Source organism: Nocardia macrotermitis, assembly GCF_009604405.1.
Taxonomy (GTDB): Bacteria; Actinomycetota; Actinomycetes; order Mycobacteriales; family Mycobacteriaceae; genus Nocardia; species Nocardia macrotermitis.
Genome location: NZ_WEGK01000002.1, coordinates 1 through 57,216, shown reverse-complemented (window position 1 = coordinate 57,216; position 57,216 = coordinate 1). Strand labels below are relative to the sequence as shown.

General features: G+C 66.5%; 54 protein-coding genes, 1 tRNA gene, 1 other RNA gene and 2 pseudogenes (1 of these 58 only partly in view). 29 read left to right on the top strand and 29 right to left on the bottom strand.

Annotation, left to right across the window (positions count from 1 at the left end):
* On the bottom strand, window positions 1-582 hold the 5' portion of the coding sequence (locus NRB20_RS04205; RefSeq protein ID WP_153407919.1) for a resistance to Congo red protein. Its footprint begins 420 nt before the window's first position; only the first 582 of its 1,002 coding nucleotides appear in the window; it begins with the start codon at window positions 580-582; the stop codon falls past the left edge of the window.
* 138 nt (window positions 583-720) lie between these two features.
* Between NRB20_RS04205 and ffs the strand changes: the two genes are divergently transcribed.
* Together ffs and NRB20_RS04195 are read left to right on the top strand one after the other, a co-directional pair.
* Window positions 721-815: signal recognition particle sRNA small type (gene ffs, locus NRB20_RS04200), an RNA gene on the top strand.
* A gap of 176 nt (window positions 816-991) precedes the next feature.
* A complete protein-coding gene (locus NRB20_RS04195; RefSeq protein ID WP_153407918.1) occupies window positions 992-2,278 on the top strand; it encodes an aminotransferase class I/II-fold pyridoxal phosphate-dependent enzyme in 1,287 nt (428 codons plus the stop codon).
* Window positions 2,279-2,362: 84 nt separating this feature from the next.
* On the opposite strand, the gene NRB20_RS04190 is transcribed toward NRB20_RS04195, so the two are convergent.
* A complete protein-coding gene (locus NRB20_RS04190) occupies window positions 2,363-3,187 on the bottom strand; it encodes a methyltransferase domain-containing protein (protein WP_153407917.1) in 825 nt (274 codons plus the stop codon).
* A gap of 187 nt (window positions 3,188-3,374) precedes the next feature.
* Here NRB20_RS04190 and NRB20_RS04185 point away from each other — a divergent pair, with 187 nt between their 5' ends.
* A complete protein-coding gene (locus tag NRB20_RS04185; protein ID WP_153408584.1) occupies window positions 3,375-3,956 on the top strand; it encodes an HhH-GPD-type base excision DNA repair protein in 582 nt (193 codons plus the stop codon).
* 193 nt (window positions 3,957-4,149) lie between these two features.
* Here the strand turns inward: NRB20_RS04185 and NRB20_RS04180 are convergent, their stop codons facing one another.
* The 4 genes from NRB20_RS04180 to NRB20_RS04165 form a co-directional block, all read right to left on the bottom strand.
* Window positions 4,150-4,470: a type II toxin-antitoxin system PemK/MazF family toxin gene (locus NRB20_RS04180; protein WP_319944457.1), complete on the bottom strand. Its 321-nt coding sequence runs from the start codon at window positions 4,468-4,470 to the stop codon at window positions 4,150-4,152.
* Window positions 4,467-4,718, bottom strand: a complete 252-nt coding sequence (locus NRB20_RS04175) for an antitoxin (RefSeq protein WP_194289724.1) — start codon at window positions 4,716-4,718, stop codon at window positions 4,467-4,469. The genes NRB20_RS04180 and NRB20_RS04175 overlap by 4 nt, the downstream gene beginning before the upstream one ends.
* 167 nt (window positions 4,719-4,885) lie before the next feature.
* On the bottom strand, window positions 4,886-5,233 hold the full coding sequence (locus NRB20_RS04170) for a hypothetical protein (RefSeq protein WP_153407916.1): 348 nt from the start codon (window positions 5,231-5,233) through the stop codon (window positions 4,886-4,888).
* On the bottom strand, window positions 5,233-6,258 hold the full coding sequence (locus NRB20_RS04165) for a WS/DGAT/MGAT family O-acyltransferase (protein WP_153407915.1): 1,026 nt from the start codon (window positions 6,256-6,258) through the stop codon (window positions 5,233-5,235). The genes NRB20_RS04170 and NRB20_RS04165 overlap by 1 nt, the downstream gene beginning before the upstream one ends.
* Window positions 6,259-6,376: 118 nt before the next feature.
* Here NRB20_RS04165 and qcrB point away from each other — a divergent pair, with 118 nt between their 5' ends.
* Window positions 6,377-8,008 carry a cytochrome bc1 complex cytochrome b subunit gene (gene qcrB / locus NRB20_RS04160; protein WP_153407914.1) on the top strand — a complete coding sequence of 544 codons (1,632 nt, stop codon included), beginning with the start codon at window positions 6,377-6,379 and terminating at the stop codon, window positions 8,006-8,008.
* Between the two features lie 65 nt (window positions 8,009-8,073).
* Here qcrB and NRB20_RS04155 read toward each other — a convergent pair whose 3' ends face one another.
* Window positions 8,074-8,283: a DUF397 domain-containing protein gene (locus tag NRB20_RS04155; RefSeq protein WP_319944456.1), complete on the bottom strand. Its 210-nt coding sequence runs from the start codon at window positions 8,281-8,283 to the stop codon at window positions 8,074-8,076.
* Window positions 8,284-8,680: 397 nt separating this feature from the next.
* Between NRB20_RS04155 and NRB20_RS04150 the strand changes: the two genes are divergently transcribed.
* The 3 genes from NRB20_RS04150 to NRB20_RS39495 are packed head-to-tail and all read left to right on the top strand — an operon-like array spanning window position 8,681 to window position 10,901.
* Window positions 8,681-9,151: a DUF309 domain-containing protein gene (locus NRB20_RS04150; protein WP_319944455.1), complete on the top strand. Its 471-nt coding sequence runs from the start codon at window positions 8,681-8,683 to the stop codon at window positions 9,149-9,151.
* Between the two features lie 2 nt (window positions 9,152-9,153).
* Window positions 9,154-10,074 carry a tRNA glutamyl-Q(34) synthetase GluQRS gene (gene gluQRS / locus NRB20_RS04145; RefSeq protein WP_153407913.1) on the top strand — a complete coding sequence of 307 codons (921 nt, stop codon included), beginning with the start codon at window positions 9,154-9,156 and terminating at the stop codon, window positions 10,072-10,074.
* Window positions 10,075-10,124: 50 nt separating this feature from the next.
* Entirely contained in the window at window positions 10,125-10,901 is a 777-nt protein-coding gene (locus NRB20_RS39495) for an RDD family protein (protein WP_153407912.1), read from the top strand.
* Window positions 10,902-10,969: 68 nt separating this feature from the next.
* Here the strand turns inward: NRB20_RS39495 and NRB20_RS04135 are convergent, their stop codons facing one another.
* Window positions 10,970-11,461 carry a DUF4190 domain-containing protein gene (locus NRB20_RS04135; RefSeq protein WP_153407911.1) on the bottom strand — a complete coding sequence of 164 codons (492 nt, stop codon included), beginning with the start codon at window positions 11,459-11,461 and terminating at the stop codon, window positions 10,970-10,972.
* Between the two features lie 49 nt (window positions 11,462-11,510).
* Here NRB20_RS04135 and NRB20_RS04130 point away from each other — a divergent pair, with 49 nt between their 5' ends.
* The 5 genes from NRB20_RS04130 (at window position 11,511) to NRB20_RS04110 (ending at window position 16,640) form a co-directional block, all read left to right on the top strand.
* A complete protein-coding gene (locus tag NRB20_RS04130) occupies window positions 11,511-12,284 on the top strand; it encodes a queuosine precursor transporter (RefSeq protein WP_319944453.1) in 774 nt (257 codons plus the stop codon).
* Window positions 12,285-12,486: 202 nt separating this feature from the next.
* Complete coding sequence (locus NRB20_RS04125) at window positions 12,487-13,587, top strand: type I restriction endonuclease (protein ID WP_153407910.1); 1,101 nt, start codon at window positions 12,487-12,489, stop codon at window positions 13,585-13,587.
* A 387-nt stretch (window positions 13,588-13,974) separates the two neighbouring features.
* Window positions 13,975-15,156 (top strand): Fic family protein, encoded by a 1,182-nt coding sequence (locus NRB20_RS04120; RefSeq protein ID WP_319944452.1) that lies wholly within the window; start codon window positions 13,975-13,977, stop codon window positions 15,154-15,156.
* 56 nt (window positions 15,157-15,212) lie between these two features.
* The gene (locus NRB20_RS04115; RefSeq protein ID WP_153407908.1) at window positions 15,213-15,608 is read left to right on the top strand and encodes a MerR family transcriptional regulator; all 396 of its coding nucleotides are present in this window, start codon (window positions 15,213-15,215) and stop codon (window positions 15,606-15,608) included.
* Window positions 15,609-15,716: 108 nt separating this feature from the next.
* A complete protein-coding gene (locus NRB20_RS04110; RefSeq protein WP_153407907.1) occupies window positions 15,717-16,640 on the top strand; it encodes an NADP-dependent oxidoreductase in 924 nt (307 codons plus the stop codon).
* A 35-nt stretch (window positions 16,641-16,675) separates the two neighbouring features.
* Here NRB20_RS04110 and tgt read toward each other — a convergent pair whose 3' ends face one another.
* From tgt to NRB20_RS04085, 5 genes are all read right to left on the bottom strand, one after another.
* Window positions 16,676-17,920: a tRNA guanosine(34) transglycosylase Tgt gene (tgt, locus tag NRB20_RS04105; RefSeq protein ID WP_319944450.1), complete on the bottom strand. Its 1,245-nt coding sequence runs from the start codon at window positions 17,918-17,920 to the stop codon at window positions 16,676-16,678.
* 36 nt (window positions 17,921-17,956) lie between these two features.
* Window positions 17,957-19,897, bottom strand: a complete 1,941-nt coding sequence (locus tag NRB20_RS04100) for an ABC transporter ATP-binding protein (RefSeq protein WP_153407906.1) — start codon at window positions 19,895-19,897, stop codon at window positions 17,957-17,959.
* Window positions 19,894-21,630, bottom strand: coding sequence for an ABC transporter ATP-binding protein (locus NRB20_RS04095; RefSeq protein WP_153407905.1), 1,737 nt, complete (start codon window positions 21,628-21,630; stop codon window positions 19,894-19,896). Before NRB20_RS04095 ends, NRB20_RS04100 begins: the two co-directional genes overlap by 4 nt.
* A gap of 212 nt (window positions 21,631-21,842) precedes the next feature.
* Complete coding sequence (locus tag NRB20_RS04090) at window positions 21,843-22,346, bottom strand: RrF2 family transcriptional regulator (RefSeq protein ID WP_319944449.1); 504 nt, start codon at window positions 22,344-22,346, stop codon at window positions 21,843-21,845.
* 3 nt (window positions 22,347-22,349) lie between these two features.
* A complete protein-coding gene (locus NRB20_RS04085) occupies window positions 22,350-22,934 on the bottom strand; it encodes a TetR/AcrR family transcriptional regulator (protein WP_153407904.1) in 585 nt (194 codons plus the stop codon).
* Between the two features lie 201 nt (window positions 22,935-23,135).
* On the opposite strand from NRB20_RS04085, the gene NRB20_RS04080 reads away from it, so the two are divergent.
* A complete protein-coding gene (locus NRB20_RS04080; RefSeq protein WP_319944448.1) occupies window positions 23,136-25,523 on the top strand; it encodes an MMPL family transporter in 2,388 nt (795 codons plus the stop codon).
* Window positions 25,524-25,676: 153 nt separating this feature from the next.
* On the opposite strand, the gene NRB20_RS04075 is transcribed toward NRB20_RS04080, so the two are convergent.
* A complete protein-coding gene (locus tag NRB20_RS04075) occupies window positions 25,677-26,612 on the bottom strand; it encodes an LLM class F420-dependent oxidoreductase (RefSeq protein WP_319944447.1) in 936 nt (311 codons plus the stop codon).
* Window positions 26,613-26,765: 153 nt separating this feature from the next.
* On the opposite strand from NRB20_RS04075, the gene NRB20_RS04070 reads away from it, so the two are divergent.
* Together NRB20_RS04070 and rox are read left to right on the top strand one after the other, a co-directional pair.
* Entirely contained in the window at window positions 26,766-27,167 is a 402-nt protein-coding gene (locus tag NRB20_RS04070; protein ID WP_319944446.1) for a VOC family protein, read from the top strand.
* Window positions 27,168-27,340: 173 nt separating this feature from the next.
* On the top strand, window positions 27,341-28,765 hold the full coding sequence (gene rox, locus NRB20_RS04065; protein WP_153407902.1) for a rifampin monooxygenase: 1,425 nt from the start codon (window positions 27,341-27,343) through the stop codon (window positions 28,763-28,765).
* Window positions 28,766-29,288: 523 nt separating this feature from the next.
* Here the strand turns inward: rox and NRB20_RS04060 are convergent.
* Window positions 29,289-29,879 carry a TetR family transcriptional regulator gene (locus tag NRB20_RS04060; protein WP_153407901.1) on the bottom strand — a complete coding sequence of 197 codons (591 nt, stop codon included), beginning with the start codon at window positions 29,877-29,879 and terminating at the stop codon, window positions 29,289-29,291.
* Window positions 29,880-30,008: 129 nt separating this feature from the next.
* On the opposite strand from NRB20_RS04060, the pseudogene NRB20_RS04055 reads away from it, so the two are divergent.
* Window positions 30,009-30,902, top strand: a pseudogene (locus NRB20_RS04055) (SDR family oxidoreductase); the annotation flags it as partial.
* Between the two features lie 712 nt (window positions 30,903-31,614).
* Here NRB20_RS04055 and NRB20_RS04050 read toward each other — a convergent pair.
* Window positions 31,615-32,220, bottom strand: coding sequence for a TetR/AcrR family transcriptional regulator (locus NRB20_RS04050; protein ID WP_319944445.1), 606 nt, complete (start codon window positions 32,218-32,220; stop codon window positions 31,615-31,617).
* A gap of 121 nt (window positions 32,221-32,341) precedes the next feature.
* Between NRB20_RS04050 and NRB20_RS04045 the strand changes: the two genes are divergently transcribed.
* From NRB20_RS04045 to NRB20_RS04020, 6 genes are all read left to right on the top strand, one after another.
* Window positions 32,342-33,223 carry an alpha/beta fold hydrolase gene (locus tag NRB20_RS04045; RefSeq protein ID WP_153407898.1) on the top strand — a complete coding sequence of 294 codons (882 nt, stop codon included), beginning with the start codon at window positions 32,342-32,344 and terminating at the stop codon, window positions 33,221-33,223.
* 49 nt (window positions 33,224-33,272) lie between these two features.
* The gene (locus NRB20_RS04040) at window positions 33,273-33,908 is read left to right on the top strand and encodes a LysE family translocator (RefSeq protein ID WP_153407897.1); all 636 of its coding nucleotides are present in this window, start codon (window positions 33,273-33,275) and stop codon (window positions 33,906-33,908) included.
* Window positions 33,909-34,037: 129 nt separating this feature from the next.
* Entirely contained in the window at window positions 34,038-34,454 is a 417-nt protein-coding gene (locus tag NRB20_RS04035) for a hypothetical protein (RefSeq protein ID WP_153407896.1), read from the top strand.
* 215 nt (window positions 34,455-34,669) lie between these two features.
* On the top strand, window positions 34,670-35,821 hold the full coding sequence (locus NRB20_RS04030) for a serine hydrolase domain-containing protein (RefSeq protein WP_153407895.1): 1,152 nt from the start codon (window positions 34,670-34,672) through the stop codon (window positions 35,819-35,821).
* 59 nt (window positions 35,822-35,880) lie between these two features.
* Window positions 35,881-36,237, top strand: coding sequence for a hypothetical protein (locus NRB20_RS04025; RefSeq protein WP_227833212.1), 357 nt, complete (start codon window positions 35,881-35,883; stop codon window positions 36,235-36,237).
* 26 nt (window positions 36,238-36,263) lie between these two features.
* Window positions 36,264-36,461 carry a DUF6374 family protein gene (locus NRB20_RS04020; protein WP_153407894.1) on the top strand — a complete coding sequence of 66 codons (198 nt, stop codon included), beginning with the start codon at window positions 36,264-36,266 and terminating at the stop codon, window positions 36,459-36,461.
* Between the two features lie 150 nt (window positions 36,462-36,611).
* On the opposite strand, the gene NRB20_RS04015 is transcribed toward NRB20_RS04020, so the two are convergent.
* Window positions 36,612-36,884, bottom strand: a complete 273-nt coding sequence (locus NRB20_RS04015; RefSeq protein WP_153407893.1) for a helix-turn-helix domain-containing protein — start codon at window positions 36,882-36,884, stop codon at window positions 36,612-36,614.
* Window positions 36,885-36,902: 18 nt separating this feature from the next.
* Window positions 36,903-37,658, bottom strand: coding sequence for a helix-turn-helix domain-containing protein (locus NRB20_RS04010; protein ID WP_153407892.1), 756 nt, complete (start codon window positions 37,656-37,658; stop codon window positions 36,903-36,905).
* 129 nt (window positions 37,659-37,787) lie between these two features.
* Between NRB20_RS04010 and NRB20_RS04005 the strand changes: the two genes are divergently transcribed.
* Together NRB20_RS04005 and NRB20_RS04000 are read left to right on the top strand one after the other, a co-directional pair.
* Complete coding sequence (locus tag NRB20_RS04005; RefSeq protein WP_153407891.1) at window positions 37,788-37,979, top strand: type II toxin-antitoxin system HicA family toxin; 192 nt, start codon at window positions 37,788-37,790, stop codon at window positions 37,977-37,979.
* The gene (locus NRB20_RS04000; RefSeq protein WP_153407890.1) at window positions 37,976-38,362 is read left to right on the top strand and encodes a type II toxin-antitoxin system HicB family antitoxin; all 387 of its coding nucleotides are present in this window, start codon (window positions 37,976-37,978) and stop codon (window positions 38,360-38,362) included. Before NRB20_RS04005 ends, NRB20_RS04000 begins: the two co-directional genes overlap by 4 nt.
* Before the next feature lie 101 nt (window positions 38,363-38,463).
* On the opposite strand, the gene NRB20_RS03995 is transcribed toward NRB20_RS04000, so the two are convergent.
* The 3 genes from NRB20_RS03995 to NRB20_RS03985 form a co-directional block, all read right to left on the bottom strand.
* Window positions 38,464-38,551 (bottom strand) — tRNA-Ser (locus NRB20_RS03995).
* A 66-nt stretch (window positions 38,552-38,617) separates the two neighbouring features.
* Window positions 38,618-39,070 (bottom strand): nucleoside deaminase, encoded by a 453-nt coding sequence (locus NRB20_RS03990; protein WP_319944578.1) that lies wholly within the window; start codon window positions 39,068-39,070, stop codon window positions 38,618-38,620.
* Between the two features lie 17 nt (window positions 39,071-39,087).
* Window positions 39,088-39,627, bottom strand: a complete 540-nt coding sequence (locus NRB20_RS03985; RefSeq protein ID WP_153407888.1) for a tRNA adenosine deaminase-associated protein — start codon at window positions 39,625-39,627, stop codon at window positions 39,088-39,090.
* Window positions 39,628-39,685: 58 nt separating this feature from the next.
* Here NRB20_RS03985 and NRB20_RS03980 point away from each other — a divergent pair, with 58 nt between their 5' ends.
* On the top strand, window positions 39,686-40,636 hold the full coding sequence (locus tag NRB20_RS03980; protein ID WP_319944444.1) for a prephenate dehydrogenase: 951 nt from the start codon (window positions 39,686-39,688) through the stop codon (window positions 40,634-40,636).
* 292 nt (window positions 40,637-40,928) lie between these two features.
* On the opposite strand, the gene NRB20_RS03975 is transcribed toward NRB20_RS03980, so the two are convergent.
* From NRB20_RS03975 to NRB20_RS03950, 6 genes are all read right to left on the bottom strand, one after another.
* Complete coding sequence (locus tag NRB20_RS03975) at window positions 40,929-41,504, bottom strand: putative glycolipid-binding domain-containing protein (RefSeq protein ID WP_153408568.1); 576 nt, start codon at window positions 41,502-41,504, stop codon at window positions 40,929-40,931.
* Between the two features lie 349 nt (window positions 41,505-41,853).
* Window positions 41,854-43,770 carry an ABC transporter ATP-binding protein gene (locus NRB20_RS03970; protein ID WP_153408566.1) on the bottom strand — a complete coding sequence of 639 codons (1,917 nt, stop codon included), beginning with the start codon at window positions 43,768-43,770 and terminating at the stop codon, window positions 41,854-41,856.
* Window positions 43,771-44,197: 427 nt separating this feature from the next.
* Window positions 44,198-46,030 (bottom strand): ABC transporter ATP-binding protein, encoded by a 1,833-nt coding sequence (locus NRB20_RS03965; RefSeq protein ID WP_227833210.1) that lies wholly within the window; start codon window positions 46,028-46,030, stop codon window positions 44,198-44,200.
* Window positions 46,031-46,322: 292 nt separating this feature from the next.
* Window positions 46,323-47,018, bottom strand: a complete 696-nt coding sequence (locus NRB20_RS03960; RefSeq protein WP_227833209.1) for a DUF998 domain-containing protein — start codon at window positions 47,016-47,018, stop codon at window positions 46,323-46,325.
* A 608-nt stretch (window positions 47,019-47,626) separates the two neighbouring features.
* The gene (locus NRB20_RS03955) at window positions 47,627-48,040 is read right to left on the bottom strand and encodes a very short patch repair endonuclease (RefSeq protein WP_153407885.1); all 414 of its coding nucleotides are present in this window, start codon (window positions 48,038-48,040) and stop codon (window positions 47,627-47,629) included.
* A gap of 2 nt (window positions 48,041-48,042) precedes the next feature.
* Window positions 48,043-49,188 carry a DNA cytosine methyltransferase gene (locus tag NRB20_RS03950; protein WP_153408563.1) on the bottom strand — a complete coding sequence of 382 codons (1,146 nt, stop codon included), beginning with the start codon at window positions 49,186-49,188 and terminating at the stop codon, window positions 48,043-48,045.
* Between the two features lie 1,210 nt (window positions 49,189-50,398).
* Here NRB20_RS03950 and NRB20_RS03945 point away from each other — a divergent pair.
* The 3 genes and pseudogenes from NRB20_RS03945 to NRB20_RS03935 all read left to right on the top strand — a co-directional run bounded on the left by NRB20_RS03945 (window position 50,399) and on the right by NRB20_RS03935 (window position 54,740).
* Window positions 50,399-52,293 (top strand): annotated as a pseudogene (locus NRB20_RS03945) (alkyl/aryl-sulfatase).
* Window positions 52,294-52,302: 9 nt separating this feature from the next.
* Window positions 52,303-54,057, top strand: a complete 1,755-nt coding sequence (locus NRB20_RS03940; RefSeq protein ID WP_319944443.1) for a SulP family inorganic anion transporter — start codon at window positions 52,303-52,305, stop codon at window positions 54,055-54,057.
* An 11-nt stretch (window positions 54,058-54,068) separates the two neighbouring features.
* Window positions 54,069-54,740 (top strand): GAP family protein, encoded by a 672-nt coding sequence (locus tag NRB20_RS03935; protein WP_153407884.1) that lies wholly within the window; start codon window positions 54,069-54,071, stop codon window positions 54,738-54,740.
* A gap of 483 nt (window positions 54,741-55,223) precedes the next feature.
* On the opposite strand, the gene NRB20_RS03930 is transcribed toward NRB20_RS03935, so the two are convergent.
* A complete protein-coding gene (locus tag NRB20_RS03930; RefSeq protein ID WP_153407883.1) occupies window positions 55,224-55,544 on the bottom strand; it encodes a hypothetical protein in 321 nt (106 codons plus the stop codon).
* 27 nt (window positions 55,545-55,571) lie between these two features.
* Window positions 55,572-56,723, bottom strand: a complete 1,152-nt coding sequence (locus NRB20_RS03925; protein WP_194289722.1) for a tetratricopeptide repeat protein — start codon at window positions 56,721-56,723, stop codon at window positions 55,572-55,574.
* Window positions 56,724-57,091: 368 nt separating this feature from the next.
* Between NRB20_RS03925 and NRB20_RS39755 the strand changes: the two genes are divergently transcribed.
* Window positions 57,092-57,216, top strand: a 125-nt coding sequence (locus tag NRB20_RS39755) for a WXG100-like domain-containing protein (protein ID WP_454786536.1), incomplete at its 3' end; no start/stop codon positions are given.

Sequence of the window (57,216 nt, the reverse complement as noted above, 5' to 3'; positions counted from 1 at the left end):
CGTCGGGCTGGACTTGGGGGTGGTGGCCCATTTGCTCAGCACCGTCATGTCGACCAGGTTGCACGCGTTGCTGACGCTGGACATGTTGTAGTCGCCGTCGACCTTGTTCTTGCCCAGGATCGAGGAGGAGCTGTCGTTGCTGCTGCTCACCGCGACGATGCCGATCACGACACCGATGATCACCACCAGGCCGACCACACCGCCGATGATCCACAGCGCGGCGTTGCTCTTCTGCGGCGGACGCGGCGTGAAGGCGGGCTGCTGGGGGTAACCGCCGGTGAACTGGGGTTGCGGCTGCTGTCCGGTGTACCCCATCTGCGGCTGGACGACCGGTTGCGGCGTCGGCTGCGAAGGCGGCTGCGGAATCGGCTGCACCCCCGACTGGCCGTAGGGCTGCGGGTTGTACGTCGGCGGCGTGTACGGCTGCTGGGCGTGCCCGGCGGTGCCGAAAGCCTGGTTGCCGCCCAGGATCGTCGGATCGGTGCCGGTCAGCGGTGTGCCCGAACCGGTACTGGCCGGGGTGGACCACCACTGGTTGGCGTCCTGCGGCGACTCGTCCTGCGGCGGGGTGTTCTCCGTCATGTTTTCCTTCCCTCCGGGTGCGGTAGCCGAAGCCCCCTCGGAACGTTCGACAGATCGTAGCGAGTCGACCGCCGCCACGTCTCCTGCGTTTGCCGGGGGCGCGTGCGGACGGGGTGTCGGGGAGCCGCTACACTGGCCGACGGATCCCGCGCGGCGCGCATCCTGTGAACTCCCCCAGGGCCGGAAGGCAGCAAGGGTCAACGGGCTCTGCCGGGTGCGCGGGGTCCCCTTACCTCCCCGCTCTGGTTCGCGGCCTTCGGGGGCCGCGAACATGCCGCAGCGGAGCGTAGGCCGCAGACACAGCATATGCCGCACCTCGGGTGATAATCCCTAGTAACGTGGATTGCTGGACCCGGCGCGGGCCGCGTCCGAACACAATCCCCACGCTGCTTGGAAAGGCTGTTGAGTGATGCCCCGGCAAACGCAGATCGGTTTGATGAGCCATGCGGAACTCGTATCCGAACACGAGACGCAGACCGCGAACTACGCGAAGCTCGAAACCGAAAAGCTGACACTGGATCTCACCCGCGGTAAGCCCTCGCCCGAGCAACTCGACCTCTCGCTGGAGCTGCTCACCCTGCCCGGCACCGAATTTCGCGATGCGGCCGGTACGGATCTGCGCAATTACGGTGGGCAGCAAGGGCTTCCGGAGTTGCGCGCGATCTTCGGCGAGCTGCTCGGCATCCCGGTGGCCAACCTCCTGGCCGGGAACAACTCCAGCCTCGAGCTGATGCACGAGGTGCTGACGTTCTCGCTGCTGTACGGCACCGCCGATTCCGCGCGCCGCTGGGTGGACGAGCCGGTCGTCAAATTCCTGTGCCCCAGTCCGGGTTACGACCGGCACTTCGCGATGACGCAGGCGCTCGGCATCGAGATGATCCCGATCGAGATCGGTCCCGAGGGCCCGGACGTGCACGCCATCGCCGCGGCGGTGGCCGCGGACCCGCAGATCAAGGGCCTGTGGGCGGTGCCGAACTACGCCAACCCGACCGGTGTCACCTTCTCCGAAGACATTGTCCGGGAACTGGTTTCGATGCCCGCGGCCGCGCCGGACTTCCGGCTGTTCTGGGACAACGCGTACGCGGTGCACCCGCTGACCGACACCACCGAACCCTCGCTGGACGTGCTGGGCCTGGCCGCCACGGCCGGAAACCCCAACCGCCCCTTCGTTTTCGCCTCCACCTCGAAGATCACCTTCGCCGGCAGCGGGGTCAGCTTCCTGGGCGGCTCGACCGCCAACCTGGACTGGTACCTGAAACACGCCGCGAAGAAGAGCATCGGCCCGGACAAGATCAACCACCTGCGGCACGTGAAATTCTTCGGCGACGCCGACGGCGTGCGCGCGCACATGCAGAAGCACCGCGCCATCCTGGAGCCGAAATTCGCTCTGGTGCTGCGGATTCTGGAGGATCGGCTGGGCGCGTCGAAGATCGCGTCGTGGACCGAGCCCAAGGGCGGCTACTTCATCAGCCTGGATGTGCTGGAGGGCACTGCCGCCCGGGTCGTCGCGCTGGCGAAGGCCGCCGGAATCGCGCTCACCCCGGCGGGTTCGGCGTTCCCGTACGGAAAAGACCCGGAGGACAAGAACATTCGCATCGCACCGAGTTTCCCGCCGCTGGGTGACCTGGAGAAGGCGATGGACGGCCTGGCGACCTGTGTGCTGCTCGCGGCCACGGAGAAGCTGCTCGACAAGTAGAGCGGTTGCGCGCCCGATAGGTCCGGAACGCGAACGGGCCGCCCTGTAGCGGGCGGCCCGTTCGTCGTTCGAAAAGTGTTGTGGTTACGCGGGTTTGTGCGCCAGGACCGCGAACATGGTCACCGACAGGTGGATGTCGCCGGACTCCGCGCCCACCTGGAGATCGGCCAGCAACCGCTCGCGCTGCTGCTCGGTGATCGCGCCGCGCGCCACCGCCATCGCGGAGATCCGCGCGACCAGCGCACCCGCGCCGATCCCGGCGTCCTGCACCAGCGCGTGCGAGCCGACCTCGTCGACGACCAGCCCCGCCTGCTGCAACTGTCCGTGCAGGCGACGTCCGGCGAACGGGTTGGTGGTGTTGCCGATCAGCGTCTCGATCACCTCGTGCGTCACCTTCCGGTCGCCCGGATGCACGATCGCGGTGCCCCAATCGCTGTCGGTCACCACGACCCGCCCGCCGGGCCGCAGCACCCGCGCGATCTCGGCGGTCGCGCGCACCGGCGCGGTCAGATGCTGGAACACGCGCTCGCACAGCGCCGCATCGAACGATCCTGCCCCGAACGGCAGCCCGTAGGCGTCCCCGGTGACGAACCGTGCGACCGAACCCGCCTGTGCCGCAGTACGTTCCGCGGTGGCGAGCAGATTCGGATCGGGTTCCACACCGACGGCCTCGCCGTGCGGACCGACGGCCTCGGCGAAGGTGAGCACCTCCGACCCGGTCCCGGACCCGATGTCGACCGCGCTCTCGCCCGGCCGCAACCCCAGCGCCTCGTGGGCCCAGGACCGCAGCCGCGCGATCCCGGGCAACGCGGCCTGCAGATCACGGACATCGATGAGTTGATCGTGCCCTTCCCGATCGAATCGATCCGGTCGCCGGGCAGAGGGTGTGGTGCTGTCTGTGGACGCCATATAACTTGCCGTTCTGTCTTTCGGCACCGTGCCCACTGTGGGGGGTATCACCAGAGTGTCAGGCATGCGCCGAGCCTACGCGGCACATCCGGCTACTCGCCGGTTTCGATTCGCGGGGCGTCGTCCGCAGCCGCCCGGAGCCTTCTCGGGGATCTCGAGCACCCGCTGGAGTGGGATGATCGACGTCATGGCCACCCATCAGCTGTGTCTCGCGCAGGAACCCGAAGCGGATCTGCTGCTGTCCTCGGACCCGTTCGCGCTGCTCCTGGGGATGATGTTGGATCAGCAATACCCCCTCGAACACGCATTCCGGGGCCCGCGCAAACTCGCCGACCGAATGGGCGGATTCGACATCCGCAAGATCGCCGAGGCCGACCCCGCCGAGTTCGAGGAATTGGCGGCCACACCACCCGCAATTCACCGTTACGGCCGCTCGATGGCCCGGCGTGCCCAGGACCTGGCCCGATACGTCATCGAACACTACGACGGCCACACCGACCGAATCTGGACCCAGGACGATCCGAACGGCACGGAAGTCCTGCGCCGCCTCAAGGACCTCCCCGGCTACGGCGACCAGAAAGCACGGATCTTCCTGGCACTACTCGGCAAACAACTCGAGGTCCGGCCGAGCGGATGGGAGAAGGCCGCAGGGGCGTACTCGGAACACAACTCGCGACGTTCGGCGGCGGACATCGTGGACGGGGAGACGTTGCTCGAGGTACGAGCGTTCAAGAAGGAACAGAAGGCGGCCGCCAAGAAGAAGGCGTGAGCATCTCATCGCTCATCCTGCGACGAGACGGTCGCCGTCATCATCCTTAGCCTCGATCAGCCCCAGGAGATCTACCTGGCCCGTGGTTCCGACGAGACGGACACCGGGCCGGATGTCAATGAAGCGCAGGACCTTCGGGGGACACCTCTGGAAGCGGCACGCGACGGCGAGGTCCTCGTAACCCGATGTCGGGTCAAGGCAGGCCGAGCGCGATGGCGAGTGCTCGGTTGACTGCCAAGATAGATGCTGGTGACAAGGTGCCGAGATACTCACCAAGTTCGTTCTTGCTCAAGGTTTCGATGTTGTCGGTGTTGACGTATCCGTTGAGCGGATCGGCCGGTGTGAGTTCCACCCAGGTCGGCAGCTCCCGCTTCGTGGTCGTCAGCCGTACAGCCAAGATATCGGCCGTGACTCGGTTGCGACCATTGTTGGAGACGACGAGCCAAGGCTCGAGCCCATAGCCGAGGTCCGCTCGATAGACCTGGCCGCGTACAGGCGCAGCGGTTGGGCTCACGCGGTCGCCTGCCGAGCGTTACGGCGCGCCCGGAGCGCGGAGCGCTCCTCGTCGTTCTCGAACGGGTAACTCGGCGACTCGGCGACGACTGCCGTGTAGGCCGCCTGCAACTTCTCTTCTTGCAGCCGATTCCACGCCTCGTGGATTGCTGCAACGACTGCGGCAGACCGCGACGGCGAAGCCGCCTCCAGATCTGTCAGCTGTTGGAACGTCTCCTCGTCCAGCCGGACTGTCATCGCATGTGTCATACAAATATGATACCGACAAACGCACCGTCAGAACAGCCTGGAGCAGGCTGGAGCAAGTTTGGCTCTGCGCGCCTCGAAATGAAATGAGCCCACCGGAATCCGGGATTCGATACACCGCATCATCGTCGCTCCGCCATTTCCGGCGCATGAACGATGGGTGAGACGAGTCAGGTAAGCAGGGCTGTCACGGTTTCGGTGAGGGCCGTGTTCAGGAGGTCGGCGTAGGTGTCTATGTCGGGGATGACGGCGGGGTCGGCGTGGATGGAGAGGGTGATTGTGGGGCCGAGGCCGTGTAGGCCGTGGGTCAGGTGCATTACTGTGCCGAGGGCGGGGAAGCCGGCGGTCCAGCGGGCGGGGGCGGTGGCGAAGGTGAGGGTGGCGGGGCCGCGGTTGACGCTGGAGAGCACGGTGTGGGCGGGGAGGGTTTCGGGGGTGCGGTCGAGGGGGTAGGCGGCGATGTCGCGGCGGAGTACGGGGGCGGGGATCACCTCGGTTACCGCGTTGCGGGTGGTCATCAGGGGTGAAGGGTTCGGGTGCGGCGGGCGGTCAGGGCGGTGGAGATGCGGGCGGCTCGGATGTGTGGATTCGGTTCTCGCACAGGGAGTTCGATGGCCAGGTCTGCGTAGTTGTTGCGGGGCGACGAACTGCTGGGCGGCGCGGGGACGGCCATCGAGATCTGTGCGCCGAGGCGGATATTCGGTTCGCCGTGTTCGGACAGGTAACGGGAGAGGGCCACAGCTATCGCGGTTGCCGCCACCACGGTCACCGTGTGGCCGGGGACGCGTAGGTCGTCGCGGACCAACATGCGGATGGCGTGGGAGGTCGGCGCGGGTGGGTGGTTGAGTCGGGTCGGTGGGAAATCTGTTGCGGGCGTGGGGATTTTGCCGCGCGTTGTCAGATCTGCGAGTTCGCGGCGGGCGCGTTCGGCAGCCAGTCCACGAATCACCGTGCGAGCCATGGCAATCGGGAATTTCAGCAGTGCCGCAGTCTCCACCAGAAGCGGTCCGCGAACAACCGCACGCGCCAACCTACCCCGACATGCCGACACGCGCTCAGACGAATTCGGTTCGGACACAGGAACATCGCTCCACAGCGCCCGTGCGATATCGGCCGCACGACGCCCATCAGCCAACGCATGCGACAGCTGCAACACCGCAACCAGCGCGGGCGCGTCACCACCCGGTGCACCACGAACACCGCGAAACAGATGCAGCCGCCACGGATACTCCTCGGCGCGAACACCACAGGACAACAGATTCTCCAGTGCCGCAACAACATCCGTCCACACGGAACCGGCAACCACAGGCTCGGTGATCTGCGAGGCCACAGCATCACACGAAACCCACCGCGGATACGCGAAGCGATACTCCCGCAGCCGCACACCCAGATCCGGAATCCCGGCGGCCCGCGCGAGCACCTCCTCCCGCAACGACTCGAACGAAGCCCCGGCATCATCGAAGCAATACAGCAGGAACAGATCGTTGACCGCGCGACGCGACAACCAATATCTCGTCGCGTCCTGCGGCGCCAGCGAAGTCACCCGACGACGATATCCACCCGTGGTATGAGTCGAAAAATCCCCATCGATCTGCGGCTTCGAAAGTGCTACGCTGCGTAGTAGAAGATCCATCCATCACACCCGGGGCGGGGTGACTGCCATGGCAGTACGCACAGGTCTCAGCAGCGGAACGCTTGCCGGACAGGCTGATTCGGCGGATCAGCGATACCGGGCGGCCGGTTTCGCGAAACGTTCCATCAACAAGGTCTTTCCGACGCACTGGTCGTTCCTGCTCGGCGAGATCGCGCTCTACAGCTTCATCATCCTGCTGCTGTCGGGCATCTATCTGACGCTGTTCTTCGACCCATCGATGACCGAGGTCGTCTACAACGGCTCGTACCAGCCACTGCGCGGCGTCTCGATGTCACGCGCCTACGAATCGGCCCTGGACATCAGCTTCGATGTGCGCGGCGGGCTGTTCGTGCGACAGGTACACCATTGGGCCGCACTGCTTTTCACCGCTTCGATGATCGTGCACCTGTGCCGCATCTTCTTCACCGGCGCGTTCCGCAAACCGCGCGAGGCGAACTGGGTGATCGGTGCGGTGCTGTTGATCCTGGCCATGTTCGAGGGCTTCTTCGGCTATTCGCTGCCCGACGATCTGCTGTCCGGCACCGGCCTGCGCGCCGCGTTCGCGGGCATCACCATGAGCACCCCGGTGATCGGAACGTGGTTGCACTGGTTGATGTTCGGCGGCGACTTCCCCGGCACGATCATCATCCCGCGCCTGTACATCGCGCACGTCCTGCTGCTACCCGGCATCATGCTCGCGCTCATCGCCGCGCACGTCGCCCTGGTCTGGTACCAGAAACACACCCAGTTCCCCGGCCCGGCGCGCACCGAACGCAACGTCGTGGGCGCGCGCATCGTGCCGGTGTTCGCCGCGGATCAGGGCGCGTTCTTCATGTTCACCCTCGGCATCGTCGCGTTCATGGGCGGCGTCCTGCAGATCAATCCGATCTGGAACATGGGGCCCTACAACCCATCTCAGGTCTCGGCGGGCACCCAGCCCGACTTCTACATGATGTGGACCGACGGATTCCTGCGGCTGTTCCCGGCCTGGGAGATGTACCCGCTCGGGCACACCGTGCCGGGGCCCGTCGCGGTCGCGGTCATGATGGCGGTGATCTTCGGCGTGCTGATCAGCTATCCGTGGATCGAGAAACGCCTGAGTCACGATCGCGCGGCGCACAACCTGCTGCAACGCCCCCGCGACGTCCCCGTCCGCACCGCGATCGGCGCGATGGCGTTGACGTTCTACCTGGTCCTGACCCTGGCCTGCGTCAACGACGTCATCGCCCTGAAATTCGACATCTCGCTCAACGCCACCACCTGGATCTTCCGCATCGGTCTGCTGATCGCGCCGCCGCTGGCCTATCTGCTCGCCTACCGGATGTGTATCGCGTTGCAGCGCAGCGATCGTGCGGTTCTCGAGCACGGGATCGAGACCGGCATCGTGCGCAGGCTGCCGCACGGCGAGTACATCGAGATCCATCAGCCGCTGGGCCCGGTCGACGCGCACGGACATCCGATTCCGCTGACGTATCAGGGCGCGGCGATCCCGAAGAAGATGAACCGGCTGGGCCTTTCCGGCAAACCGGGCCTCGGCAGCTTCCTGCGGGCGGATCCGCAGGTAGAGGCCGAACAACTGGAGGCAGCCGACCGCAACCGGGAGCGCGAGCAACTCGCGGTGCTGCGGAGCCGGGTGCGCGAACCCGAGAACCGGGACTGATCCGCACACGCGAAGGCCCCGAGCCGCACGGCCCGGGGCCCGATGTGTCGATTTCTATCGGCCGGTCAGCCCCGCCCCGACAGCCGACTCGTCACCCCCGCGACGAACGAATCCCATTCGCCGGGAGTGAACCCCAGCATCGGACCGCGGCCGTGATCCTTGGTGTCCCGCAGCGCGACATTGCCGTCGCGCAGGAACGCCACCTCGACACAGTTTCCATCCGGACCACTGTGTCTGCTCTTGAACCACACGGCATCGGTTGTATCCAACTTCACGGCACTTGCTCCTTCATCGCTTCGAGCTGAGAATTAGCTGACTTCATTCGTTCCGGCAGCGGGATCCCCTCGAAAAGACAGCAACCCCGTTACTGCGCCCCGCGGGGCGCAGTCTGCGTACTGCTTGACTCGTGGTGCGTGTCCACTTTCCGCACCTTGCGGGGGCCTCACCCCCGTTCAGACACTAGCAGGTTTCCGCAATGTTGCGCTGTCCTCTTTTCGAATCCAATCATGCATATCCGCCCAGACCGGAACCATCGAATGTGTTTGCAGAATTATAGCCAGCTAACATTTCTCGAGTCGGGCAAACATTATTAGGTACATAATTCGACCGAAGTTCCCGTACCCCGATCCGCCCGCACCGACACCCGCCGCGCACACCGTGGATCATGGAGCCGTGGTGCAACGCGATCGAGACGATGCCGGACATGCCCGCAATGCCCGCCCCCGCGACCGCCTCGGACGCCCGCTACCTCCTGGCACCCCTGGTGTGGAGCGGATTCCGGAGGATCTCGAGCTGGCGCCCGACGAGACGCTGGACTACGCCCAGCGACTCCTCGACGACGGTCTCGCCTTCAACGCGCACGAGGTGCTGGAGGCCGCCTGGAAGAGCGGACCGTTCGCCGAAAGGATGCTGTGGCAGGGACTGGCGCAATACGCGGTCGGACTCACGCACATCCAGCGCGGTAATCCGAAGGGGGCCAGGACACTGCTGGAACGGGCCGTCGGGCGGCTGGCGGACGCGGAACCGTTGCCGTACCGGCTCGACGGCGCAGGTCTACGCACTCATGCCGAACGTCTATTGGCCGATCTGGCCGCCGGACGCGAGATCCCCGAGGAAAAATTGATTCCTCGTCTACGGGGCTGAACATGAACGGACATTCCGGCGCGGGCCGATTCGCCCCGAGCCCCTCGGGCGATCTGCATCTGGGCAATCTGCGCACCGCACTGCTCGCCTGGTTGTTCGCCCGTACCACCGGACGCGCCTTCGGTATCCGGATCGAGGATCTGGATCGGGTACGCCCCGGGGCGGCGGAACGTCAACTGTCCGATCTGGCCGCGCTCGGTCTGGACTGGGACGGTCCGGTCACCCGCCAGTCCGAGCGGCTCGCGCTGCACCACGCCGCGGTCGACGGGCTCACCGCGGCCGGGCTGACCTACGAATGTTATTGCACCCGAAGGGAAATCCAGCAGGCCGCGCAGGCGCCGCACGGGCCGATGGGCGCGTATCCGGGCACCTGCCGCGAGCTGTCCGCGACCGAACGTGCCGAGCGGCGCGCACAGGGGCGTCCGGCGGCGTTGCGATTACGTTCGAAGACAAGCGAATTCGAGATCGTCGACGGGCTGCGCGGGCATTATCGGGGCCTGGTGGACGATTTCGTGCTGCGGCGCGGCGACGGCATCCCCGCCTACAACCTCGCGGTCGTGGTCGACGACGCCGATCAGGGGGTGGATCAGGTGGTGCGCGGCGACGATCTGCTGCCCTCCACGCCGCGGCAGGCGTATCTGGCCACGTTGCTCGGCGTGAATGTGCCACGGTACGTACACGTTCCGCTGGTGCTCAATCGTGACGGCAAACGTCTGGCCAAACGTGACGGAGCCGTCACGCTCGCCGATCGGCGGGCGCTGGGCGAATCACCGCAACAGGTGTTCGCGCTGCTCGCGGACTCGCTGGGATATCGGGCAAATCGCCCGCACGAGTTGCTCGCACAGTTCCGGCCCGCACTGCTGCCCACCACGCCGTGGGTACTCGCGACCAATGATGTGGTGGAACCGAGCCGGAATCCGTAACGTACGCCGGGTCCGAAGCCACGACCACATCTACGAGGACTACACGAAATATGACGAGCGGTGGGTACGACCCCAACCAATACCCCCAGGGCGGCCAGCCGTACGGTCAGCCTTATCCGCAGCCCGGTCAGCAGCCCTACGCGGGTCAGCCGGACTACGGGCAGCAGCAGCCGTACGGCCAGCAACCGTACCCACAGGGGGGACAGCAGTATCCGCAGGGGGCACCGCAGGACCCCTACGGGCAGCAACCGTACGGGCAGCCGGTCGGCGGGCAGCAGTATCCGTCGGATCCCTATGCGCAGCAGCAGCAGCCTTACGGGCAGCCGGGGTATGGTGCGCCGGGCGCGCCGGGGTTCCCCGGGATGCCGGGGATTCCGGGTCTGCCGCCGGGGGCGCAGCCCGGTGAGCTGGGCATTCGGATCGGTGCGCGGGTCATCGACATGATCATCGTCCTCATCCCGGGCTACCTGCTCTACTTCCTCATCCAGATGACCTTGGGCTTCTCCTTCGGCGCGCAGATGGTCGGCGGGCTGCTCCTGGGCCTGGTCGGTGCGCTGTACTTCCCGGTGATGGAAGCCACGCAGGGCTTCACGCTCGGGAAGAAGATCCTCGGTCTGCGGACGCTGGGCCCCAACGGCGCACCGAAGCCGGACTTCCAGCAGGCGCTGATCCGCAACATCTACGCGATCTGCAACCTGGTCTGGTGCCTCGGCGGCATCGCCGCGTTGGTCATCATCATCGTCATGATGGTCACCATCGAGCAGTCGCCCATCAAACAGGGCTGGCACGACCGGATCGCCGGTGGCACCCAGGTGATCAAGGGCTGACCCCCGCCACACCGAAATACCAAGGGGCGCATCCGATCACGGATGCGCCCCTTGTCATCTCCCGAGTCTCAATAAGTACTCGACGACGAACTCCCGATGATGGCCACCACGACGACGAAGTACGCGACGACCAGGACGATGATCCCGATCCCGATCCAGATTCCGGCCAGCGCCATCCCGCGGCCGTCCTGATTACGCTCGCGGATCTGACCGAGCGCGATGAATCCCAGAATCACCCCGACGATCGAGGTGACACCGCAGGTCGCGAGCCCGGCGAGGGAGGTGACCAGCGAGGCGATGGCCATACCGTTGGAACTGCGCGGCTGCGGATAGCCGTACGGCTGATAACCGGGCGCGGCCGCGTAGGGCTGCGCGATCGGCTGCACCGGCTGCTGGGGATAGCTCGGATAGGGCTGCGGAGGCGGGGTGGACGGGTACTGCGGGGCCGCGTTGTAGGCCGGCGGAGGCGGCGGTGCCGATGGTTGGCCCCCCGACTCCGACGACACACCCTCGCCGCCGTACTGCTTCCACCACTCGTCGGAATCGCCGGGATTCGTCATTCGCTCAGCCTATTCCAAGCTACCCGCTTCCCGGTATCGTGATTATCTCGTGAGTGAAACAAGACAAACGCCGGAAATCGACGAGTCTGGACGCCCCGCGGCCGAGCACGCGTCGTTCGCGCGAGCCGTGGGGAGCCCGTACACCCTGATCGTGGTGGTTTTCACCACCACCCTGATGATCTCGAACATCTGCGCCACCAAGGGCGTGCAGTTCTTCGGCGGACACCATCTGTCGCTCGGACCGCTCGAGATCCTGCCGATCACCACCGACGGCGCGTTCTTCCTGTTCCCGCTGGCCTACGTCATCGGCGACATCCTCAGCGAGGTCTACGGTTTCAAGGCCGCTCGCCGCACCATCTACTACGGCTTCGGCATGCTGGCGCTGATGGTGCTGTGCTTCTGGATCGCCATCGGCCTGCCCGCCGCCGACTTCTACAGCAACCAGGACGCCTTCCGCACCGTCGCCGGCACCACCCCGCAACTGGTCGCCGCGGGTCTGGCCGGATACGTCGTCGGCCAGTTCCTGAACTCGGTCACCCTGGTCCTGATCAAGGAGCGCACCAAGGAGAAGCACCTGTGGGCCCGCCTGCTGGGCTCCACGGTCGCAGGCGAATTCGGCGACACCCTCATCTTCTGCTCCATCGCCGCCACCGCCATCGGCATCAACACCTGGGGCGCATTCCTGAATTACGTTCTGGTGGGCTTCATCTGGAAAACTCTCTGCGAGGTCATCGTCATGCCCATCAGCTACCGCTGCATAGCCTTCCTCAAGAAGCGCGAACCCACCTACGCCCCCCTCGACCGCCCAGCCCTCTACAGCTGACCCCTCGCGGTAACCCCCTCCACCCCAATACCTTTCGGACACCCGAACCAATCGGGTGTCCGAATGCTGTTGCGCCCGCCCCGATGTCAGCATCGGCCACTGTAACGTTCGACGATTCCCCACCTATCTCACCGATCATCAGCGTGCACCGCACGTCGGAGAACAACCGCAGGAAGCACCTGCACCGTGGAGATGAGGGGCCATGACCAGCACACTCGACCGGATCAATGTCATTGCCGACAAACTTCGGGCGACACAGTCATCGATCACCACCGAAGAGGCGACGAAGAACGCGCTGATCATGCCGTTCATCGCACAGGTGCTCGGCTACGACGTCTTCGATCCGGCCGAAGTCGTGCCCGAATTCGTGTCGGACGTCGGCACCAAGAAGGGCGAGAAGATCGACTACGCGATCCTCCGGGACGGTGCCGTTCAGATCCTGATCGAGTGCAAGAAGATCGCCGAACCTCTCAACATCAACCATGCCTCGCAACTGTTCCGGTACTTCTCGGTGACCTCGGCCCGGATCGCGATACTGACCAACGGCCGCGAGTACCAGATCTATACCGACGGCGATCGCCCGAACATCATGGATTCGAAGCCGTTCCTGGTGTTCGACGTACTGGATATGGACAAAGTTCTCGTTCCGGAGGTAGCGAAGCTGTCGAAGGAGTCGTTCGATCTCGATTCGATCGTCAGCGCCGCCGAAGAACTCAAGTACATCGGGCAGATCAAACGCCTACTGGCACAGGAGATGAAGCTGCCCACCGAGGATTGGATCCGGTTCTTCATCGCCCGCGTCTACGAGGGAAAGGCGACGCAGCGGATCGTGGATCAGTTCCGCCCCCTGGTGACGAAGGCCGCAGCACAGTTCATCGCAGACCAGGTGAGCGACCGCCTGAACAACGCGCTCGGCGACAACACCGGCGCCGTCATCGCCGCCCCCTCCGAATCTCCGGTAGCCACCGCACCGAACGTGCCCGAGCCGGAAACGCCGGTGACAGAGGACGGCATAGTCACCACCGAGGAGGAACTCGACGGCTTCAACATCGTTCGCGCCATCCTCGCCAAGGAGATCGCCCCGGACAGGGTTTACTACCGCGACGCGAAGGCCTATTTCGCGATTCTCCTCGACGACAACAACCGCAAACCGATTGTGCGCCTTCACCTCAACGGTAAGAGCATCAAGTTCATCACGACCTTCGAAAACGGCAAGGACGGGGAGCGTCGCGACATCGCCAGCGTTGTCGACCTGTATCAGCATGCCGACCAGCTGCTGACGACGGTGAAGAACTACGGATGAGAGCGAACCACCGTCGCTACGGCGCCACCAGCCGGGGTGCGACCATGGGCCCGACTCCGCCGCCGCAACTGACATCACTACCCCGGTAACCCTTTCCACCCCAATACCTTTCGGACACCCGAACCAATCGGGTGTCCGAATGCTGTTGCGCGCCTGGATGTATCGGCCTCTTCATCATGATGAGTGATTGCCTCGCGAGCCACATCACGGTGAGACATGCGGCGGCACACCGTCCGCGGACGCTCCCGATCGGCCCCACCCGGGACACCGATCGCGCACCGCAGTGTTGCGTTTCGGGGCGAAAATCGGCCCGAAAAGAAACACAAGTGGCACTTTGCTTTCCTTGTTGGCCTCGAAAGGAAACAGAAGTGGGCATATGCTTTCTTTGTGCATCCCGAGAAGTTCGCTGACAACCCGACGGGGTTCCTTGTGCCCATCGCCGGAACGGACCAGCGGTGGGGTGCGTGGTCGCATGTCGCGTTCGTTCCGGATCCGCTGCCCAGCGAGACGCCGGAGTTGAGTGCGGCGACGTTCAACGTGGTGGCCAATGCGCGAGCCGCGCTGGCGGCGTTGGACGCGTCCGCACGTCAGCTGCCGAATCCGGCGTTGCTGCGGCAGCCGACGCTGCGACAGGAGGCACAGAGCACCTCCGCGCTGGAGGGAACCTACGCACCCCTCGAGGAAGTGCTCGGGGTGGATGCCGATGAGCGACCGGCCGATGCGGCGATGCGGGAGGTGTTCAACTACGTCATCGCGGCCGAGCACGCGTTCGACTGGATCGAGGACGGGCGGCCGCTCACCATCGGGATGCTCGAATCGATGCAGGGAATCCTGGTCGACGGCACGTCCGCCGATACTCGCCAGGCCGGGCGCATCCGAACATCGCAGGTGGTGATCGGCAGCCACCGTGGTGCGCAGGTGCGCGACGCGCGATTCATTCCACCGCCCCCCGGTATAGATTTCGAAGGCCGGGTTCGCGACTGCATCGACTGGGTCATGCAGCCCAACGACGCGATCGACCCGCTGGTGCGGGCGGGGATGGCGCACTACCAGTTCGAAACGCTACATCCGTTCAACGACGGCAACGGGCGGATCGGACGCCTGCTGATCGTGCTGCAACTTCACCTGTCGGGCGTGCTGTCCGAGCCGACGCTGACGGTTTCGCCCTGGTTCGAGGCTCGGCGGGCCGAGTACTACGACCGCCTGCTCGCCGTGAGCACGAACGGCGACTGGGACGGCTGGATCAGATTCTTCGCGACCGGTGTGGGCGCGGCCGCGAATGCGACCGGTAGGCAACTCACGGACCTGATCCGAATGCAGCACGAGTTGAAGGCTCGGGTGCGCACCGCCGGGCTACGCGCGGAAAACGCTGTGCGACTGGTGGATTACGCACTCGCTCAACCGATCTTCACCGTCCGCAACGTGAGTCAGCACCTGGCGGTGACCATGCCCCGCGCCAGGACCCTGGTCTCGCAGTTGGTCGACGCCGATGTCCTGCGCCAGTACGACGACAGCACCTACGGCCGCCGATTCAGCGCCCCCGACATCCTCGCCATCCTGCTGCGTTGAGCGTCATCCGATCCGCGCACCCGCGACGTCGGGCACCCGGGGCGTAGGTTGTTGGGATGCGGATTGGGGAGTTGGCCAGGCGGACGGGGGTCAGTCCGCGGTCGCTGCGGTATTACGAAGAGCAGGGGTTGTTGGCCAGTTCGCGGTCCGATGCCGGGCAGCGGCATTATGCCGAGGGGGCGGTGCCGCGGGTGTCGTTGATTCGGCGGTTGTTCGAGGCGGGGATGTCGAGTCGGGTGATCGTGAGTGTGTTGCCGTGCGTGGATATTCCGGATGATCTGGATGTTGCCGAGGAGACGTTCGCGGCGATGATGCGTGAGCGCGAGCGGATCGACGCCGAGATCGCGCATCTGGTCGAGACGCGGGCTGCGCTCGACGCGCTGATCAAGGGGAACAGTCGGCATCGGGCGGAGCTGTCCGCGACCTCGGGAACGGTGGCCGAGTCGGCTTGACGTTGTGATCTGCGTCTCAGGTGGTTGCCCCTGACATCGGTGTGAGGGATGAGGATGGCCGCAGAGCCCGGAACCACCGGGATCGGGCGACGCAGGAGGCGGCGAAAGATGGTGCAGGCGTGGGGTTTCGGCAGGTTCGGCGGGGCCGAGGTGCAGGAGTTGTTCGATCGTCCCGATCCTGTCCCGGGTCGTGGCGAGGTGCTGATCCGGGTCGATATCGCCGGTGTGAATCCGCTCGACCACGTGGTGCGCTCGGGTCTGGTCGACGGGCTCGACGGCGGGCGTCCGTTTCCGCGCGTACTGGGGATGGAGGCAGCGGGAACCGTGCTGGCCCTGGGGACGGATGTCGACGGGCTCGAGGAGGGTGACGCGGTCTTCGGTTTCGCGCTCACCGGTGGCGGCACCTACGCCGAGACGACGGTGCTGTCCGCGCCGAACACCGCGCGCATCCCGGCGGGTCTGTCAGCGACCGTGGCGGCGACGCTGCCCGTGGCCGGGACGACCGCGGTCGATGCGCTCGACCAACTCGACCTTCCGTCCGGTGCCACGGTCCTGGTCAACGGGGTCGGAGGTGGGGTCGGCCTCGCCGTGGCCGGGCTGGCCGTCGGGCGCGAGCTGCGGGTGATCGGCACCGGGAGTGCGGCCAAGCGCGAGCCTGCCGAGGCCATCGGGGTGCGATTCATCGACTACACCGCCGGGGACGTCGTCGCCGCGGCGCGCGAACTCGCCCCGGACGGCGTCGACGGGATCATCGACCTGGTCGGCGGGACCTCGCTGCGGACGGTCGTTCCGCTGGCGCGGGATTCCCGCAACGTCATCGCCGTGGGCGATCAGTCCGTTGCCGAACTCGGCGGGCGTTTCGTCGAACGTCGCCTCGACCGCGAAAACCTGGAGCGCGCGGCCCGGCTGGCGCTCGACGGCGTGCTCGCACCCGTGATCAGCGCGGTCCATCCGCTCGCCGACGCCCCGGCCGCCCTCGCCACGGTCGAGAACGGTCACGCTGCGGGCAAGGTCGTCATCAAGGTGACGTGAGTTGGAGAGCAGGCCGCACACCGGCCCGGCGCGGGCTACGGGGTGGCGATGCGGCCCTGCCAGCGGCCGAGGGTGTCGGATTTGAAGTCGTCGTAGTAGCCGCCGTCGATGCTGGCGCGGATGTTGTCGACCAGGCGGATCGTGAAACGTTCGTTGTGGATCGTGCAGAGGGTGGCGGCCAGCATTTCCTTGGCCTTGAAGAGGTGGTGGATGTAGGCGCGGGTGTAGTGGGCGCAGGTGTAGCAGTCACAGGAATCGTCGATGGGGGTGAAATCGCGGCGGAAGCGGCTGGTGTTGATGTTGAAGCGGCCCTCGGCGACGTAGATCGCGGCATTGCGGGCGACTCGGGAGGGGTTGACGCAGTCGAAGGTGTCCGCGCCGTTCTCGACGGCGACGAAGAAATCCTCCGGTTCGCTGATGCCGAGCAGGTGGCGCGGTTTGTCCTCGGGGAGTTCGTCGCAGCACCAGCCGACGATCGTGCCGAGATTGTGTTTCTCCAGTGCGCCGCCGATCCCGTAACCGTCGAAACCCGTTCCGGCACTTCCCCGTAACGCCTCCAGCTCGCGACATGCCTTGCGGCGCAGGTCCTCGTACTGCGCGCCCTGGATCACCGCGAACAATGCCTGATACGGGCGGTGGGTGCGTTCGGCGGTGAGCCGCTCGTGCTCGTCGATGCAGCGCTGCGCCCACTCGTGCGTGCGTTGCAGCGACTTCTCCTGGTAGCCACGGGTATTGAACAGCGTGGTGAGCTCGTCGAACGCGAACATGATGTCCGCGCCGAGACGATGCTGGATCCCCATCGACACCTCGGGGGTGAACCGGTGGCTCGACCCGTCCAGATGCGACCGGAAGGTGACCCCGTCGTCGTCCACGACCGCGAGCCGCTGCTTCCCCTCGGCGATCACATCGTCGCTCTGCACGCCGACCGCCTCCATGGCCAGCACCTTCTTGAACCCCACCCCCAGCGACATCACCTGGAATCCGCCACTGTCGGTGAACGTCGGCCCCGGCCAATTCATGAACCGGCCCAAACCGCCCGCCTCGTCCACGATGTCCGATCCGGGTTGCAGATACAGGTGATAGGCGTTGGCGAGCAACGCCTGCGCCCCGATCTCCCGCATCGTCTCCGGCAACACCGCCTTCACGGTCGCCTTCGTCCCCACCGGAATGAACGCGGGCGTCGAAATACTCCCGTGCGGCGTCCGCAACACCCCCGACCGCCCGTGCCGCCCCTCCAGCCGGGTACCGATGGAAAACGAGAAATCAGCGGGATCAGCCACCCCGCAATACTGCCAGGCAGTATTTCCCGGCGGAATTCACACCGCGTCGAGCGAGTCCTCGAGGTCCTGATCGGTTGCGGCGCCGGCGAATTGGGCGCGGTAGAGCTGGTAGTAGTGCCCTCGGGCGGCGAGCAGCTGGGTGTGGGTGCCCTGCTCCACGATCCGCCCGGAGTCCATGACGATGATCAGATCCGCATCCCTGATCGTCGAAAGACGGTGCGCGATAACGAAACTCGTGCGATCCCGGCGCAACGCCGCCATCGCGTGCTGCACCAGCAGCTCGGTGCGGGTGTCGACCGAACTGGTGGCCTCGTCCAGGATCAGGATGGACGGTTTGGCCAGGAAGGCGCGGGCGATCGTGATCAGCTGCTTCTCACCGGCGCTGACGCCCGACCCCTCTTCATCGATCACCGTGTCGTACCCGTTGGGCAGCGAATGCACGAAACGATCGACGAAGGCGTCGCGGGCGGCTTCCAGTATCTCCGCCTCGCTCGCCTCGGGATTGCCGTAGGCGATGTTCTCCCGGATGGTGCCGCCGAACAGCCAGGTGTCCTGCAACACCATGCCGATCCGCGAACGCAGATGATCGCGCGTGAGCCGGGTGATGTCGACGCCGTCGATACTGATGACGCCCTCGTCCACCTCGTAGAACCGTTCCAGCAGATTCACCAGCGTGGTCTTGCCCGCGCCGGTCGGCCCGACGATGGCCACCACATGGCCGGGTTCGGCGACCAGCGACAGGTTCTCGATGATCGGCTTGTCGGCCTCGTACCGGAACGACACGTCCTCGAACGCCACCCGCCCGCGATCCACCGGCCGCGAATCCTCCTGCGCCGGATCGGCGATCTGCTCGGGCGCGTCGAGGATCTCGAAGATCCGCTCCGCCGAGGCCACCCCGGATTGCAGCAGGTTGATCATCGAACCGATCTGCGTGAGCGGCTGGCTGAACCCGCGCGAGTACTGGATGAACGCCTGCACCTCACCGAGGGACAGACTGCCCGAGGCCACCCGCAACCCGCCGACCACCGCGATCAGCACGTAGTTGAGGTTTCCGACGAACATCATCACCGGCATGATCAGCCCGGAGATGAACTGCGCCCGGAAACTCGACTCGTACAGCTTGTCGTTGCGCCGATCGAACTCCCGCCCGACCTCGTTCATCCGGCCGAACGCCGTCACCACCTCGTGCCCGGTGTACGCCTCCTCGACCTGCGCGTTCACCAGTCCGGTGTATTTCCACTGATCGATGAAGTGTGGTTTGGACCGTTTCGCGATCTGCGCTGTCACCACCACCGCGACCGGCACGGTGAGCAGCGCGATCAACGCCAGCAGCGGCGAGATCCAGAACATCATGATCAGGATGCCGATCACGGTCAGCACCGAGGTCACCATCTGGCTCAGCGTCTGTTGCAGGCTCTGCGACATGTTGTCGACGTCGTTGGTGACACGGCTGAGCAGATCCCCGCGCGGATTGTTGTCGAAATAGCTCAGCGGCAGCCGGTGGATCTTCTCCTCGACATCGGCGCGCAGCCGCTTGATCACACGGTTGATCACGGTGGTGAGCAGATATCCCTGCAACCAGCCGAACACGCCGGCGCAGATGTACAGCACCAGCACCACCATCAGCACCCGGCCGACCGCGGCGAAATCCACACCGGTACCGGGGATCACGTCCATCCCGGCGAGCATGTCGGCCATCCGGCTCTCGCCGCGGGCGCGCAGTCCGGCGATGGCCTGATCCTTGGTGACCCCGGCGGGCAACTGCTTGCCGATGACGCCGTCGAAGATCAGGTTGGTGGCCCTACCGAGGATCTGCGGGCCGAGAGTATTGAGCACCACCGCGATCACGGCCAGCACCAGGATCACCGTGACCAGCACCCGATCGGGCGCGAGCCGGCGCAGCAGCCGCTTCAGCGAGGGCACGAAGGATTTGGCCTTGGTTCCGGGAGCGCCCGGACCGGGCATACCGGGTCTCATCGCGCGGCCTCCTCCGGGCTGTACTGCGATTCCACGATCTCGCGGTACTCACCGCAGTCGCGCAACAGTTCGTCGTGGGTGCCTTGCCCAACCACCGCACCGTCCTCCAGCACGATGATCCGATCGGCCTCGCGGACCGTCGAGATCCGTTGTGCCACAGTGATCACCGCGGCGTCGGCGATTTCCGGACGCAGGGCCTCGCGCACCCGGGCGTCGGTGGCGACGTCGAGTGCGGAGAAGCAGTCGTCGAACAGGTAGATCCGGGGTTTGCGCACCAGCGCGCGGGCGATCGCCAGCCGCTGCCGCTGACCACCCGAGACGGTGGTGCCGCCCTGGGCCATCGGCGTCTGCAACCCTTCCGGCATGACCCGCACGAAATCCTCGGCCTGCGCGATCCGCAGGGCGTGCCAGAGTTCCTCTTCGGTGGCCTCGGGATTGCCGTAACGCAGATTGTCGGCGATCGTGCCGGTGAACAGGTACGCCTTCTGCGGCACCAAACCGATTTGCGCGCGCAGTATTTCGAGATCGAGTTGCCGCACGTCGACGCCGCCGACCAGCACCTCGCCACCGGTCACATCGATCAGCCTCGGTACGAGATTGACCAGCGTGGTCTTGCCCGCACCGGTCGAGCCGACGATCGCGAGAGTCTGCCCCGGATCGACGCGGAATCGCACATCGCGCACCACGGGTTTCTCCGCGCCGGGGAAAGTGAATGCGGCCGCGGCGAATTCGACCGAACCGGGATCGCGGGTGAAAGGCTGCGGCTGTAGCGGCGGGACCACCGAGGATTCGGTCTCCAGCACCGTGGAGATGCGTTCGGCCGACACCGCCGCGCGCGGGGCCATCATCGCCAGGAACGAGGCCATCATCACGGCCATCAGGATCTGCATGATGTAGGCCAGCATCGCGGTCAGCGAACCGACCTGCATCGTGCCGTTGTCGATGGCGTGCCCGCCGAACCACAGCACCGCCACCGTGGTCACATTGCTGATCAGCATGACCGCGGGGAACATCAGCGCACTCAACCGCCCGACATACAGCGACGCCTTGGTCAGATCGGTGTTGGCCAGCTCGAAACGCGCCGTCTCGTGTCGTTCGCGCACGAACGCCCGGACCACGCGGATACCCGTGATCTGTTCGCGCAGCACCCGATTCACCCCGTCGATGCGGGACTGCACGGCCCGGAACCCGGGCACCATCCGGGAGATGATCACCGCCATGGTCAACGCCAGCACCGGCACCGCGACCAGCAGGATCCAGGACAACCCGAACGCCTGCCGCAACGCCATCACGATGCCGCCGACGCACATGATCGGCGCCATCACCAGAATGGTCACACTCATCACGACCAGCAGCTGCACCTGCTGCACATCGTTGGTGTTGCGGGTGATCAGCGAGGGCGCGCCGAACATGCCGACCTCCCGCGCGGAGAAGGTGCCCACCCGATGCAGCAGCGCCGCGCGGATATCGCGCCCGGCGCCCATCGCGGCCTGCGCGCCGAGATAGACCGAGGTCGCCGAGGCGAGGATCTGCACGCCCGAGATCAGCAGCATCCACAGCCCGGTCCGCCAGATGTAACCGATATCGCCCTTGGTCACGCCGTTATCGATGATGTCGGCGTTGAGCGTCGGCAGATACAGCATCGCGATCACCGCGACGAGCTGCAGCACGACGACACCGGCGAGCTGGGCTCGATACGGTGCGGCGAAGGTGCGGAGCAGTCGGATCAACATGATGGATGCAGGCTACCGCCAAGGACCGACACATTCGTCCGGGTTTCTCCCCCAGCGGACACCATGGCGCACCGAGGTCATCGACCTTTTCGGCACCGCCACCCGCCCCGGCTCATCGAACCGCCCGCAGCGAGCTGCGACCGCTTGGTTCCGGACCGACGCCGCGGCCGAAACCTGTTCCACCTCAATGGAACCAGCCCGACCCACCAGGGTCAGCGTTCGACAGCTCCTTCGGGGCTGGGTCGGCGGGACCAGGCTCCCGGATCGGCGGTCAGTGCGTCGACGAATTCCGGAAGCTCCCCGGTGGCGATCTGGGCGATCGACACTTCCTCGAGGACCGCGCGGATGTTCACCCGCAACGCGATCCACACCTGCTGAAGCGGTTCCGCCACACCGGAATACCGGACGTCCTCGGGACGCTGCCCACGCACCGATGCCAGTGGGCCCTCGACCGCGCGGATGACGTCGGCGATGCTGATCCGCTCGGCGGGACGGGCGAGCCGGTAGCCGCCCTCGGGACCGCGACGGCTGGTCAGCAGACCCGCTCGACGCAGTTGCGCGGCGGTCGCCTCGAGGATCTTCGGCGGAATCTCCTGGGCGATGGCGATGGTCTCGGCCTTCACCGAATCATGTTGCGCGCCATCCGAATCGGATTGGGTGCGGGCGATCTCGAGCAGTATCCGGACGGCGTTGTCGACCCGCGGCGAGATGTGCACCGCTCACTCCCCCGCGAGGACGCCGAGCGCCGCGTTCAACAGCACCGTTTCGATGAGTTCGTCGTTCGCACCGGGTGCGAGTTCGCGCGACCAGAACACCGAGGTCAGCATCTCCAGCGAGGCGCTCGCGCGCAACATGGCCGCGTCGTCCGGATCGGGACCGGCCAGCCAGGTACACAGGCGGCGGTTGTTATCGATGATGTCCGGGTACAGATCGCTGATCGCGTTGAGGATCGTGACGCTGTCCCGCACGCACATCGCGCCCGCGGTGCGATTGCGCAACAGCACTCCCAACTGGGCCGCGAGCACGTGCCGGACATTCCGCGCGGTGTGCTCGAGCCCCTCGGCGACGTCGACGTTTCCCCGGAGTTCGTCGAAGATCGGCTGGATCACCGCGAGCAGCAGATCGAGCTTCGACGCGTAGTGATAGTAGAGCGACGCCTTTGTGATTCCTACCGCATCTGCGACCTCGCGCAGGCTCGTCTGATCGAATCCCTTGGCGGAGAACAGCCGGATCGCAGCGTCCCGAATCGCGTCCTTGGTGCTTCTACCTGCGGCGACCGATCCGACGGAACTGCGCATTGCCATTGTTCGATCCTCTCATCCCCCGTGCGCGGCGCGGACGGACGTGGCCAAGTCGAGGTTGTTGCTCCGTTTACGGCTCGGTAGTCTACCTACCGCACGGTAGGCAGGAAAAACTCGTGGAGGCGGCGCGCACGGCGGCCGCGCAGCAGCTGCCTACACCTCTCGCCCAGCACACGACCCAGCGATCGCTAGGAGAAACCGCTCGTGTCCGTATACCTCTACCGGTGGGGCAAATTCGCCTTCCGCCGGAAATGGATCGTGTTACCGGTCTGGCTCCTGATCTTCCTGATCATCGGCGGACTCGGGCTCGGCCTGAAGAAGCCGGTGAAGGATGACTTCAACATCCCGAACCTACCCTCGCAGCGGGCCACGGACATCCTCGACAAGCAGTTCCCCGGCCTGTCCTCGCAGTTCAGCTTCGACGCCGTCACCGGCACCTACGTGATCGGCGCACCGGCCGGACAGAAGCTCACCGATCCCGCGAACCGTGCCGCGGTCACCGAACTGGTGCAGAAGCTGGGCGAGCTGAACATCGTCGCCCACACCAAGACCGCGATGAATCCGACCGGCGCGGTGATGAATCCGATCGACGCCGCGGACAAGATGGGCTGCCTCACCGGCAATCGCACCGACCCCGCGTTCGTCGCGCGCTGCGGCCTGGCCCCGCTGAACGTGCTGGGCAAGGGTGACGGCTCCACCGCACCCGCGGATTCCGTTGCGTACCTTCAGGTTCCGTTCACCATCCAGAAGTTCTCCGATATCACCGCCGCCGACCGCAAGGCCGCCTACGACGTGGCCGACGTCGCCCGCAGCGCCGGGCTGACCGTCGAGATGGACGGCACCATCGCGCAGAACAACGCCATCGACACCGGCGCCTCGGAGATGGTCGGCTACGTGGTCGCCTTCATCGTGATGATGATCGCGTTCGGCGCGCTGCTGGCCGCCTTCGTACCCATCCTGACCGGCATCGTCGGCGTCGGCGCGGCCTCGGCGCTGATCATGGCCGGGACCTCGATCGCGAACATCCCCAGCTTCACCACGATTCTGGCCTCGATGATCGGAATCGCGCTGTCCATCGACTACGCGCTGTTCATCGTCTCGCGCTACAAACACGAACTGGCGATCCAGGATTCGCCCGAGGAGGCGGCCGGCACCGCGATCGGCACGGCCGGTTCCGCGGTGGTGTTCGCGGGCCTGACGGTCATCATCGCGCTGTGCGGACTGAGCATCGTCGGGGTCAGCTTCCTGACCTGGATGGGTCTGGGCGGCGCGCTGGCGGCGGCGTTCGCGATCATGGTCGCGCTGACGCTGCTGCCCGCGCTGATGGGCGCGTTCGGCAAATACCTGTTCAAGCCGAAGCTGCCGCTGGTCGCCAAGCACGATCCCGAGGACGCGTCCTCGGTCACCAACGGTATGCGCTTCGGCCGCCTGATCGGCCGGATGCCCGCGGTGACGCTGGTGCTGAGCATCATCGTGCTGGGCCTGTTCGCGCTGCCCGCCACCAAGCTGAGCCTGGGCCTGCCCGGCGAGGACAGCCAGCCCACCACCAGCACCGTGCGCAAGGCGTACGACCTGCGCACCGAGGGATTCGGCGTGGGCAGCAACGGAATTCTGACCGTCGTCGCGGATCTGAGCGGGGTGGCGCCCACGCAGCGCGAGGCCGCGCTGACCGCGTTGCACGACAAGCTCGCGTCCTATCCAGGCATGGATTTCGTCACCCCGGCGGCGACCAACAAGGTCCTGGATCCGGCCACGCAGGCCCCGGACTACGCGCATTCGACCGGCGCGCGGCTGTCGGCGGTGCCCAAGACCGGGCCGAACGACAAGGCCACCCAGGATCTGGTGAAGCACGCGCGTGACGCGGAGGGCCAGTTCAAATCCCAGTACGGGATGGAGTACGGCATCACCGGTTCCACCGCGATCTACGCCGACGTGTCCAGCGCGCTGCTGGGCAAGATCGTGCCGTACATGGCGATCGTGGCGGTGGCGGCGTTCATCCTGCTGATGCTGGTGTTCCGTTCGATTCTGGTGCCGTTGACCGCGGCCCTGGGCTTCCTGTTGTCGATGGCCGCGACGTTCGGCGCGACCGTGCTGATCTTCCAGGAGGGCAAGCTCGGGCTGGTCAAGGAGACGCACCCGCTGGTCAGCTTCCTGCCGATCATCCTGATCGGGTTGGTCTTCGGTCTGGCCATGGACTACCAGGTGTTCCTGGTGTCGCGGATGCGCGAGGAATACACGCACGGCAAATCGCCGAAGGAGGCCGTCGTGGCCGGTTATCACCACGGCGCGCGGGTGGTGACCTCGGCCGCGATCATCATGGTCTCGGTGTTCGGCGGCTTCGTGATGATGCCCGATGTGACCGCCAAGTCGATGGGCTTCGCGCTGGCCGCGGGCGTGCTGTTCGACGCGTTCCTGGTGCGGATGGTGCTGATTCCGTCGCTGCTGGTGCTGCTCGGGCGTTCGGCCTGGTGGCTGCCCAGGTGGCTGGATCGGATCCTGCCGGATATCGACGTCGAGGGTACGAAGCTGCGGGCGTTGCAGGAGCGTGAGCGGGAGGCCGCGCGGGAACCGGAGCCCGTGCCGGTCGGCTGAGATACCGATACGCATTCCTCGCTCGCGTCCCGGGCGGCGGGCGTTTCCGCTCGAAAGACATTGGGCCCCAGTCGAATTCGACTGGGGCCCAACTCTTTCTGCGGCAGCGGCTCACCTACGCCCGCGAGGGATCGGGCACCCCCCCTGGGGCGATCAGCCCAGCTGCGGCGCGATCTCCGAGGCGAAGAACTCGATGTGCTCGAGATCCGACAGATCCAGCACCTGCAGGTACAGCCGGGTGATGCCGGTCTCCTCGCGGTAGCGGCCGATCTTGTCGACGATCTCCGCCGGGGATCCGGCCAGGCCGTTCTGCTTCAACTCGTCCACCTCGCGGCCGATTGCCGTTGCGCGCCGGGCGATTTCGGCATCGTCGCGGCCCACGCACAGCACCTGGGCGACCGAGCGGATGATCTCGCCGGGATCGCGGCCGATCGCGCGGGCCGCCGCGTCCACCCGCTCCCCCTGGGCCTTGGCCGTGGCGACGTCGGCGAACGGCAGGTTGAACTCCTGGGCGAAGCGGGCGACCAGTTCAGGGGTGCGCTTCTTCCCGGCTCCGCCGATGATCACCGGCGGACGCGGACGCTGCGTCGGCTTGGGCAGGCCCGGGGCGTTCTCCAGCCGGTAGTGCTTACCGGCGAAATCGAAGGTCTCACCCTCGGGGGTCTCCCACAGGCCGGTGATGATCTCGAGCTGTTCGGCGTACCGGTCGAACCGCTCCTTCACCTCGTACAGTTCGATGCCGTACGCGGTGTGCTCGGCGGCGAACCAACCCGAGCCGAGGCCGAATTCGACTCGGCCACCGGACATCTGGTCCACCTGCGCCACCGAGATGGCCAGCACCGAGGGGTGCCGGAAGGTGGCGGCGGTGACGAGGGTGCCGAGGCGGATCCGGGACGTTTCGCGGGCGAGTCCGGCCAGGGTGATCCACGCGTCGGTGGGGCCGGGCAGGCCGGACACGTCGCCCATCTTCAGGAAGTGATCGGACCGGAAGAACGCGTCGTATCCGGCGTCCTCGGTGGTCTTGGCGACCCGCAGGAGATCGTCGTAGGTCGCGCCTTGCTGGGGTTCGGTAAAGATCCGTAGGTCCACGGCGTCCAACGTACCGCTCGGTCGCGCGGTGCGCGTCGGGTGAACTGCCGGGTTGTCCGCTCGATCGATACTGCGGACCGAATCTGTCCTGTTTCGGTCCTAACGTCGTGATCGCCGCGGGAATCCGCCCCGGCAACGACCGAAGGATATGCCGTGCAACTCGTATCGATCCGCCTGATCACCGATGACGTCCGCCGGATGGCCGAGTTCTATCAGCTGGTCACCGGTGTCGAACCCGATTGGGCCACACCGGATTTCGTCGAGATCGTCACCCCCGCCGGAACGCTGGCGATCGGAAGTACCCGGACCGTGGCGCTTTTCGCGGCCGGTAGCGCGCGGGCGGCCGACAATCACACCGCGATCATCGAATTCCTGGTCCCGGACGTTGATGCCGAATATCGTCGATTGCGTGCTGCGGTAACGGATTTCGTGAACGAGCCGACGACGATGCCGTGGGGGAATCGGTCGCTGCTACTGCGGGATCCGGACGGTAATCTGGTGAATCTCTTCACGCCGGTCACCGAGGCCGCTATCGCCAGGTTCTCGGTTCGCTGAATCCCCTCTTCCCACTTCAATATATATCGCACACAGGGGCTTGCGGCAAGGCCCGGGTAATGCCGCACAATGGTCGGCCGAAGCCAGAACCTGCGGAAATACCCGATCGACGATAGGCGCGAGCGGGTCCGCACGGCGACTGGACAACAGGAACTCGAACGAATGGGTGGTACATGTTCGATGTGATCATCGCCGGGTGCGGGCCGACCGGTGCGATGCTGGCCGCCGAACTGCGATTGCACGATGTGCGGGTACTCGTGGTGGAGAAGGAACCCGAACCCGTGCCGTTCGTGCGGGCGCTCGGATTGCATATCCGCAGTATCGAGTTGATGGCGATGCGCGGGCTGCTGGATCGTTTTCTCGAACGCGGCAGACAGTATCCGACCGGCGGGTTCTTCGCCGCCATCACCAAACCCGCGCCCGAGGGTCTGGACTCCGCGCACGCGTACGTACTCGGGATTCCGCAGCCGATCATCGATGAACTACTCACCGCGCGTGCGATCGAATTGGGCGCACAGGTCCGACGTGGTTGTGCGGTAGTGGGTTTCGCGCAGGACGACGAGGGGGTGGACGTCGAACTGGCCGATGGGGAGCGGCTGCGGGCGCGGTATCTCGTCGGGTGCGACGGCGGGCGCAGTGCCGTGCGAAAACTGATGGGTGTCGGTTTCCCCGGCGAACCCTCGCGGACCGAGACGCTGCTGGGTGAGATGGAAGTCGATATGCCGCAGGAGGAGGTCGTCGCCAAGGTGACCGAGGTCCGGGAGACCTACAAGCGGTTCGGGCTGGGCACCCGCGACGGAAAGATCTATCGCGTCGTCGTCCCTGGTCTGGAAGTCGGCGACCGCACCGAACCACCGACGCTCGAGGATTTCAAACAGCGGTTGCGCGCCATCGCCGGAACCGATTTCGGCGTGCACTCCCCGCGCCTGCTGTCCCGTTTCGGCGATGCCACCCGGATGGCCGAGCACTACCGCGTCGGCCGGGTGCTGCTGGCCGGGGACTCCGCGCACATCCACCCGCCGACCGGCGGCCAGGGCCTCAACATGGGCGTGCAGGACGCGTTCAACCTCGGCTGGAAACTGGCCGCGCAGATCCGCGGCTGGGCCCCGGACGATCTGCTGGACACCTACGAAACCGAACGTCAGCCGGTCGCGGAGGAGGTCCTGAACAACACCCGCGCCCAGATGGAACTGCTCTCCACCGAGCCCGGCCCGCGCGCGGTCCGCCGCCTGCTCACCGAACTCATGGAGTTCGACGAGGTCAACCGCTACCTCATCGAGAAGATCACCGCGATCGGCATCCGCTACGACTTCGGCGAGGGCCCCGACCTGCTCGGCCGCCGCATCCCCGACCTCGAACTGAAGCAGGGCCGCCTCTACGACCACATGCACCAGGGCCGCGGGCTACTCCTGGACCGCACCGAAACCCTGACCGCCGACGGCTGGTCCGACCGGGTGGATGTCATCGCGGATCCGACTGCGGCACTGGATGTTCCGGCTTTGTTGCTCCGACCCGACGGTCATATCGCCTGGATCGGCGAGAGCCAGCGGGAACTCGACGCCCAGTTGTCTCGCTGGTTCGGCAAGCCCGCCGACTGATTTCGGCAGGTTCGGCGAATCGTTCGCCCTGCCGATCGATTTCGTGAACTCCGTCGAATCTCTTGCCCTGCTGAGGATTTCGATCTGCACCGACGAGATCCCGGCAGGGCCACCGGTCCGGTACCGCTTGGGGGAGTTGCCGATTACCGCGTTCGAGAACTCACTGTCACGATGCGCTCGAACGTCGTTCGTCGGGTGGAGGCTGAGCTCGCCGGTGTTCGGAGGCCGTCGGTGTTCGGCGGCCATCGGCGTTCGGCGGCGGTCGGCGGCGGTCGGTGTTCGGCGGCCATCAGTGTTCGGCAGCCATCGGCGTTCGGCAGCCATCGGCGTTCGGCGGCCATCAGTGTTCGGCAGCCATCGGCGTTCGGCGGCGGTCGGTGTTCGGCGGCCATCAGTGTTCGGCAGCCATCGGCGTTCGGCGGCCATCGGCGTTCGGCGGCCATCGGCGTTCGGCGGCCATCGGCGTTCGGCGGCCATCGGCGGCCATCGGCGTTCGGCGTTCATCAGAGACGTTCAGAGTTCATCAGGGTTCGGAGCTCGCGGAGGTCGACGGCGTGACCGCGGACAGGGCGCGCAGATCGTCGAAGGCTTCGCAGAGTTGCGTGTCCAGGCTTCGGGCCGGGTCTGCCATCCAAATCCGGACCGCATGCTGGTAGGCGGCCCAGCCGGTGCGGGCGGCGAGGTCGGCCACGCGGTCCGCGATGCCGCGTTGACGCAGCGCCTCGGCGACGGCATCGATCAGCGACGCGTGTTTGGCCAGCTCACGCTCGCGCAGCGCCGGGGTGACCCAGATGATCTCCCAGCGCGGTTCACCGAATGCGCGGTTGTTCTCCAACTGCCCCGCGGACTGCCGGAAGGCGTGCAGCAGGATCTCGAACGTCTCCAGACCCTGCGGAGTCTCGGCGATCGTCCGCATGAGCGTGGCGCACAGATCGGCCTCGCCGTCGAAGAGCACCTCGCGCTTGTCCGGGAAGTGCCGGAAGAAGGTGCGCTCGTTGACCCCGGCCCGCGCGGCGATCTCCGCGGCCGTGGTCTTGTCGAACCCCTGCTCCCGATACAGCTCCAGGGCCGCCTCCCGGAGGCGACGCCGCGCTTCCGCTCCGCTTCGTGGCATTCCGCGAGACTACCGCAATACGCCAGTGACTGGCATCACATTGCGTCAGTCACTGACACTTCCGGTAGAGTCAGCGACTGACGCTACGTCGCGTCGGCCACCGAGATTGAACGATCAGGGGAGCGCATCATGCAGATCTTCGTCACCGGCGGCACCGGCCAGACCGGTCCCGCCGTCGTCGCCGAGCTCATCGCGTCGGGCCACACCGTCACCGGCCTGGCCCGCTCGGACACCGCCGCCGCCCGGCTGGAATCGCTGGGCGCAACACCGCACCGCGGTTCCCTGGACGATCTCGACAGCCTGCATCGCGGCGCGGCGGCAGCGGACGGCGTCCTGCACATGGCTTATGACAACGACTTCTCCGATCCGGATGCTCTGGTCCGCCGCGATCGCACGGCGATCGAAACGCTGGGCCACGCACTGGCCGGTTCCGGCAAGCCGCTGGTCACCACCTCGGGCACCCTGGTCATGCAGACCGGCCACCCAGGCACCGAACACGATCCGGCGGACCCCGATTCGGTTGCGGCCTTTCGTATTTCGGGGGAGCAAGCCTGCCTCGCCCACGTCGACCGAGGCGTCCGGGCCAGCGTCGTGCGACTGGCACCGACCGTGCACGGCCCCGGCGACCACGGATTCATCCCGGCCCTCATCGCCGCCGCACGCCGCGCGGGCATCTCGGCCTACATCGGTGACGGCACCAATCGCTGGCCGGCGGTCCACCGCTCCGACGCCGCGACCCTGTTCCGCCTCGCCCTGGAGAAAGCGCCCGCGGGCAGCGTGCTGCACGGCGTCGGCGAAAGCGCCGTCCCGATCAAGAGCATCGCCGAACGAATCGCACGAATACTCGACATCCCCACCGCATCACTGACTCTCGACCAGGCCGTCACCCACCTCGGCAACCCGTTCCTAGCCACCTTCTTCTCCCTGGACACCCCCATCTCCAGCGATCACACCAGAACCATCCTGAACTGGACCCCACACCACCCAACCCTCCTCGAGGACCTGGACACCGGCGACTACTTCACCCCCGAAGCCAGCAGACGCGCCGAGCAGATCTGGCTGCCACACCCGAAACAACAGCCCGGCACCACCACTGGATTCGACAAGCATGAACGCCTGGACCGGTTTCTACGCGACGAGGTCTGGCCCACCACCGCACCAGACGGCCCCAACCCACCGACAACGAAAGCCGAGGTCGAAAGCATCCTGGGTTACGGCCCGGACGGCGTCTGACAGCTTCGGCCAACCACAGGCTCATCAGCGCGCTCTGCTGAATAGCCTTGCGAGCAACCAGGTTAGCGAGTAGCCGGAAGACATCCAGGGCTATCACCCACACAGCGCCTGCCGGTTCCGGTCGACAACGGGCTCGTCGGTGCGTTCACTCGAATGATATTGCGGGCGAACAGGTTTACAGGTCGCCGAAGGCAACCAGGGTTACAGCCCGGACAGCACCTGACAGTTTCGGTCGACCACAGGCTCATCAGCGCGCTCCGCCGAATAATCGTGCGAGCGAACAGGTTTGCGAGTCATCGAGGACGTCCAGGATTATCGCTCAGACAGCGCATGATGGTTCCGGTCGACTACGGAACCTTTGGTGCGCACGGACGAATGCTATTGCGAGCGAAGGGATTTGCGGGTCGTTGAAGGCAACCAGGGTTACAGCCCGGACAGCGTCTGGCAGTTTCGGTCGACCACGGGCTTGCCGGTGCGTTCTGCCGAATGACCGTGCGGGCGTTCAGGTTTGCGGGGCCAGGATGCGGTCGAGTAGGTGGTCGAGCAGTTCGGTTGGCGGGCGGGTGGTGCCGTAGCCCTGGAGCATGCCTTGGGCCAGGCCGCCGACGGCCATGGTGATGAGTTCGGCGTCCATGTCGGGGAGGTTCGAATCGGAGGTTTCCGGAGGGTGGGTGCGGCGTAGTTGGTCGGCGATTATGGTGGTCAAAGTCTTCGGTGCGGCGAAGGTTTCCTCGGCGGCGATGCCTTGGCCGGTGAGGTTGGCCCAGCCGAATGCGCCGAGTACGACGGCTTCCTCGCGACGTTGCGGGTCCAGCGGTAGCAACTCGACCAGGACCGCGCGAACAGCTTCACGCGGGGTGACGTCGGCCCCCAGCTCGGACCATCGGCGGGCGAAGCGGGCACCGGCGTCCATCATCACCGAACGGTGTGTGGCGAGCAGGAATTCGCGCTTGGTGCCGAAGTAGTACTGCACCAGTCGCACCGAGATCCGAGCCTCGGCGGCCACGGATTGGAAGGTCACCGCGGGCAACCCGCCCTCGACGATGACGCGTCGCACGGCGTCGGTGATCTGCCGTCGCCGCTGTTCGTGGTCGACCAATCGTGGCACGGGACCTGCCGCCTTCCTCTCGAGTCGAATCCTGAATGGTACGCACCCGCCAATTTGATGGTATGTACATACCATTTTAAGTGATACGCTCATATCGTAAAGATCTACAAAAGGAGGGGTAATGTCAAAGATCGGACACTTCACCAGCAGGAAAGCCGAGACCACATTCCTGCGCGCGTACGATGCGCTGGCCGCGCGGTGGCCGGTGCCGTCGACCGTCATCGATGTCGAAACCCCTTTCGGCACAACGCGAGTGCGCAGATCCGGCAGCGGCGATGGCGCGGCGGTCGTACTGCTGCCCGGCACCGGCGGCAACGGCACGGCGTGGGTTCGATTCATCGAGGAGCTGGCCCGCGACCGCGTGATCTACACCCCGGACGTGATCGGTTGGGCGGGCCGCTGCACCCAGACCGCACCCGTGCGCGATACCGCAGACGTCGCGACGTGGCTGTGCGAGACGTTGGACGGGCTCGGCGAGGATCGCGTCCACCTGGCCGGAAATTCGTTGGGGGCCTGGCTGTCCGGCGCGGTGGCGGTGCATAGGTCCGAACGGCTGGCGAGCCTGACCATGTTCGAGCCCAGCGCGGCCACCTTCGGCAAGCCGAGCTGGGGCGTACTGTTCAAATTCCTGGTCGCGGGCATGCGGCCCACGCCCGAGCGGATGCGCAAGCTCAACGCCTGGATGATGCCGCGGGTCCGACTCGACGACGACGAATTCGCCATGGTCCTGGCGGCGGTGAAGTACCGCATGGCGATGCCGTGGGACCGCAAGTTCACCGACGAGCAGCTGGCCGCGATCACCGCGCCGAGCCTGATCCTGTTCGGCGCGGAAACGATCGCGGGCGATCCCGAACTGGCCGCTACCCGAGCCCGGGAGCACATCGCCTCCACCGAGATCGAGATCTATCCGGACATCGGCCACGACCTGCTGTGGGCGAATCCGGAGCAGGTCATTCCTCGGTTCCTGGACTTCGTCCGCGCCCACGACCCCGTTCGGGCCTGAGCGGCGGCCGTCCGGCTCGAGACCCGACGACGGCGGCTACCTTCGAGAGATGGTTCCGCTCTCACACGCACTGGCCTTCGCCGCGGCCGCCATGGTCATCATCGTCATTCCCGGGCCGAACGTACTGTTCGCCATCGGCCGGGCCCTGAGTCTGGGGCGCCGGTCCGCGATCCTGTCCGTCGCAGGGGGCGTCACAGGGTCGCTCGTGCCGCTGATCGCGGTGGCGTTCGGCCTGGGCGCGGTCCTGATGGCCTCGGCGATGCTGTTCCTGATCGTGAAGATCGTCGGGGCCACCTACCTGATCTACCTGGGCATCAACACGATCCGGCAGCGCAAGAAGCTCGCGGAGGCACTGCGGTCGAACGTCCCGAGCAACGACGGGCGTCGGGTGTTCCGGCAGGGATTCGTCGTCGGCGCGACCAATCCCAAGACGATCGTGTTCTTCGGCGCGGTCCTGCCGCAGTTCGCGGAGCCGAGTCGCGGTGCACTGCCCGTGCAGTTGCTCACGCTCGGGCTCATCTTCCTTGCGCTCCAAGCACTTTCGGACAATACCTGGGCGATGCTGGCGGCGACGGCGCGGTCCTGGTTCGCCCGTTCTCCACGTCGTCTCGAAACCGTCGGCAGCACAGGCGGATTGATGATCATCGGCGTCGGTGCGGGGATGGCGCTGAGCAGCGCGAACTGATCGAGGTGTTGCGCTTCTGTGGCTCTCCCGCGATGTAGTAGGCGTCCAAGCATTACGGGACGGATCGCCGCCTGGACGGTGAGACGTCCGAACCTGTTCGCAGTGGCAGGTTTTCGTGAGGAGAAGCAGATGATGAAGTCCAAGTTCGGCCGTGCCGGTGTGCTGGTCAGCGGGGTCGCGATGACCGTCGCGGCGGCGGCGATGTCGACCGGAACGGCCGCGGCGGACACCGACGGCGGATGCGGCGGCCCGGCCTACGCCAACGTGTGCATCAGCATGGACGGCGGCACCCTCAACTACGCCGGCTACACCAACTTCGCCAACGGCGCGACGGGCACCATCCACCTGTGGCTCTGGGATTACACCGAAAAGGCCGGTGGCGTACGGGTTTTCACCACCGACTTCCCCGCCGCCACCGGCCCGCACCACTACCGTCCGGGCGGCCTGGCCGATCCCACCCCCGGCCACGATTACAAGGCCGAGATGCGGGTGCAGTGGGGCAATGTGAAGACCGACACCTACCTGAGTCCAGACATGTTCGCCTGAGCCGGTCTCGACTTCTATTCGGTTGCAACAGGTCTCAGCCGGTTCAGTTGGTCGATGAGTGGGCCCGGTTGCCGTCGCGAGCCGATCCGAACCCTGGGCCGCGCGGACGATTGCCGATCGCCCCGGCCGGAGTAGACGTCGCGGCGAGCGCGGCCGGACGCGCGGCCACACCGATCGGGGTGGTGCATTCAATTAGAACGTGTTCTACTTTTAGCATGAGCGGAATCGTGGATGGCCGGGTCGATCCGGCCTTCCAGGCTGTGCGCGAGATCTTCGAGGCGAGCTTCGCAGACGGGCGCAACACCGGGGCCGCCATGGCGGTCTACCTCGACGGACGGCCCGTGGTCGACCTCTGGGGCGGCATCGCGGATGCCCGGACGCAACGTCCCTGGGAACGTGACACGCCCGCGGTGACGTTCTCGTGCACGAAGGCCCTGACCGCCACGGCCGCGCTCGCGGTGGCGCACGAATCCGGAACGAGCCTGTCCGAACCGGTGACCACCTGGTGGCCGGAGTACGGCGTCGAAGGCAAGGCGGCCACGACGCTCGCGGATCTGCTGTCACACCGCGCCGGACTGCCCGCCTTCGAACGCGCCGTCACCGCCACCGAGGCCGCGGATCCGGCGAAAATGGCTGCGCTGCTGGCAGATCAGCGACCGCTGTGGGAGCCAGGCACCGAACATGGTTACCACGCCTTGAGTTTCGGCTGGCTGGTCGGTGAATTCGTTCGGCGACAGACGAATTCGACGGTCGGTGAGTACGTACGCCGACACTTCGGTGAGGAGCTGTGGATCGGCGCACCCGCGCACGTGGCCGAGCAGGCCGCGCGCGTCGGGTTCCCGCCCGCAGCGGAGCAAGCGTGGACCGATCCGGGCCCGATCGATGCCGCGACGATCGACAGGATGTCGCGGGCGTATCGGGATCCCGGCTCGCTCGCGCTGCGCGCATCCACCAATCCTGTTGGCTCCTACAATAATCCGGAAGCCCTGGCCGGTGGCTGGCCCGCCTCCGGACTGGTCACCACCGCACGCGCACTGGCCGGGTTCTATCGCGATCTCGTGGGCGGCGCACTGCTGCCTCCGGAGCTCGTTTCCGACGCGATTCGCGAGCGCGTCCGAGGGACGGATGCGGTGCTGCTGCTCGAGAGCGCCTTCGGTCTCGGCTATATGCGGTCGTGCGAGAACTTCATCCTGCCCGACACCGCCCGGGACACGGCGTTCGGGCATCCGGGCGCAGGCGGCGCAATCGGGTTGGGAGACTTGGAGAATCGGCTCGCGATCGCATTCGTCCCGAACCTGCGCCGTGACTGGCTCGCAGGTGACCGCCGCGCCTACGACCTCGTCGCGGCCACCTACGACGCGCTCTGACGACGGTCCGCCGTCACCCCAGATCCGACATGTCGAGCACGAATCGATACCGAACATCGTTGCGCGCGAGCCGATCCAGCGCCTCGTTCACCTGCGCGGACGGCAGGATTTCGATATCGGCGGCGATGCCGTGCCGGGCGCAGAACTCCAGCAGTTCCCGGGTCGCCGACGCCGACCGCCGGGACGCCGCCAAACTCCGCGCCATCGCCGACGCCCAGACCGCGGGCCGCATCCGCCCCGGCGACCCGTTCGACGTGCTCGCCCTGGTCATCGCCATGTCGATGGCCTGGTCCCCCGTCAGCAACGTCTACTCCGCCACGGCCGACGAACCCCCCGACCACCACACCCGCCGCCGCACCCTCCTCCACGAAACCGTCACCCGAGCCCTGACACCCACCCCCGAACCCTCGAACTGATGTTCGAAACCGGCTACCATATCCCCATGCCCCTCGACCGCCATCACCTCGCCCACCTGTGGCTGGAACAGGTCCGCGACCACCTGGCCCAAGCCGCCACCACCAACACCCCCCTCCCACCCGAACAACTCAACATCATGTCCGGCAAGGTCGCCGCCGGCCTACAAATCCTCACCGAACCCACCCACCCCGACGAACACACCGGCCCGGCTTCCGCGGCCTGAGCCCCTGCCGCATCCGAATTGCCGCATCTCACGCGATCGAGTCGCCACAGCGCGGGTACTGCCGACCGAGTCAGCCCGATCACCAGGTGCGGTCCGTCGACGCCTATCGAGTGCAGTGATTCAGCGGACACGGTTGCACCGCAACGCTTCTCAGGCTACGGCGGTGATCGTCACTTCCACGTGAATGCCCAACTCGGCAGCGAAGTCGATCAGCTTGTCGAGGCTGAACAGGTTGATCTTGCCCGCATTCAGCTCGTAGATGCGACTGCGCTTCACACCGAGACGTTCGGCCGCATCGGCAGGACTCAGCCCCAGAGCCCGAATCCGTTCCGTCACAGCGAACATGACATTGGCTCGGGCCTTCATGTGCTCGGCCTGGTCAGGCGGTTCGATTGCGTCCCAGACGTTTTCGTACATATCCATACGTGCACTCCCCGGTCTTCATCGGTCGACCTGTGGCGGACGGTCGAATACCTCGATGGTCGCCTTGGAGGTGGATCGATCCTGAAGTACCAACTCCCAAGGGCCGCTGTTGATTTCGAAGTTCTTGCCGTATCCGAGCCACTTGCCCGCGAGTCGCGTGTGGGTCAACTCGGACAGCATCTGGATCGCCCCGTGATACTTGGCGCCCTTGTAGTAGCCCTTGGGCGCGGTGTTCTCCGACCACGTCCCCGTCACGATGTGCCCGTCGACCGTGAGATCCATCTGCATCACGCTCGGCGCGGAGTTCGGCAGGCTGCGCACGGTCAGCCGGTCCCCGTGCTGCAACAAAACGACGTAGTGCGATGAGGTGAAGGTCTTGTCGCGGCCGGAGCTGTAGAACTCGTACGTCGAGAGCCAAACCCCGCTGAACGGCCCGGCAGCCTGCGGAGTTGCGTCACCGGGATGACGCTCGGCCGGCACCGCGCCAATCGACGAGTCGACTTCATGACCGGAGTTGCCGCCGGAGAGGGACCGGCCGGTGCTGACCGCGCCGAATCCCAGAGTTTCGATGGGCAGGCGCATGACCTCCTCCAGAGCGCGAGCGTGCGACGGGCGCGGATTCGTGGTGCGGCCGGATTCCCAGCGCTGCACGAGTCGTTTTGTCGCGCTGGAGCATCCCGCATCGCGCAGGGCGCGAGCAAGGTCGTCCTGCGACATGCGGCGCGCGTTGCGGGCCGCGCGCAAGGCCGTATTCGGCACTGCTGCTGTCGTCATGGGCTCACGGGAGCCTTTGGACGCCGAAATGTCGCCCTACCGACGGCAATGACACAGGAGCGCCTGCAGCGCCTGAAAAATCTCTATCTCGATTAGATATTTGAACTCCAATCAGAATAGAGTTATTCTATGAAGCGAAACAAGCTGATGCGGGACCTCCGCGATATCGCCAACAGCCGAGGACTCACCCTCGACTTGGTTCGCCGGGGTGGCAACCACGACATCTACCGGATCGGTAGTGTCCAGTTTCCTGTCGGCCGCCACGCCGATATCCCGGAACCGACTGCCCGGCGCATCATTAAGGAAGTGGGAGAGCAATGACCACTTACGTTGCTACAGCAACCCGGGACGGCCGTTGGTGGGCCGTCGAAATCGATGGTCTACCGCCCGGCATGGTCGGTGTCACACAGGGGCGCGATCTGGACGACGCGAAAGCTATGGCGCGCGAGGTCGTGGCACTCCTACTCGACGTTGTCGAAGACGAGATCGACATCGAACTGCGAGTGACCGGCGCTCAGAAACTGCTGGATGAACTCGCCACCGCAAGAGCCGCGAAGGAAGCCGCTGCCCGCGCCGAGCAGGAGACTCTCACCCGCGTAGCTCGTGATCTCACCGCACGCGGACTCACTCAACGCGACACCGCGCAACTGCTGGGTCTGTCACCCCAGCGGGTGGCGCAGCTCGCACCGCGCCGCGCCGGATAACTCGAATCTCACGTATACCGCAGCCCGTACTGGATACCCAGAGATCCGCAGCGGCGCATGCAAAAGGCTCTCCGCCTGCGTTGACAGACGGAGAGCCGGAGCGGTGGCGGAGGGATTTGAACCCTCGGAGGGGGGTTACCCCTCACACGCTTTCGAGGCGTGCTCCTTAGGCCGCTCGGACACGCCACCGCAGGTGACTTTACCGGAACACACCGTCGAATCCGAAATCGGCGGGTTTTCGCTGTTCGGTCGTTGTCAGCGTTGGTGGCGGAAGAACTCGTCGAGGGTTGCGGCGCAGGTGGATTCGAGGACGCCGCCGCGGACTTCGGGGCGGTGGTTGAGGCGGCGGTCGCGGACGACGTCCCAGAGGGAGCCGACCGCGCCGGTCTTCGGTTCCCAGGCGCCGAAGACCAGGCGGCGGACGCGGGCCAGGACGAGCGCGCCCGCGCACATGGTGCAGGGTTCCAGGGTGACGGCCAGGGTGGCGCCCTCGAGACGCCAGCCGTCGCCGAGGACCGCGGCGGCCGCGCGCAACGCCAGCACCTCGGCGTGGGCGGTGGGGTCGCCGCGGGCCTCGCGGGCGTTGGCGGCGCGGGCCAGTTCGCGGCCGGAGGCGTCGAAGACGACCGCACCGACGGGGACGTCACGGGGGTCGGCGTCGCGCGCGGCCGCCAGGGCCGCGCGGATCAACTCCTCGTCGGCGCGCACGTCGCGGGACGACACCCTCAGCGCGGCAGCTTGTCCAGCACCGCGGACAGCTCGTTGGCGAAACCGAGCCGCTGGGCGATCATGCCGAGTTGCTCGTCCGGGTACAGGTCGCTCTCCGCGAGGATCACGCTGAACACCGGTTCGGGCAGGCCCAGATCGGACAGGACACCGAGATCGCCTTCCTCCCAGGGCTCCACGTCGTCCAGATCGTCCGGATCGATGTCCGGGATCTCGACGTTCAGGGCCTCGAGCACGTCGGCGGCGATGTCGTAGTCGATCGCCGCGGTGGCGTCGGAAATGAGTAGACGAGAACCATTGGGTGCGGGCCGCAATACGATGAAGAACTCATCGTCGATATCCAGCAGGCCGAATACCGCGCCGGTGCTGCGCAGCTCGCGCAACTCGTCCTCGGCCTCGGCCAGGGAATGCAGGGCCGCGGAACTCAGCGGACTGCATTTCCAGGTGCTTTCTTCGCGGACAACCGCTACTGCGAACCCTTCCACGTCGTCGTAATCATCCGACGTCGCGCTGTTCGTGCTCGAGCGCTGTGCTGCCATGGCCGCAACGGTAGTCCGCTTCGGCTCAAATGTTGAAGTCGTATGCGAATCTGGTTCGGTGACCGTCGAGCGGAAGTCCGCGATCTGTGTGTTGGGAACCGGTTTGATCGGCGGTTCCGTGCTGCGAGCGGCCGTTGCGGCCGGATACGAGGCGTGGGCCTACAACCGCTCGCACACGGGCGTACAGGCCGCGCGGGCCGACGGATTCGACGTCTCCGACGATATCGAAACCGTATTGCGCCGCGCCGCGACCGCGGATGCGTTGCTCGTGATCGGCGTGCCGATGCCCGCCCTGGATTCGATCCTGTCCGATGTGAAACTGTTCGCGCCCGACTGTGCGCTGACCGATGTGGTGAGTGTGAAGGCGCCCGTCGCCGAAGCCGTGCGGCGGTACGAGCTCGGCGCGCGGTACGTGGGCGGGCATCCGATGGCCGGGACCTCCGAATCCGGTTGGGCCGCATCGAGTTCCGGGCTGTTCCGGGGTGCGGTGTGGGCGGTCGGGGTGGATCCGGGCACGCATGCGCAGACCTGGTCACGGGTCGCGCGACTGGCGCTGGACTGCGGTGCGGACGTGGTGCCGGTGCTCGCGGCGGAACACGATCAGGCGGTCGCGCGCATCTCGCATCTGCCGCATGTGCTGGCCGAGGCGCTGGCCGTCGCCGGTGCCGGTGGCGGTGATCTGGCGTTGGGACTGGCCGCCGGATCGTTCCGCGACGGCACCCGGGTCGCCGCCACCTCGGCCGATCTGGTCCGCGCCATCTGCGAACCCAACGCCACCGCCCTGCTCGACGCCCTGGACGACACCCTGCGCCTGCTCACCGCCGCCCGCGACAGCCTCGCCGCCGATGGCACGCTCGGTGAGCTGATCGACGCCGGATACAGCGCACGCGTCCGCCACGAGGACCTGGAGCGGTGGGAGATCACCGATGTCCGGCCCGGGGACCAGGATTGGCTGAACCGTCTGCACGAGGCAGGTCAGCGCGGCGGAGTGATCCGCACACTGGACTGAAACACCTCGGCCAGGCCAGGATTCACCGCTCGAGCCATCGGTGCGATACGAGTCCGTCCCGCCGACACGGATCCACAACGACCGGCCCACCTGATGTCGCAGGCACGGTTGTTCGCGCGAGCTGGACAACCGAGCCGGTATCGGTTCACCTCCGCACTGCTGAACCGATCGTGCGAGACCGATCGTGTGCGATCCCGGTCGGCATCTCACTGACCGACGCTCGTGGCCGGGGCGGCACCGCCCGTGGCCGGGTCGATGAGCTACGCACGGCCCGAACCTGATCCTGTCGGGCTCAGATCCGCTCGGCGAGGCCCGGGTAGTCGAGGACGAAACCGTCCGGGTCGACGGTCAGGGTCGCGCTGGAGACCGGGGACAGGACGTGGATGCCGTCGGAGCCTGCGGAGTAGGTCAGGCTGGCTTCCTGGACCAGCAGGTCGGGGAGGCGGACGTAGACGACCGGGACCTCGACGTCGCCGGTGGAGCGGGCCAGGGCGTGGCGGCGGATCGGGAGGGTGTTGAAGAACGGGCTGAGCACCACGTCGACGTCCAGGGCGCCGGCGAACGTCGAGCGCACATGGCTGCCGCCGGTGTCGATCAGCCAGTAGTTCTCCTGGTCACGGGCGATCGATGCCTGGCGCTCGCCGGCCGCGACCGTGCTGCGCAGGGACAGGCGTTTGGTCGCGCCGTTCTCGTCGGTGATCAGGTCGTAGGAGGCGCTGAAGGCCGGATGATCGGCGCATTCGCCGCCGGTGATGCGGCCCGAGGCCCGAATCCGGTTGCCGGTCACCACGACTCGCACCGACTCCATCCGGGAGCCGTTGTGCGCACGCCAGGTCAGAACCGCGGGCCATCGGGATACGGTCGGCATCGCGTCCGCGTTCTGGCCCGTCGCCGGGGCGGCCTGCGAATTGCCCTGGGCTGGATTCGTCACACCTATACCGTAGGCGACTTCGAGCGCCTTACCACCCCGGCGGGCGGGGGATATCGCATCGCCGGGGCGGCGCAGGGGCGGTATGCGGGCCATTCGCAGGTGTCGGGAGCAGACCGCGGCCCTGATCCACCGACCGAACCACGCACGGGACCTGCGCGAGCGCATGTGTGCCTCGCGAATACCGCGCAACCGATCGCACTATGGACGGAGCCGGATACACGCAAGCCCGACCCGAACCAGGGACTCACGCCACGCGGTTCAGACCAGGGACTCACGCCACGCGGGTTCAGACCAGGGACTCGCGCCACGCGGTGTGCAGGGTGGCGAAGTGTCCGGTGCCGGTCATGAGGTTCTCGGGGGTGCCGTCCTCGATGACGCGGCCGTCGGCCAGGACCAGTACGCGGTCGGCGATGGCGACGGTGGACAGTCGATGCGCGATGATCACCGCCGTCCGGTCGCGCAACACCGTTTCCAGGGCGTGCTGCACCTGACGTTCGCCGGGGATGTCGAGGCTGGAGGTGGCCTCGTCCAGCACGATCACCGCCGGATCGGCCAGGAAGACCCGGGCGAAGGCGACCAGCTGGCGTTGTCCGGCCGACAGGCGTCCGCCGCGTTTGCGCACATCGGTGTCGACGCCGTCGGGCAGCGACATCGCGAAGTCGTAGAACCCGACCGCGCGGGCGGCGGCGTGCACCTCCGCATCGGTGGCCTCGGGTTTGCCGAGCCGGATGTTGTCGGCCACCGAACCGGAGAACAGATACGACTCCTGGGTCACCATCGTCACCGCGCGCCGCAGCCGCACATCGGACAGGTCGCGCAGGTCGACACCGTCCAGTAGCACGCGGCCCCGCGACGGGTCGTAGAAGCGCGCGACGAGTTTGGCCAGCGTCGACTTACCGGCACCGGTGGCTCCGACGAGTGCGACGATCTGTCCGGCCGGAATGGTCAGCGAGAACGTCGGCAGCACCGGAATCGGTTTGCCCTCGGTTTCGTCGGCCTGCGTGCGGCGGGCCGGATATTCGAAACCGACGCTCTCGAAACACAATTCACCACGCGGCTGGTCCAGGGTGTGCGGTCGCGCGGGTTCGGGCACGCTCGGTTCCTCCTCCAGCACACCGGAAACGCGCTCGAGCGCCGCGGCCGCGGACTGATAGGAATTGAACACCTGCGCCAATTCGTCCACCGGTCCGTAGAACTGCCGCAGATACAGCAGGAAGGCCGCGAGCACGCCGATTCCGGTGTCGCCGTGGATGACTCGCCACGCACCGAATACCAGGATCACCACGGTGGTGAGATTCTGGATCAGGCGGGCCAGGCCGATATAGGTCGCCATACCGCGCAGCGCACTGGTATTCGCCGCGCCGTACACCGAATCCTCCTGCGCCAGCAGGCTTTCGTTGCGCTCCTCCCGCCGAAATGCCTGCACCGCACGGATTCCCGCCATCACCTCCACGAAATGCACCACCACCTTGGCGATCGCGCCCCGGGTGCGGCGGTATCCGGCACGCTGATGCCGCTGCGCCCACCGGGTGACGTACACCAGCGGCACGAATCCGGCCAGCACCACCAGTGCCAGCGGAATGTCCAGCCAGATCAACACGACCGCGATGGTCGCCACCGAGAGCACCGCGCTGAGCGCGTCGTTGAGCGCGCGGTCGAGCAGATCCTCCACCGACTCCAGATCGCTGGTCAGCCGGGCGACGATCTTGCCGGAGGTGTAGTTCTCGTGGAACGCGATCGACAGCCGCTGCACGTGTTCGAACACCCGCATCCGCAGATCGAACAGCACGTTCTGGCTCAGCCGGCCGGAGATCCGCACGAAGGTGAACGTCGTCAGGCCGCCCAGCAGTGCGCAGCCGGTCACCCCGCCGACCGCGACGGCCAGCGGAATCCAATTGCCCGCCAACGCATTACGCACACCAGAATCGAGCCCGCGCGCGACGAACAGCGGCACCGCGACCATCGCCGCATTGTCCACGACCACCAGCAGCAGCGCGGCCAGCGCCCACATCCGATACGGCCGCACCAGCGACCACAGCAACCGCCGCGACCGCGCCGCCAGCGCCAGATTCACCTCCTCGGTCGCCTCGGACTCCTCCGCCGCCACACCGCGCCAGCCGTCCTCGTCGGCAGCGGATTCGGAATCCGTTGCGGCACCGACAGAGTCCTCCACCCCGGGCACTTCGGAGGAATGACCGCTCATCGAGCCGATCACGGCGGAAGCGGAATCGAACTCCCGCGCTTCGAATACCGGATCCGCCGCGGTGCCCCGCGGCCCCGTGTGCGGAATCGGACCGACCCGGCCTATCGCGGTCTCACCGCCGGGGCCTGCGGAGGCAGTGTCGCCGACCGGTTCCACTGCGGCGGACGGGAAACCGGCCTCCCGCATGTCCTGCACCGTATCTGCGGCGGAACCACGGCCCGGCCGCACTTGCGCATCGTCGGACTCCGAACCTGTTGTGGCAGTAGCAGAGTCGAGCTCCGCACAAGTTTCAGGCGAAGCAGTCGCGATGGTCAACGATTCCGGGATCGTTTCCGTCGTCAGCGCCCGGTTCGGTCTGGTGGGTTGGGAATGTTGTTGGGTGTCACAATCTTCCGACATTTCTGCTTCCTGTCGAACGAGGTGGTGATCAGCGGGCGGGGGCGGTGATCTCGCCACCCATCAGCTCGCGGTAGCGGGGGCAGGTGGTCAGGAGTTCCTCGTGCGGGCCGTCGGCGATGATGCGGCCGTCGTCGAGGACCGCGACGCGGTCGGCCCAGGCGGCGGTGGAGGGGCGGTGGGCGACGAGCAGGACCGTGGCGCCGGACAGGGCCGTGTGCAGGCGATCCTGGACCTGTTTCTCGGTGGTGACGTCCAGGGCCGAGAGCGGATCGTCCAGCACCACGACGTGGCCGCCCGGATGCCGCTGCCGGGCCAGCACCGCGCGGGCCAGCGCCAGACGCTGCCGCTGACCGCCGGACAGGCTCAACCCCTGCTCGCCGATGCGGGTGCGCAGACCCCACGGCAGCGCGTCCACGAAACCGTCCGCGCAGGCCACCTCGAGCGCCGCGCGGACCTGCGATTCGGTGGCGTCGGGGTGGCCGAGGGTGATGTTCTCCCACACGCTCGCCGAGAACAGCACCGGATCCTCGAACGCCACCGACACCATCGACCGCAGATCCGCCAGCCGCAGCGCGCGGATATCGATACCGTCGATCGTCACCGCGCCCTCGGACACGTCGAACAGGCGCGGAACCAGGCCCAGCAGAGCCGATTTGCCGCTGCCGGTGGCACCGACCACGGCGAGCGTCTCGCCGGGCCGTAACCGTAGTGAAATCCGGTGCAGCAGATCGTGTTCGGCATCGGGGAAGCGGAATCGCACGTTGTCGAAACACAATTCGCCGCGCAGGTCGGCGGGGCGGGCGACAGGTTCGGCGGGATCGGTGATCTCGACCGGGGTGTCGATCACCTCCCAGTACCGCTCGGCCGCGGTCCGGGCGTGCTCCAATTCCGCCAGCAGGAAACCGAATCCCATTATCGGCCATTGCAGATAGGTCGTCAGCGTGATGCCCGCGATCAGCGCACCCAGCGAGATGGCATGCTCGGCGAGCAGGTAGCCGCCGATCGCCAGCGCGGCCGCGATTCCCAAGGCGGACAACACGTTCAGGGCCGTCCACAGCGTCGCGGCCAGACGCACCTTGGCCAGTTCCAGGGTGCGCAGCTCGCGGGACTGCCGCCGGAACCGCGCGCCGAACCACGGCCCGCGCCCGAACGCCTTGAGCACCCGGATGCCCTGCGCCGACTCCTCCACGATGGTCGCCAGATCACCGGATTTGTCCTGCGCCCGTCGCGAGGCCAGGCCGTAGCCGCGCTCGAACCGCAGCGCCAGGATCACCAGCGGAACCTCGATCAGCAGTTCCACCAGCCCGATCTGCCAACTGAACACGAACAGCAGGCCGATCCCGATCCACAGCGTCGCGCCCAGCGACAGCAGCGACGGCGCCACGGCCGCGAAAAACCTTCGCAGCGTTGACATGTCGGTGATCGCGCGGGAGGTCAGCTGACCCGATTCCATCCCGTCGTGCACGCCCACCGACAGTATCTGCAAGCGTCCGAACAGATTCGCGCGCAGATCCAGTTCGAGGCGGCTGGCCGGGCGCGCCACCATCCAGCGCCGGATCCAGGACGTCACGGTGCTCACCGCGGCCAGCACCACGACCAGCAGCAGCGGTGCGAAGATCGCGCCGAAGTCGCGATGCGCGACCGGGCCGTCCACGATCCGCCCGGTCAGCACCGGTAACAGGATGTCGCTCAGCATGCCCAGCGCGGAAAGCCCCGCCCCGATGTACATCGCGCGCTGATACCAGCGGATCTCCGGCCACAGCCGACGCAGCGAACCCTTCGCCGAATCATCGTGCGGGACAACAGTTTCGGATGGATCATCAGCCTGACGAGCCGAGTTCTCCGATACGGAAACGGACAAGGTTCCCCCTTCCTCATCGGCGGATTGCTCGCGCGCCCACATCCAGGGGCGTGGCCGCACGCTCCGGGCGCGACATTCCAGGCTGCCAGTCATCCGCGCGCGAGCCAACCGATTTTCCGGCTGTGCGGCCGGAGCGGACACTCATGGGGCGATCCGGACGATTCGACCATCCGGCGGATTCTCAGGAATTACCAATAAAGCGCACGGATCGCGTACAGGCTGGGCTGGCAGGGTGAAGTCATGACCACAATTGCTGAAGTCCTGGCCGTGACCGCCATAGTGGCCGTCTTCCTCACGATGGCCGCGTCCGGGTTCCTGGCCTCCTCGGCTCCCCGCTCGCTGGTGGCGGTGCGGGTGCGGCGGCGCTGACGGTGCGTTCGGCCACCCAGATCTGCACGGCCAGCGCGATCAACCACAGCGACATCGACCCGACCTGAATCCGCTGGGCGATGCCGAGGGCGTAGTTTCCCGGCAGATTGTCCGCGATCAGCATCCACAGCGTCACCCCCGATCCCAGCAGCAGAATCCACAGCCCGCTGTGCCGCAGCATCGGCCAGCGCCGGTACCGGAACGCCGCCGCACTGAACGCGATCATCGCCACGAAGATCGACGTCACCGCGAGCGTGCTGGTCAGCGCGTGGATCTGATGGAGCTGCGGGAACAGTCCGTCGTGCGAGGGCGGGCACGGATCCGGTGTGCAGGTGCGCAGCGGCCACTGCGCGTCGGCGATCGTCGACGCGCCGAAACAGGCCAGCGCCACCCAGCCCACCGTCGACAGCCGCCGCCTTGCGAAGGCCGCCAGGCCCGCCACGCCCGCGACCAGCGTCAACGTCCCGGTGATCGTGTCCCCCGCGGTGAACACCCACGCGTCCGCGCGCCCACGCGCATCCAACTCGCTCAGAAACGACCGCACCGGATTCAGCCTCAACGGCAACACGAACTCCAGCACCCACGACGAATAACACACGCCCGCAACGGCAATCGCCATCGCGATACCCCACCGCACCCACCGGCTTCGCCACCACCGTGGGGAATCCGCGCCAACCGCCGGGGTATCCGGCACATCGGACGTCATCGCCGTCGCCCGCCGGGTACCGGCCGCACGCCCCGACCGCGGATCGGATCGAACGACATGACCACCTCCGGCCCCCGCATCGGTGGCCCCCAGCCGTTCCGCCCACATACAGACGTCGCCGACGACGATGTCGACCCCGCGTAGTCGCCCTCGGACGGCGTATATCTCTTCAAGGCCGCCTCGCCAGCCGGTGCACATTCACGGGGCTGCGCCCAACGTTCGGGGCCAGCACGGGAACATGCTCATACGCAGGCACACGCACGGACACAGGCATGCCCATAGGCACACGCACGCCCATGGGCACGGGCACGGGCACGGGCACGGGCACGGGCACGGGCGATAGTCGCAGCGGCACGTCGAGTTCGGGGTGGACCTGCCTGGATGTGGATGATCCCGGGTGCGGCGGATGCGCTCGGCGGTGTGGTGTCATCGCCCTCGATTCCTCGATCCAAGGCATACGTACTGGACGGCCGGATACCGGGTTGTTCCTCAATCATCGCTGATGGCGTGGGCTGTAACCGTTATTGAGAAGTCAGCGCGGCCTGGACCCGGTCGGCGGCGCGGACGGGGTCCTCGTGTTCCCAGATGCGGATCACGGTCCAGCCCGCGGCGGTGAGGCGGGCGTCGGTGTCGCGGTCGCGGGCGACGTTTCCGGCCAGTTTCTCGGCCCACCATTCGGCGTTGTTCTTCGGGGAGGTGGCGTGCTCGGGGCAGCGGTGCCAGAAGCAGCCGTCGACGTAGACCGCGACGCGGTGGCGTGGGAACACCAGGTCCGCGCGACGGCGCATACCCGGCAGCGGGGCGCGGTCCACGAAATAGCGGCGGCCGCGGCGGTGCAGTTCCCGGCGCAACGCGATCTCCGGCTTGGTGCCGACGCGGCGTTGCCGGGACATCCGGGCGCTGGTCGCCGCGTCGGTGGTGAGCCGCGCGCTCATCGTCAGGCGGCTTCCTGCGGGTAGCCGCCCATGCGCAGCAGGTGATTCTGCATATCGGCCAGGAAACCCGGCGGGAAACGCAACGTCCCGCGCCCGGCCCGGCGCAGGAATCCGGCGGTGGCGCGCGCGGACAGCAGCTGGGCGTCCTCGAGGAACCAGCGCAGATCCTCGTACGGTTCGTGGATCGGCCACGTCGAGACCGGCACCCGGTACGCCTTCCCGGCCCGGCCCCACGCCGCGGTCGGCCAGCGCTGGCCGGTCAACGGGTCCTGTTCGCCGGGGATCTCCTCGCCCGACGGGTCGGCCAGTCGCCCGGCGGCCCAGGTCGCCATCCGCACGCTCACCGCATTGCCGACCAGTTTCCAGCGATGTCCCGCCCGCACGCCCGGCGCGGCCAGCGCGGGTGCGGTCCAGTCCCGCGAAAAGCCTTGCAGGCGTTCGGCATCGACGATCCCCGGGGTGACGATCTCGCCCGAAGGCAGCCGCACCGCGGGCGGACTCGCGATCCCCAGACCCGAACCACCCTTGAGCGTCGGCACCGCGTTGACCGCCCACCCCAGCCCGCGCACCCCCTCGGTCCAGTAGAAACCGCACGGGTCCAGGGCCGGATCGCCGGTCTCGCGCGGTCCGGCGTCGGTCCCGAACAGCACCGGCCGCGGGTCCTCGGTGCGGGAGGCCAACATCAGCACCCGTAACCGCCGCTGCGGCAGCCCGAACGCCCGCGCGTCCACGACCCGGTACGCCCACATGTAGCCGAGATTCTCGAGCGCGGCGGTGATGTGCCGCATCGCCTGGCCGCGACCGAGTTGCAGCATGAACGGCACGTTCTCGATCAGCAGCCAGCGCGGACCGCGACGCCGCCGCACCAGCCGGAACACCTCGTCCACCAAACCCGAACGCGCACCGGTGATTCCGGCCGTCCGCCCCGCCTGCGAGAGGTCCTGGCACGGGAATCCGGCGGCCACCAGCTCGGTCCCGGCCGGTAACGCGCGCAGCCGGGTGACGTCCTGATGCACCTCGACGTCCGGGAAACGCGCCGAGAGCACGGCCCGCGCCCCCGCATCGATCTCGCACAGTAATTCGGTGTTCCACCCGTGCGCGGCGAGGCCGAGCTCGAGTCCGCCGATCCCGGCGAACAGCCCCACCATCCTCGCGCCCGCCACGCCTGCCCTTTCGCCGTGACCCCGATCGGCATCGAGGCACCCGGATGAGCAGATTACTCGAGTCCGATCCGGCGACCCGCGAGCAACTCGTCCCCGACGGTCTTCCCGAGAGCCGAAGGGCACGACCCATCCCGCCCTTCGAGATCGACACCAGTCCACCTCGAGACATTCCAAAATACCGAATTCCATTGCTCCCCAACAGATTTACCCAAAATTACGATCACCTATAGTGATGGCACCTCCAGCCGAGGGGCGGTGGACACGGTCCACACACCGCGCCCAGGAAGGAGGTGATGGGGAATGGCGAAACATCGCCGGGCGAAGAGCAATGCCCCGGTCGATTACGGCATGGTGTTGGTAGCAACTGCCGTGATCGCCGGGGCGCTCGCACTGGTCCGCTGGTTGTGGACTAGGTAACCCATCAGGAGGGGCGCCGTCCAACCACGGCGCTCCACCGCCAGCATCGCTGTCGCGACTCCCCGAGTGTACTGCAAGCGCAGGCCGTCGGACAGCGAACCGTCCACTTTCCGAGACCGACGCCGGTCCAGCGCGCGACATTCCAAACTGGCGAATTCCAGTGTCCACCAACATGTTTAAACAGAATCGCGATCACCTATAGTGATGGCACCTCCAGCCGAGGGGCGGTGGACACGGTCCACACACCGCGCCCAGGAAGGAGGTGGTGGGGAATGGCGAAACATCGCCGGGCGAAGAGCAGCGCCCCGGTCGATTACGGCATGTTGCTTGCAGGCAGCACCGTGATCGCCGGGGCACTCGTTCTGGTCCGCTGGATAATCCGGCGGGCTAGCTAGCCTCACCTGGAGGGGTGTCGTAGCAGCGGCATCCCTCCGCCAGCATCACTCACGTGACCGGGTCAGTGTACTGCAACCGCTCGCGGACGGACAGTGAACCGTGCGACCGCATTTCGGGTCGGGGGCCGGGCGGTCTCGGCGGCTGCGGGGTGGGATTCGGGGCGCGAGATAGTCGCGCGATTGTTATCGGTGTGATCGGGGAATGATGGCAGCATTTACCGTGCTGGTACCGATTGGTATCATTTGGTATAGCTTCGGTCAAATATCGTGCAGGACAGTCGTATTCACATCGCGATTGCGCATTTCCGGCCGTCGATCCGTATCCGGCGCGGCCGGTACTCTCTCGGAACGACAGGAGCGATATGGGTAACGAAGACACATCGATGTCGGCCGATCCCAGCGGTCACACCGCCGAGAGTATGCGGCGGGCGGCGGAGTCGCTGCCGCTGTCCGACACCACCGATTTCGCCGACGCCGATCGCGGTTTCCTCATCGAGCTGAAACCGGGCGTGGTCACCGGCGCCGACGGAAAAGTGGTGTGGGACAACGATTCCTACTCTTATATCCAGGGCACGTGCCCCAACTCGGTGCATCCGGGGCTGTGGCGGCAGGCGCAGCTGATGATCAAGCAGGGGCTGTACGAGGTGACCCCGGGCATCTATCAGATCCGGGGCTGGATCTGTCGAACATGACCCTGGTCGAGGGCGATACCGGCGTGATCGTGATCGATCCGCTGATCTCCACCGAGACCGCCGCGGCCGGGCTGGCACTGTATCGGCAACATCGTGGCGAACGGCCGGTCACCGGCGTGATCTACACCCATTCGCACGTCGACCACTTCGGCGGCGTCATGGGCGTGACGACCACCGCGGACGTCGACGCGGGCCGGGTCCCGGTGCTCGCGCCCGCCGGATTCGTCGAGCACGCCGTCGCGGAGAACGTGTACGCGGGCACCGCGATGGGCCGCCGCGCGGCCTACATGTACGGCGCGGCGCTGCCCCGCAGCCCACACGGGCAGGTCAGCGCGGGTCTGGGCATGACGACCTCGACCGGCACCGTCACCCTCATCCCGCCGACGAAGGACATCACCGAAACCGGCCAGGAGGAGGTGATCGACGGGGTGCGGATCATCTTCCAGCTGACGCCGGGCACCGAGGCCCCCTCGGAGATGAACTTCTACTTCCCCGCCCACCGCGCGCTGTGCATGGCCGAGAACGCGACGCACACCCTGCACAACATCCTGACCTTGCGCGGCGCGGTGGTGCGCGACGCACACGTCTGGTCGCAGTATCTGACCGAGACCATCACCCTGTTCGCCGACCGGACCGATGTCGCGTTCGCCTCGCACCACTGGCCGACCTGGGGCACCGAGGAGGTCACCGCCTGGCTGTCGCTGCAACGCGACACCTACGGCTACCTGCACGACCAGACGCTGCGGCTGCTCAACCAGGGCTACACCGGCATCGAGATCGCCGAGATGATCCAGATGCCGCCCGCGCTCGAGCGGACCTGGCATACACATGGCTACTACGGTTCGGTGAGCCATGACGTCAAGGCGATCTACCAGCGATACATGGGCTGGTTCGACGGCAACCCGGCACATCTGTGGGAGCATCCGCCGGTCGAGTCGGCCCTGCGGCACGTCGCCGCGATGGGCGGTGCGCAGGCGGCGCTGGACACCGCGCGCCGGGCGTACGAGGCGGGCGATTACCGCTGGGTGGTGCAGCTGGTCAACTACGTGATCTTCGCCGAACCGCACAACGAAGAGGCGAAAGCCTTGCAGGCCAACGCATTCGAGCAGATCGGCTACGGCTGCGAGAACGGCACGTGGCGCAACTTCTATCTGATGGCGGCCTACGAACTACGCAACGGCAATGTCGGCACCCCGACCGTGGCCTCCTCGCCGACGCTGCTGGCCGCGCTGTCGGTGGATCAAATCTTCGATGCCGCAGCGTTTCTCGTGAACGGTCCCGCGGCCTGGGATTTACACCTGGTGGACGACTGGGTCATCACCGACGAAAACACCACCTACCGAATGGAATTGAACAACGGCGTGCTCGTGCACTACCCGATCCCGCCGAACTTCACCGGGCCCGCGCCGGACGCGACGTTCACCCTGACCCGGCCGACGCTCATCGCCGTCCTCGCCGGTGGGCAGGATCTGGGTGCGGCCATCGCGTCGGGTGAGATCGAGGTGTCCGGTGATCCGGGCCGGCTGGCACAGCTGACGGCCGTACTGGACAAGCCGAATCCGGACTTCGCGATCGTCACTCCGTAGGCGGACTCCGTGTCCGACGAGAACGCGACATCACCTGCCGCACAACCTGATTCGCCCTCACCCGGCTCCTCGCGGGTGGGGGCGGTGCGGCGGCTGACGGCGAAACTGGGCAGGCCCTCGCCACGCGATGTGAGCGCGGGGATGGCGACGGGATTGTTCAGCATTCCCGAGGGAATGGCGTACGCGTCGATCGGCGGCTTCAACCCCGTCGCGGGCCTGTATGCAGGGATCGTGCCGCCGATCCTGGGGTCGCTCGCCGCGCCGACCGTTCTGATGGTCACCACTCTGACCAGCGCGATCGCGTTGACCAGTCAGGCCGTGCTGAGCGATGCGGGCCTGGATCCGCACGCCGCGGGCAATGTCGCCGCGCTGACTCTGCTGGTCGGCGTGATCATGGCGTTGATGGCCGGGCTGCGGCTGGGCGTGGTGATGAGTTTCGTGTCCAACGCGGTGATGACCGGGTTCTCCACGGGGATCGCGCTGTCCATCATCACCGGGGTGCTCGAGGATGCCACCGCCTACAAACCACCCGGTCACAACAAGTTGTTGCAGGTGTGGAACTGGATCGTGGGCATCGGGCACTGGCAGAGCGCCGCGACGCTGGTGGCGCTGGCGACGATCGCGGTGTGGGCCGCGGCCCGGCTGGTGCGGCCGCTGGCGGAGTTGGCGTTGCTGGTGTCGATGATCGTGGTGAGTGTCGGCGTCGCGATCTTCGGGGTGGATGTGGAGACCGTCGGCGATATCGCGCGCATTCCCGCTGGGCTGCCGCCGTTTTCGGCACCGGCGTGGAGTGCGATGCCGCATCTGTTCGGCGGTGCGCTCGCCGTCGCGCTGGTGGCGCTGGCGCAGGCGGCGGGGGTGTCGCCGTCCATGCCGAATCCGGACGGAAGTCGCTCGAATGTCAACGGCGACTTCGCCGCTCAGGGTCTGGCCAATCTCGGTGGCGGATTCTTCGCCGCGCTGCCCTCGGGCGGATCGCTGTCCCGGACCGGGGTCGCGGCCGGGGTCGGCGCGCGCACGCGCTGGGCCGGGGTGATCTCCGGGATGTTCCTCGCAATCGTGGTGCTGGTGTGCGGATCGCTGGCTGAGCACATTCCGATGCCGGTGATCGGCGGGCTGATCATGGTGGTCGGCGCGGAGCTGATCGTGGGCAAGGTCGGCGATATCATGTTGGTACTGCGCACATCTCGGCTCTCGGCGCTGGCGATGGTGGTGACGTTCGCGGCAACCACCCAGCTGCCGTTGCAGCAGGCGATCGTGCTGGGTGCGATGCTGTCGCTGCTGCTGTACTGCGTGCAGATCTCCCGGCAGAGCGAATTGCTCACTCTCGTAATGGATTCCGATGGCCGCTGGCGTACCGAGGAGGTGCCCGCCGCGCTGCCGCCGGGACGGGTGACCGTCGTACAGTACGGTGGCGCAAGCTTTTTCGCGGAATTATCACGATTGGAAAGCAAACTGCCGGACGTTTCGCAGGCGCGCGATGCGGTGCTCGTACTGGTGATGCGCGCGGTGCCGGAGGTGCCGTCCTCGGCGCTGATCAAGCAATTCCGGAGGTACGCAACGCGATTGGAGAACGCCGGTGGGCGGTTGATCCTCGCGGGGGTGCGGCCCGGGATGGCACATGTGCTCGACCGGACCGGTGTAAGCGATCAGCTCGGTGCGGGTGGCGTCGTTCCGGCCGACGATCACGTCTTCGGGGCCGTGGAGCGGGCGGTCGCCGATGCCCAGGAGTGGATTCGCACCCGTGGTGACACCGAACAGTAAGGGGCACAACGATGCTCGGATCCTCGATCGGACAGGTGCTCAGCCACGGCGTCGGCGTCGCGATCAGTCCGCTCGCACTCGTCGCGATCATCGCGCTGCTCACCACGCCCCGGGCCGTCGCCAACGCCGTCACCTTCGCGATCACCTGGATCGTCGCGCTCGCCGCGGTGGTCGCGGTCCTGGTCGTCGTCGGCGGACTGGTGGGAGCCAACCATCACGATCGGCCCGCGACCTGGGTGGGGTGGGCCAAGCTGGTCATCGGCCTGGCCGCCCTGGCGATCGCCGCGCAGCAGGCCCGCCGCGCCCTGCACCCCGAACCCGCCCCACCCGAAAGATCATCGGAACGTGATCATGCGACTCTCGGAATCATCGCCCTCGCAACAACTTTGGCAATGGTCAACCCCAAGAATCTGACGCAGCTGGCCGCCGCGGCCGTCACCATCAGCTCGGTGACCCCCGGCCACGGCGCCCGCGTCATCGCGAGCGTCGTCTTCCTGCTCGTCGCGTCCCTGTGCGTCACCGTCCCCCTGGCCGTCCGCCTGCTCGCCGGACAACGCGCCACCGCCGCCCTGACCAGCTGGAAAGACTGGGCAACCCGGCACAATGCCACCATCATGGCCGTATTGCTCACCATCCTGGGCACCAAATCCATCGGCGACGCCATCGCCGCCCTCACCGGCTGACCCGAATCCCCGGCGTCCCGGCTGTATTCATCCACTCCCCGAGTGGACGCCAGTGACTGTGGAACAGTTCCACTTTGCAGACGTACACATTGAACCGAATTGCCTTGTTCCCCAACATATCCCGATCAAACAATGACGTAAGGTGGTGATACCTCCAGCCGAGGGGCGGTGGACTTGGTCCACACACCGCGCCCAGGAAGGAGGTGGTGGGGAATGGCGAAACATCGCCGGGCGAAGAGCAGCGCCCCGGTCGATTACGGCATCCTGTTCGCAGGGGGCACCGTAATCGCCGGGGCACTCGTTCTGGTCCGCTGGATAATCCGGCGGGCTAGCTAGCCCCACCCGGAGGGGTGCCGCAGCAACGGCATCCCTCCACCCAGCAATCACTCACGTGACCACATCAGTATAGTGCAGAAATTCGGTTCGCCACATAATCATGGCCCGCCACAGTGGATCCGGCTCGTCCTGACGGGACCGGACCACTCACGAACGGTCGATGTGACGTGACGAGTCCGGTCGGATATGTCCTGCGGCGATGAGGGTTTCGAAGGCGGATCGCTTGCGGGCGCAGGAGTGTTCGCGGTGCAGTTGCATGGCGAGGTGGGCCTCGGGGATCGTCAGGGGGTGTTCGGGGGTGGAGCAGGAGCGGTTCGGGCGGCGGATTTCCGCGCCTCGGAGGCAGGGGGTTCGGTGGGCGGGGTTCGCCAGGCGCCATACCGGTAGCAGGGGCAGTAGGGCGGCTATTACGAAACCCGCTGTGGCGCAGGCGATCAGCGTCACCGATAAGGGGGTCCAGGTGTCCATGATCGAATTCCTCTCGGGCGCTGGGGATCAGAACCAGGTTCGCGGCCGTACTTGGTTGGCCAGGTCTACGAGTCGGATGCGGTGGTCGGGGTCGGGGGTCGTGCGGGCCAACTCGCGCAGGCCGGACTCGATACCGCGACGCAGTCCGGTCTCGGTGTTGGGGGTACCGAAGATCGACGACTCCGGATTACGCAGGCGGCCACCGGATTCGAGCCACACCAGCGTGGTCCACAGCAGGATCAGCCGGGTCGGCAGATAGCGTCGGGCGCCGGACAGATTCGCCAGCCTGCCCGCGGCGATCCGCAGATCGGTCTCGGTGAGTTCGGTGACAGGGCCACCGATGTGCAGCAGGCATCCGGTCAGTCCGGCAGTGTCCCGGTGCGGGGATCCAGCGGGGAGTTCGTCCAGCACCGCGACCGCCGCGCGGACATCCCCGTCGGCGGTCAGTATCCGCGCGAGTCCGAAAGCAGCGCTTATCATTTCGTGATTCGAACGCCATGTCACCCGGTAGTGGCCGATCGCCGCGTGTCGCCAGTCCGCGGCTTCGGCGCGCGTTGCGGCCGCGAGCAGCAGCAGTTCGGCGGTGACCGCCATGGCCAGATTCGGCGTCGGCTCGTCCGGCAGCATCACCCGGACGATGTCGAACTGCCGGTACGCGCGCCGATGGTCGCCCCGCACCAACGCCGCGACGCCGGTGAACCAGGCAATGCGCCAATCACCGACACAGCTGCTCCGCAGGGCGTCGAGCATACCTTCGGCCATTTCCTCGTGGCCAAGTTCGAGCAGCGCGCGAATCGCCTGGAGCGACGCCTCGACCTCGAAGCGACTGGTACCCGCTCGAGAGCGAATACCGATGCGCCGCAACAGCTCCAAGGTGCTACGCGGCTGGGTGTGCGGCAGATTCGCCAGCAACGCGCAACCGGGATCTTCACCGCATACACGCGGGGCGGGCAGGGTCGCGATGATGCGCCGCACGTCCAGACTCGGCTCGTGCGGCTTGCCGTCGATCATGCCGTCGAGTTCGGCCACCGCCATGCCGATGCCGAATTCGCCACGGGGAGAGGTGAATTCGCTGACATGCGCACCAGGAAGAGGTTCCCGGGCAACGGGGTTTCCACGCAGACCGGCGTATTCGAATTCAGCGGGTCCGGACTCTGCCGGGAGGTGAACGGCGACCATGACGGTCCTCTCGCACTGCAACCGTGCCATCAGTTAGTGTTATGTAACACTGAATGATGGTACATAGCAAGAGGGTTGCGCGCCCGCCGAACGAAGACGGCCCCCTACACGATGACCTGGTGATAATGCACAGTCATCGATGACTTTCGAATGGCTATCGTATGAACCTTGCTCCAACAGACCCAATAATCGATGGCCACCGAGTGGCCATCACATGAACCTGCCCCATCAGTAGCACCTGCATCTGTGTTGATCTTCCATGGAGGACCATGACGCCCAACGGTTTTGGTGACCGCTGCCGCGTCGTGGCGGGACCGGATGCGCGAGTTGCCGTGCGGGTGCGAGTTGCCGTGCGGGTGTGAGTTGCGGTGAGTATCGAATTTCCCGAGGGGCTCAATTGGGTGTCGTATCTGGCGGGTGCGGAGTGGCCTAAGGGGGACGAGGACAAGGTCTTCGCTCTGGGTGATTCGTGGTCGGGGGCGTCGAAGCAGAC

Coding starts and splice junctions, on each gene's coding strand:
- NRB20_RS04175 (WP_194289724.1), bottom strand. CDS start 4,718: ATGACACATGCGATGACAGTCCGGCTGGACGAGGAGACGTTCCAACAG.
- NRB20_RS03975 (WP_153408568.1), bottom strand. CDS start 41,504: ATGCCGACCGTATCCCGATGGCCCGCGGTTCTGACCTGGCGTGCGCAC.
- NRB20_RS03960 (WP_227833209.1), bottom strand. CDS start 47,018: ATGGCGATTGCCGTTGCGGGCGTGTGTTATTCGTCGTGGGTGCTGGAG.
- NRB20_RS04040 (WP_153407897.1), top strand. CDS start 33,273: ATGGTTCCGCTCTCACACGCACTGGCCTTCGCCGCGGCCGCCATGGTC.
- NRB20_RS03950 (WP_153408563.1), bottom strand. CDS start 49,188: ATGGTGGGGCTGTTCGCCGGGATCGGCGGACTCGAGCTCGGCCTCGCC.
- NRB20_RS03935 (WP_153407884.1), top strand. CDS start 54,069: ATGCTCGGATCCTCGATCGGACAGGTGCTCAGCCACGGCGTCGGCGTC.
- NRB20_RS04190 (WP_153407917.1), bottom strand. CDS start 3,187: ATGGCGTCCACAGACAGCACCACACCCTCTGCCCGGCGACCGGATCGA.
- NRB20_RS04170 (WP_153407916.1), bottom strand. CDS start 5,233: ATGACCACCCGCAACGCGGTAACCGAGGTGATCCCCGCCCCCGTACTC.
- NRB20_RS04095 (WP_153407905.1), bottom strand. CDS start 21,630: ATGTTGATCCGACTGCTCCGCACCTTCGCCGCACCGTATCGAGCCCAG.
- NRB20_RS04115 (WP_153407908.1), top strand. CDS start 15,213: ATGCGGATTGGGGAGTTGGCCAGGCGGACGGGGGTCAGTCCGCGGTCG.
- NRB20_RS04135 (WP_153407911.1), bottom strand. CDS start 11,461: ATGACGAATCCCGGCGATTCCGACGAGTGGTGGAAGCAGTACGGCGGC.
- gluQRS (WP_153407913.1), top strand. CDS start 9,154: ATGAACGGACATTCCGGCGCGGGCCGATTCGCCCCGAGCCCCTCGGGC.
- NRB20_RS04110 (WP_153407907.1), top strand. CDS start 15,717: ATGGTGCAGGCGTGGGGTTTCGGCAGGTTCGGCGGGGCCGAGGTGCAG.
- NRB20_RS04005 (WP_153407891.1), top strand. CDS start 37,788: ATGAAGCGAAACAAGCTGATGCGGGACCTCCGCGATATCGCCAACAGC.
- NRB20_RS04030 (WP_153407895.1), top strand. CDS start 34,670: ATGAGCGGAATCGTGGATGGCCGGGTCGATCCGGCCTTCCAGGCTGTG.
- rox (WP_153407902.1), top strand. CDS start 27,341: ATGTTCGATGTGATCATCGCCGGGTGCGGGCCGACCGGTGCGATGCTG.
- NRB20_RS04045 (WP_153407898.1), top strand. CDS start 32,342: ATGTCAAAGATCGGACACTTCACCAGCAGGAAAGCCGAGACCACATTC.
- NRB20_RS03985 (WP_153407888.1), bottom strand. CDS start 39,627: ATGGCAGCACAGCGCTCGAGCACGAACAGCGCGACGTCGGATGATTAC.
- NRB20_RS04195 (WP_153407918.1), top strand. CDS start 992: ATGCCCCGGCAAACGCAGATCGGTTTGATGAGCCATGCGGAACTCGTA.
- NRB20_RS03930 (WP_153407883.1), bottom strand. CDS start 55,544: ATGGACACCTGGACCCCCTTATCGGTGACGCTGATCGCCTGCGCCACA.
- NRB20_RS04020 (WP_153407894.1), top strand. CDS start 36,264: ATGCCCCTCGACCGCCATCACCTCGCCCACCTGTGGCTGGAACAGGTC.
- NRB20_RS04015 (WP_153407893.1), bottom strand. CDS start 36,884: ATGGATATGTACGAAAACGTCTGGGACGCAATCGAACCGCCTGACCAG.
- NRB20_RS04060 (WP_153407901.1), bottom strand. CDS start 29,879: ATGCCACGAAGCGGAGCGGAAGCGCGGCGTCGCCTCCGGGAGGCGGCC.
- NRB20_RS04185 (WP_153408584.1), top strand. CDS start 3,375: ATGGCCACCCATCAGCTGTGTCTCGCGCAGGAACCCGAAGCGGATCTG.
- NRB20_RS04000 (WP_153407890.1), top strand. CDS start 37,976: ATGACCACTTACGTTGCTACAGCAACCCGGGACGGCCGTTGGTGGGCC.
- NRB20_RS04100 (WP_153407906.1), bottom strand. CDS start 19,897: ATGAGACCCGGTATGCCCGGTCCGGGCGCTCCCGGAACCAAGGCCAAA.
- NRB20_RS39495 (WP_153407912.1), top strand. CDS start 10,125: ATGACGAGCGGTGGGTACGACCCCAACCAATACCCCCAGGGCGGCCAG.
- NRB20_RS04125 (WP_153407910.1), top strand. CDS start 12,487: ATGACCAGCACACTCGACCGGATCAATGTCATTGCCGACAAACTTCGG.
- qcrB (WP_153407914.1), top strand. CDS start 6,377: ATGGCAGTACGCACAGGTCTCAGCAGCGGAACGCTTGCCGGACAGGCT.
- NRB20_RS03925 (WP_194289722.1), bottom strand. CDS start 56,723: ATGGTCGCCGTTCACCTCCCGGCAGAGTCCGGACCCGCTGAATTCGAA.
- NRB20_RS04035 (WP_153407896.1), top strand. CDS start 34,038: ATGATGAAGTCCAAGTTCGGCCGTGCCGGTGTGCTGGTCAGCGGGGTC.
- NRB20_RS04010 (WP_153407892.1), bottom strand. CDS start 37,658: ATGACGACAGCAGCAGTGCCGAATACGGCCTTGCGCGCGGCCCGCAAC.
- NRB20_RS03955 (WP_153407885.1), bottom strand. CDS start 48,040: ATGAGCGCGCGGCTCACCACCGACGCGGCGACCAGCGCCCGGATGTCC.
- NRB20_RS03970 (WP_153408566.1), bottom strand. CDS start 43,770: ATGAGCGGTCATTCCTCCGAAGTGCCCGGGGTGGAGGACTCTGTCGGT.
- NRB20_RS04085 (WP_153407904.1), bottom strand. CDS start 22,934: ATGGCAATGCGCAGTTCCGTCGGATCGGTCGCCGCAGGTAGAAGCACC.